This is a genomic window from Arthrobacter sp. Soil_C_49 (genome assembly GCF_057656635.1).
Window position 1 is genome coordinate 1 of record NZ_JBDGJZ010000014.1, and the last position, 56110, is coordinate 56110.

Annotated in this window: 56 protein-coding genes and 1 pseudogene (1 of these 57 cut by a window edge); 27 read left to right on the top strand and 30 right to left on the bottom strand. The window is 61.1% G+C overall.

Features of this window, described 5'->3' with window-relative positions; genetic code table 11:
• Window positions 1-542 precede the first annotated feature (542 nt).
• Window positions 543-2081, top strand: a complete 1539-nt coding sequence (locus tag AC3A4Z_RS18390) for an APC family permease (RefSeq protein ID WP_498713111.1) — start codon at window positions 543-545, stop codon at window positions 2079-2081.
• Between the two features lie 383 nt (window positions 2082-2464).
• On the opposite strand, the gene AC3A4Z_RS18395 is transcribed toward AC3A4Z_RS18390, so the two are convergent.
• Window positions 2465-3076 carry a cupin domain-containing protein gene (locus AC3A4Z_RS18395; protein ID WP_498713113.1) on the bottom strand — a complete coding sequence of 204 codons (612 nt, stop codon included), beginning with the start codon at window positions 3074-3076 and terminating at the stop codon, window positions 2465-2467.
• Between AC3A4Z_RS18395 and AC3A4Z_RS18400 the strand changes: the two genes are divergently transcribed.
• From AC3A4Z_RS18400 to AC3A4Z_RS18425, 6 genes are all read left to right on the top strand, one after another.
• Window positions 3066-3194, top strand: a complete 129-nt coding sequence (locus AC3A4Z_RS18400; protein ID WP_498713115.1) for a hypothetical protein — start codon at window positions 3066-3068, stop codon at window positions 3192-3194. The two genes, AC3A4Z_RS18395 and AC3A4Z_RS18400, sit on opposite strands and share 11 nt — an antisense overlap.
• Window positions 3195-3592: 398 nt before the next feature.
• Window positions 3593-4735, top strand: coding sequence for an ABC transporter ATP-binding protein (locus AC3A4Z_RS18405; protein WP_498713117.1), 1143 nt, complete (start codon window positions 3593-3595; stop codon window positions 4733-4735).
• Window positions 4732-5640, top strand: coding sequence for an ABC transporter permease (locus tag AC3A4Z_RS18410; RefSeq protein ID WP_498713119.1), 909 nt, complete (start codon window positions 4732-4734; stop codon window positions 5638-5640). Before AC3A4Z_RS18405 ends, AC3A4Z_RS18410 begins: the two co-directional genes overlap by 4 nt.
• Window positions 5633-6583 carry an ABC transporter permease gene (locus AC3A4Z_RS18415; protein WP_498713121.1) on the top strand — a complete coding sequence of 317 codons (951 nt, stop codon included), beginning with the start codon at window positions 5633-5635 and terminating at the stop codon, window positions 6581-6583. The genes AC3A4Z_RS18410 and AC3A4Z_RS18415 overlap by 8 nt, the downstream gene beginning before the upstream one ends.
• Window positions 6584-6604: 21 nt before the next feature.
• Window positions 6605-7777 (top strand): ABC transporter substrate-binding protein, encoded by a 1173-nt coding sequence (locus AC3A4Z_RS18420; protein ID WP_498713123.1) that lies wholly within the window; start codon window positions 6605-6607, stop codon window positions 7775-7777.
• A 73-nt stretch (window positions 7778-7850) separates the two neighbouring features.
• The gene (locus tag AC3A4Z_RS18425) at window positions 7851-8174 is read left to right on the top strand and encodes a Dabb family protein (RefSeq protein ID WP_498713125.1); all 324 of its coding nucleotides are present in this window, start codon (window positions 7851-7853) and stop codon (window positions 8172-8174) included.
• A 1-nt stretch (window position 8175) separates the two neighbouring features.
• Here the strand turns inward: AC3A4Z_RS18425 and mftR are convergent, their stop codons facing one another.
• Complete coding sequence (gene mftR / locus AC3A4Z_RS18430) at window positions 8176-8766, bottom strand: mycofactocin system transcriptional regulator MftR (RefSeq protein WP_498713127.1); 591 nt, start codon at window positions 8764-8766, stop codon at window positions 8176-8178.
• Window positions 8767-8885: 119 nt separating this feature from the next.
• Here mftR and mftA point away from each other — a divergent pair, with 119 nt between their 5' ends.
• From mftA to AC3A4Z_RS18475, 9 genes are all read left to right on the top strand, one after another.
• Complete coding sequence (gene mftA, locus AC3A4Z_RS18435; RefSeq protein WP_498713129.1) at window positions 8886-8996, top strand: mycofactocin precursor MftA; 111 nt, start codon at window positions 8886-8888, stop codon at window positions 8994-8996.
• A gap of 23 nt (window positions 8997-9019) precedes the next feature.
• On the top strand, window positions 9020-9310 hold the full coding sequence (gene mftB / locus AC3A4Z_RS18440) for a mycofactocin biosynthesis chaperone MftB (protein WP_498713131.1): 291 nt from the start codon (window positions 9020-9022) through the stop codon (window positions 9308-9310).
• Entirely contained in the window at window positions 9307-10536 is a 1230-nt protein-coding gene (gene mftC / locus AC3A4Z_RS18445) for a mycofactocin radical SAM maturase (RefSeq protein WP_498713133.1), read from the top strand. Before mftB ends, mftC begins: the two co-directional genes overlap by 4 nt.
• A 27-nt stretch (window positions 10537-10563) precedes the next feature.
• A complete protein-coding gene (gene mftD, locus AC3A4Z_RS18450) occupies window positions 10564-11766 on the top strand; it encodes a pre-mycofactocin synthase MftD (RefSeq protein WP_498713135.1) in 1203 nt (400 codons plus the stop codon).
• Window positions 11763-12518, top strand: coding sequence for a mycofactocin biosynthesis peptidyl-dipeptidase MftE (mftE, locus tag AC3A4Z_RS18455; protein WP_498713137.1), 756 nt, complete (start codon window positions 11763-11765; stop codon window positions 12516-12518). The genes mftD and mftE overlap by 4 nt, the downstream gene beginning before the upstream one ends.
• On the top strand, window positions 12515-12901 hold the full coding sequence (locus AC3A4Z_RS18460; RefSeq protein ID WP_498713139.1) for a hypothetical protein: 387 nt from the start codon (window positions 12515-12517) through the stop codon (window positions 12899-12901). The genes mftE and AC3A4Z_RS18460 overlap by 4 nt, the downstream gene beginning before the upstream one ends.
• Window position 12902: 1 nt before the next feature.
• On the top strand, window positions 12903-14315 hold the full coding sequence (gene mftF, locus AC3A4Z_RS18465) for a mycofactocin biosynthesis glycosyltransferase MftF (protein WP_498713141.1): 1413 nt from the start codon (window positions 12903-12905) through the stop codon (window positions 14313-14315).
• A gap of 71 nt (window positions 14316-14386) precedes the next feature.
• Window positions 14387-16096 carry a GMC family oxidoreductase N-terminal domain-containing protein gene (locus tag AC3A4Z_RS18470; protein ID WP_498713358.1) on the top strand — a complete coding sequence of 570 codons (1710 nt, stop codon included), beginning with the start codon at window positions 14387-14389 and terminating at the stop codon, window positions 16094-16096.
• A 456-nt stretch (window positions 16097-16552) separates the two neighbouring features.
• Window positions 16553-16798, top strand: coding sequence for a hypothetical protein (locus AC3A4Z_RS18475; RefSeq protein WP_498713143.1), 246 nt, complete (start codon window positions 16553-16555; stop codon window positions 16796-16798).
• 273 nt (window positions 16799-17071) lie between these two features.
• Here AC3A4Z_RS18475 and AC3A4Z_RS18480 read toward each other — a convergent pair whose 3' ends face one another.
• From AC3A4Z_RS18480 to AC3A4Z_RS18505, 6 genes are all read right to left on the bottom strand, one after another.
• Window positions 17072-17626: a hypothetical protein gene (locus AC3A4Z_RS18480; protein WP_498713145.1), complete on the bottom strand. Its 555-nt coding sequence runs from the start codon at window positions 17624-17626 to the stop codon at window positions 17072-17074.
• Window positions 17627-17629: 3 nt separating this feature from the next.
• Complete coding sequence (locus AC3A4Z_RS18485; protein WP_498713147.1) at window positions 17630-18211, bottom strand: TetR/AcrR family transcriptional regulator; 582 nt, start codon at window positions 18209-18211, stop codon at window positions 17630-17632.
• Between the two features lie 187 nt (window positions 18212-18398).
• Entirely contained in the window at window positions 18399-19544 is a 1146-nt protein-coding gene (locus AC3A4Z_RS18490) for an ABC transporter substrate-binding protein (protein WP_498713149.1), read from the bottom strand.
• 310 nt (window positions 19545-19854) lie between these two features.
• The gene (locus AC3A4Z_RS18495) at window positions 19855-20865 is read right to left on the bottom strand and encodes a Gfo/Idh/MocA family protein (RefSeq protein WP_498713151.1); all 1011 of its coding nucleotides are present in this window, start codon (window positions 20863-20865) and stop codon (window positions 19855-19857) included.
• Complete coding sequence (locus AC3A4Z_RS18500) at window positions 20862-21638, bottom strand: SDR family NAD(P)-dependent oxidoreductase (RefSeq protein WP_498713153.1); 777 nt, start codon at window positions 21636-21638, stop codon at window positions 20862-20864. The genes AC3A4Z_RS18495 and AC3A4Z_RS18500 overlap by 4 nt, the downstream gene beginning before the upstream one ends.
• A 23-nt stretch (window positions 21639-21661) precedes the next feature.
• On the bottom strand, window positions 21662-22492 hold the full coding sequence (locus AC3A4Z_RS18505) for a mycofactocin-coupled SDR family oxidoreductase (protein ID WP_498713156.1): 831 nt from the start codon (window positions 22490-22492) through the stop codon (window positions 21662-21664).
• A 934-nt stretch (window positions 22493-23426) separates the two neighbouring features.
• Here AC3A4Z_RS18505 and AC3A4Z_RS18510 point away from each other — a divergent pair.
• The gene (locus tag AC3A4Z_RS18510) at window positions 23427-24443 is read left to right on the top strand and encodes a LacI family DNA-binding transcriptional regulator (protein WP_498713360.1); all 1017 of its coding nucleotides are present in this window, start codon (window positions 23427-23429) and stop codon (window positions 24441-24443) included.
• 676 nt (window positions 24444-25119) lie between these two features.
• On the opposite strand, the gene AC3A4Z_RS18515 is transcribed toward AC3A4Z_RS18510, so the two are convergent.
• The 7 genes and pseudogenes from AC3A4Z_RS18515 to AC3A4Z_RS18545 form a co-directional block, all read right to left on the bottom strand.
• Window positions 25120-25353 carry a hypothetical protein gene (locus tag AC3A4Z_RS18515; RefSeq protein ID WP_498713158.1) on the bottom strand — a complete coding sequence of 78 codons (234 nt, stop codon included), beginning with the start codon at window positions 25351-25353 and terminating at the stop codon, window positions 25120-25122.
• Between the two features lie 82 nt (window positions 25354-25435).
• Window positions 25436-26049 (bottom strand): annotated as a pseudogene (locus tag AC3A4Z_RS18520) (recombinase family protein).
• A 207-nt stretch (window positions 26050-26256) separates the two neighbouring features.
• Window positions 26257-26445: a hypothetical protein gene (locus AC3A4Z_RS18525; RefSeq protein WP_498713160.1), complete on the bottom strand. Its 189-nt coding sequence runs from the start codon at window positions 26443-26445 to the stop codon at window positions 26257-26259.
• A gap of 275 nt (window positions 26446-26720) precedes the next feature.
• On the bottom strand, window positions 26721-27437 hold the full coding sequence (locus AC3A4Z_RS18530) for a YoaK family protein (RefSeq protein WP_498713162.1): 717 nt from the start codon (window positions 27435-27437) through the stop codon (window positions 26721-26723).
• Between the two features lie 168 nt (window positions 27438-27605).
• A complete protein-coding gene (locus AC3A4Z_RS18535) occupies window positions 27606-28178 on the bottom strand; it encodes a flavin reductase family protein (RefSeq protein WP_498713164.1) in 573 nt (190 codons plus the stop codon).
• A gap of 2 nt (window positions 28179-28180) precedes the next feature.
• Window positions 28181-29227, bottom strand: coding sequence for a methionine synthase (locus AC3A4Z_RS18540; RefSeq protein ID WP_498713166.1), 1047 nt, complete (start codon window positions 29225-29227; stop codon window positions 28181-28183).
• A gap of 20 nt (window positions 29228-29247) precedes the next feature.
• Window positions 29248-30240 carry a DUF1852 domain-containing protein gene (locus AC3A4Z_RS18545; protein ID WP_498713168.1) on the bottom strand — a complete coding sequence of 331 codons (993 nt, stop codon included), beginning with the start codon at window positions 30238-30240 and terminating at the stop codon, window positions 29248-29250.
• 120 nt (window positions 30241-30360) lie between these two features.
• Between AC3A4Z_RS18545 and AC3A4Z_RS18550 the strand changes: the two genes are divergently transcribed.
• Window positions 30361-31302: a LysR family transcriptional regulator gene (locus AC3A4Z_RS18550; protein ID WP_498713170.1), complete on the top strand. Its 942-nt coding sequence runs from the start codon at window positions 30361-30363 to the stop codon at window positions 31300-31302.
• Window positions 31303-31529: 227 nt separating this feature from the next.
• On the opposite strand, the gene AC3A4Z_RS18555 is transcribed toward AC3A4Z_RS18550, so the two are convergent.
• The 5 genes from AC3A4Z_RS18555 to AC3A4Z_RS18575 all read right to left on the bottom strand — a co-directional run bounded on the left by AC3A4Z_RS18555 (window position 31530) and on the right by AC3A4Z_RS18575 (window position 36399).
• Window positions 31530-31748 carry a hypothetical protein gene (locus AC3A4Z_RS18555; RefSeq protein ID WP_498713172.1) on the bottom strand — a complete coding sequence of 73 codons (219 nt, stop codon included), beginning with the start codon at window positions 31746-31748 and terminating at the stop codon, window positions 31530-31532.
• Window positions 31749-32014: 266 nt separating this feature from the next.
• Window positions 32015-32839 carry an alpha/beta fold hydrolase gene (locus AC3A4Z_RS18560; RefSeq protein ID WP_498713174.1) on the bottom strand — a complete coding sequence of 275 codons (825 nt, stop codon included), beginning with the start codon at window positions 32837-32839 and terminating at the stop codon, window positions 32015-32017.
• Window positions 32840-33338: 499 nt separating this feature from the next.
• Window positions 33339-34136: a GAF domain-containing protein gene (locus AC3A4Z_RS18565; protein WP_498713362.1), complete on the bottom strand. Its 798-nt coding sequence runs from the start codon at window positions 34134-34136 to the stop codon at window positions 33339-33341.
• A 145-nt stretch (window positions 34137-34281) separates the two neighbouring features.
• Window positions 34282-35505, bottom strand: a complete 1224-nt coding sequence (locus tag AC3A4Z_RS18570) for a sensor histidine kinase (RefSeq protein ID WP_498713176.1) — start codon at window positions 35503-35505, stop codon at window positions 34282-34284.
• A gap of 288 nt (window positions 35506-35793) precedes the next feature.
• The gene (locus AC3A4Z_RS18575) at window positions 35794-36399 is read right to left on the bottom strand and encodes a LysE/ArgO family amino acid transporter (RefSeq protein ID WP_498713178.1); all 606 of its coding nucleotides are present in this window, start codon (window positions 36397-36399) and stop codon (window positions 35794-35796) included.
• Between the two features lie 70 nt (window positions 36400-36469).
• Here AC3A4Z_RS18575 and AC3A4Z_RS18580 point away from each other — a divergent pair, with 70 nt between their 5' ends.
• Together AC3A4Z_RS18580 and AC3A4Z_RS18585 are read left to right on the top strand one after the other, a co-directional pair.
• Window positions 36470-37375, top strand: coding sequence for an ArgP/LysG family DNA-binding transcriptional regulator (locus AC3A4Z_RS18580; RefSeq protein WP_498713180.1), 906 nt, complete (start codon window positions 36470-36472; stop codon window positions 37373-37375).
• A 223-nt stretch (window positions 37376-37598) separates the two neighbouring features.
• Window positions 37599-38774 (top strand): aminotransferase class V-fold PLP-dependent enzyme, encoded by a 1176-nt coding sequence (locus tag AC3A4Z_RS18585; protein ID WP_498713181.1) that lies wholly within the window; start codon window positions 37599-37601, stop codon window positions 38772-38774.
• Between the two features lie 65 nt (window positions 38775-38839).
• Here AC3A4Z_RS18585 and AC3A4Z_RS18590 read toward each other — a convergent pair whose 3' ends face one another.
• Complete coding sequence (locus AC3A4Z_RS18590) at window positions 38840-40051, bottom strand: NAD-dependent epimerase/dehydratase family protein (protein ID WP_498713183.1); 1212 nt, start codon at window positions 40049-40051, stop codon at window positions 38840-38842.
• Window positions 40052-40239: 188 nt separating this feature from the next.
• Complete coding sequence (locus AC3A4Z_RS18595; protein WP_498713185.1) at window positions 40240-40944, bottom strand: HAD hydrolase-like protein; 705 nt, start codon at window positions 40942-40944, stop codon at window positions 40240-40242.
• Between the two features lie 75 nt (window positions 40945-41019).
• Between AC3A4Z_RS18595 and AC3A4Z_RS18600 the strand changes: the two genes are divergently transcribed.
• A complete protein-coding gene (locus tag AC3A4Z_RS18600) occupies window positions 41020-41487 on the top strand; it encodes an Lrp/AsnC family transcriptional regulator (RefSeq protein ID WP_498713187.1) in 468 nt (155 codons plus the stop codon).
• A gap of 35 nt (window positions 41488-41522) precedes the next feature.
• Here AC3A4Z_RS18600 and AC3A4Z_RS18605 read toward each other — a convergent pair whose 3' ends face one another.
• Entirely contained in the window at window positions 41523-42935 is a 1413-nt protein-coding gene (locus tag AC3A4Z_RS18605; RefSeq protein ID WP_498713189.1) for an aldehyde dehydrogenase family protein, read from the bottom strand.
• Window positions 42928-43980 carry a homoserine dehydrogenase gene (locus tag AC3A4Z_RS18610; RefSeq protein WP_498713364.1) on the bottom strand — a complete coding sequence of 351 codons (1053 nt, stop codon included), beginning with the start codon at window positions 43978-43980 and terminating at the stop codon, window positions 42928-42930. The genes AC3A4Z_RS18605 and AC3A4Z_RS18610 overlap by 8 nt, the downstream gene beginning before the upstream one ends.
• Window positions 43981-44298: 318 nt before the next feature.
• Here AC3A4Z_RS18610 and AC3A4Z_RS18615 point away from each other — a divergent pair, with 318 nt between their 5' ends.
• Both AC3A4Z_RS18615 and AC3A4Z_RS18620 read left to right on the top strand, forming a co-directional pair.
• Entirely contained in the window at window positions 44299-45717 is a 1419-nt protein-coding gene (locus AC3A4Z_RS18615) for an amino acid permease (RefSeq protein WP_498713191.1), read from the top strand.
• Window positions 45718-45879: 162 nt separating this feature from the next.
• The gene (locus AC3A4Z_RS18620; protein WP_498713193.1) at window positions 45880-46683 is read left to right on the top strand and encodes an IclR family transcriptional regulator; all 804 of its coding nucleotides are present in this window, start codon (window positions 45880-45882) and stop codon (window positions 46681-46683) included.
• Here AC3A4Z_RS18620 and AC3A4Z_RS18625 read toward each other — a convergent pair.
• The 4 genes from AC3A4Z_RS18625 to AC3A4Z_RS18640 form a co-directional block, all read right to left on the bottom strand.
• Complete coding sequence (locus tag AC3A4Z_RS18625) at window positions 46680-47441, bottom strand: IclR family transcriptional regulator (RefSeq protein WP_498713195.1); 762 nt, start codon at window positions 47439-47441, stop codon at window positions 46680-46682. The two genes, AC3A4Z_RS18620 and AC3A4Z_RS18625, sit on opposite strands and share 4 nt — an antisense overlap.
• A gap of 31 nt (window positions 47442-47472) precedes the next feature.
• Window positions 47473-48225, bottom strand: coding sequence for a cyclase family protein (locus tag AC3A4Z_RS18630; RefSeq protein WP_498713196.1), 753 nt, complete (start codon window positions 48223-48225; stop codon window positions 47473-47475).
• Complete coding sequence (locus AC3A4Z_RS18635; RefSeq protein ID WP_498713199.1) at window positions 48222-48659, bottom strand: hypothetical protein; 438 nt, start codon at window positions 48657-48659, stop codon at window positions 48222-48224. Before AC3A4Z_RS18635 ends, AC3A4Z_RS18630 begins: the two co-directional genes overlap by 4 nt.
• A 290-nt stretch (window positions 48660-48949) precedes the next feature.
• Window positions 48950-49270: a hypothetical protein gene (locus AC3A4Z_RS18640; RefSeq protein WP_498713201.1), complete on the bottom strand. Its 321-nt coding sequence runs from the start codon at window positions 49268-49270 to the stop codon at window positions 48950-48952.
• A 130-nt stretch (window positions 49271-49400) separates the two neighbouring features.
• On the opposite strand from AC3A4Z_RS18640, the gene AC3A4Z_RS18645 reads away from it, so the two are divergent.
• Window positions 49401-49751, top strand: a complete 351-nt coding sequence (locus tag AC3A4Z_RS18645; RefSeq protein ID WP_498713203.1) for a hypothetical protein — start codon at window positions 49401-49403, stop codon at window positions 49749-49751.
• Between the two features lie 96 nt (window positions 49752-49847).
• On the opposite strand, the gene AC3A4Z_RS18650 is transcribed toward AC3A4Z_RS18645, so the two are convergent.
• Window positions 49848-50678 (bottom strand): IclR family transcriptional regulator, encoded by an 831-nt coding sequence (locus tag AC3A4Z_RS18650; protein ID WP_498713205.1) that lies wholly within the window; start codon window positions 50676-50678, stop codon window positions 49848-49850.
• A gap of 149 nt (window positions 50679-50827) precedes the next feature.
• Between AC3A4Z_RS18650 and AC3A4Z_RS18655 the strand changes: the two genes are divergently transcribed.
• The 3 genes from AC3A4Z_RS18655 to AC3A4Z_RS18665 are packed head-to-tail and all read left to right on the top strand — an operon-like array spanning window position 50828 to window position 55502.
• On the top strand, window positions 50828-53581 hold the full coding sequence (locus tag AC3A4Z_RS18655) for an alpha-L-rhamnosidase (RefSeq protein WP_498713207.1): 2754 nt from the start codon (window positions 50828-50830) through the stop codon (window positions 53579-53581).
• Complete coding sequence (locus AC3A4Z_RS18660) at window positions 53578-54561, top strand: alpha/beta hydrolase fold domain-containing protein (RefSeq protein WP_498713209.1); 984 nt, start codon at window positions 53578-53580, stop codon at window positions 54559-54561. Before AC3A4Z_RS18655 ends, AC3A4Z_RS18660 begins: the two co-directional genes overlap by 4 nt.
• Entirely contained in the window at window positions 54558-55502 is a 945-nt protein-coding gene (locus AC3A4Z_RS18665) for an alpha/beta hydrolase (protein ID WP_498713211.1), read from the top strand. The genes AC3A4Z_RS18660 and AC3A4Z_RS18665 overlap by 4 nt, the downstream gene beginning before the upstream one ends.
• A gap of 4 nt (window positions 55503-55506) precedes the next feature.
• On the opposite strand, the gene AC3A4Z_RS18670 is transcribed toward AC3A4Z_RS18665, so the two are convergent.
• Window positions 55507-56110, bottom strand: partial view of a FadR/GntR family transcriptional regulator gene (locus AC3A4Z_RS18670; RefSeq protein ID WP_498713213.1) — the 3' portion only. It continues 164 nt past the right edge of the window; the window shows 604 of its 768 coding nt (coding positions 165-768); its start codon lies off the right edge, out of view; it ends in the stop codon at window positions 55507-55509.

The following is a 56110-nucleotide window of genomic DNA, read 5'->3' on the forward strand; positions in this document are numbered from 1 at the left end:
TTCTCCACCTACCTGGCAGAAGCAATCACCGAACTCGAAACCGTCAAGGTCAACGTCACCCAGCGCGCCTTCGACCTGAAAGCCTAACCCGCAAACAACCACAACAACTCTGGCCCCATCCACACCATGGCTGGGGCCAGAGCCACCTTGTCACTAAAAGCGACCCTTCTCCTGCTGGCCTGGCAATTTGCGGCGGCTATCCAAGACGGTGTTTTCCCCTCGCCTACGCACTACATCGCGCGAGATCGCCCATGACCTTCCCAGGTCACTGAAAAGCATCAAGCAGAGTAGTCAGCCGCCCCGGAGCACAGTGTCGGGCCCAGCAGGCTGGAAAAACGAGGTCCGCGGACCATTCTGAAGCTGATGTTGTTCCTCCCGCGGGAGAGCACCGGGCAGCGGCCCAAAAATTTGTACTCGACCTAAGTGCTTCTCGTAGAACATGATGGGCGAGATTCCGTTACATCGCTTGACTCCGGGCTCATGTTTGGCTGGGAGCAAGCCTCTTTCTTATTTCGAGCATTTCACTATTCCGAGGAGGACTGATGTCCCACCCCGACCTATCGACTGAGCGTGCCGGCCACAGTGACGATGACCATTTGCGTGCCTTGGGTTACGAGCCCAAGCTGGACCGCAAAATCAACCTGATCGCCAACTTCGCCCTCGGCTTCCTCTATCTATCGCCGATGGTCAGCGTTGTGGCGCTCTTCGGGCTGGGCCTGACACAGGCCGGGCCGCCGTCCATCTTCTGGATCTTCATCGTGGGCTCGGGAATGCTTCTGGTAGCCCTCGTATTCGGGGAGATTGTCTCGCAGTTCCCTATTGCTGGCGGACTGTATCAGTGGACGCGCCGCCTATGGAACGGGCGAACGGCCTGGCTCATGTCCTGGATATACATCGGCGGGATCACTGTCGGGATTACTAGCACTGCTTTGTTCAGTTCCGGCTTTATCGCCAGCCTCCTATTCGGAACCGCGGAAGAACCTTCTATAGAGGCAAGCCCGTTGCAGACCTTAATCATCACCCTCTGTGTCATCGGCGTAGCGCTTCTCTTCAACCTCAGCGGCGGCAAGGCTCTGGCCCGAATCAGTCAGATTGGCTTGGCCGGTGAGTTGATCGGAATCATTGCCGTTGGCCTATACCTGATGGTGTTCCAGCGTAAGAACGACTGGTCCGTGTTCTTTGACGCTATGGGCACTTCGGGAGAAGGATCGTATTTCGGCGTATTCCTCGGAGCATCCTTGGTGGGCCTGTACATGTTTTACGGTTTCGAAGCCTGTGGGGAAGTTGCTGAGGAAACTCCCAATCCGGCTCGAAGCGTTCCCCGGGCCATGGTCCTTACCGTATGTGTTGGTGCTATGGCAGCAGTCTTTGCCTTCGCGGGTTACATCATGGCTGCGCCAAACTTGGCGCAGATTGTCAGCGGCGAGGAAACCAACCCCATTCCCGGCATCCTGCAGAGCTCGCTCGGGACCTTTGGAATGAAGTGCTTCCTGGTCATCGTGCTGATCTCCTTCCTGGCCGGAGTTATGGGGCAGCAGACAGCCGTGTCACGTCTCGTCTACTCGTTCGCACGTGATGACATGTTCCCCGGCAGCCACATCATCGCCAAAACGAGCGCCTCCCACCTGCCTCGCAATGCCCTCCTGATTACCAATGTTCTCCCCGTGCTCCTGGTGATCTACGTCTATTTCTCCCCGGACGCGCTGTTCCGCATCGCGGCATTCCAGATGCTCGCAGGCTACTGCGCTTTCGCTATTGTCATTTTGGCCGCCCTACGAGCCCGCATCCGAGGCTGGCGGCCGGCCGGGCAGTTCACCCTCGGGCGCTGGGGCTTCCTCGCCAACATCGGAGCCCTTTTGTACCTGCTTGCAGGAATGGTGGTGCTCGGTAAGCCGGACCTCAGCACAGACGGTCTTCCTTGGTACGACCAGTGGATCGCTCTTCTCGGTTTCTCGGTCGTCGCCGCTACTGGCATCGCATACCTGCTGATCGCCAAACCGCACCGCCGCTCGACAGCGCCAGAAGGGGACGCCATCGAGGTAGCGGACAAGCTACGCCGGGGAGCCATGCCATTGGATTAGGCGGATCTTTCGCCTGTTCCATCTGACTTTGGCTCTGTGACCGCCCATCGGGCTGTCACAGAGCCAAAGTCGTAACCCTGCTAAGATCCCAAATTCGGTTTTGACTCAGCTGCAGGCAGGGACAACCTGACTGCATTTGGAAAGTAGCCACCACCAAGAACAGAGTGCCCTCGTCAGAAGCGGTATGGGCCCTCATCCCTCTTGGGATCCAACCCAGTGGTTTCCAGGTCAAGAACGCAGAACCGGGCCCGCGTCGAAGGAACCGACATCCCTTCCTGGATAGTCCTTCGCAGGTTGTGAACCGCTCTCCTCATATGATTGCGCCACTGCCGAATAGTGGCCAGGGGCGGCGCGAGCTGGATGCGGGCACGGACAGGGCTTGGCTAGAAGCTCTTTGGTGTGTCTATCCAGATGTACTCGGTCACTGTCTGTGCCACGTTCTCCATGTAGTGGGGGATCGAGCTGTGGAACCAAATGGAGTCTCCTGGTTCCAGGAAGTAGACCTGATCCTCGAGCACTACTTTGAGTCTTCCCGAAAGCACCATGCCCCACTCTTCGCCCTCATGGGTGTACGGTTCATCTCCGGTGGAAGCTCCGACTTCGTAGCGCCCATAGATAGCCTCCAGCGCCTCCGATTCCGCCGGTGTAGCCAGTTCGAAACGGACCCCTGTTGACGCCATGCCCGAACGTTTGCCCAGATTACTGCCCGACAGCTGCGTCCGTTCAGTCGACCGGATAACCCTGCCCTTGTCCTGGGTCTGTTCCGAGAAGAAGTAGGTAAGCGTCGTACCCAGCGCCGTTGCTATGCGCTTCAGCGTCGATATTGACGGCTCGACCTTGCCTTTCTCTATATCGCTGACCAGCGATGCCGAAACTCCTGCCCGGGTCGCCAGTCCGCGAATGCTGTATTGGTACTGGGTTCGCAGATCATGCAAGCGCCCTCCTATCACATCGGCCGATTCAGATTCCGCGTCAACTTCAAAGATGTCAGTCATAGCCACCACTTTCCATGTCCTGGCCCTGGGCAGTAAGACAAGAGTCTCGGTAGGGGCGGCCGAGCATCCGTGCGCTGCCTGCCACATCTCCTATGCGTTCGGTGCCACCGGATTTTAGTTTACCTTGCTGTAACCACAGCGGATAGGTCTTCAACTAGAGTTCTGACATGTCCAGTCGAACGCTTACCGCATGTTTTGAAATTATTGTTCGATGCGGGCGTACATTTTCGCGGAAAAAGTCTTGACCTGCGCTAGACGTGAACATAACGTGTATTACATGAGCCAAGCAAGGAAGCTTAGCGGCGTTCGAGCAAACCGAACGGTAACGGATTTGTCCCTGCGCGATGCTCGGCGATGCCCCGACGCTAGCCGCACTATGTCCCGGATTGCCGAGAACTCAGGATTCGGGGATCAACGCGGAAGTGACATTTGCACACCGCAGCGCGCTTTGGCGCTGACAGCCAGTCCCGCTAGAACCGTCAACTCCGGCCCCCGGACGCCTTTCAGGAGAACTTCATGACCCATTCCGCGCAGAACATGTCTGCGGCAGCCCGAATTCAAACAGAGCCCGGTGACATACTGGCTTCCGAAAGGCTGCCGTTGGACGATTCACAGGTTGTAGTGCAGCTCCAGTCGGTAAGGAAGACCTACCCAAACACCGAAAAGCCGGCCGTCGCCGGGGTGGACGTTGCAATCCGCAAGGGCGAATTTTTCTCGATTCTCGGTTCTAGCGGCAGTGGTAAGACAACCACGCTGAAAATGATCGCCGGTTTTGAGCACCCCACGGACGGTGTGATCCTGCTCGACGGGCAGGACGTCACGGGTGTCCCACCGAACAAACGCGATGTCAACACCGTGTTCCAAAACTACGCACTGTTCCCCCATATGACCGTGAGGGCAAACGTTGCGTATCCGCTCCAGATGGCACGGGTACCCAAGGCTGAGATCAAGCCGCGGGTGGATGAAGCATTGTCGAAAGTCGCGATGGCCGAATACGACCAGCGGCTGCCCCACCAGCTTTCCGGCGGGCAAAAACAGCGCGTCGCCCTTGCCCGCGCTCTGGTAGGCCGCCCCAAACTGCTGCTGCTTGACGAGCCGTTGGGTGCCCTGGACCTCAAGCTACGGGAAACCATGCTCGTCGTTCTCAAGAACCTGCAGCGCAACGTGGGCATCACGTTTGTCTACGTGACCCACGATCAAGGGGAAGCCCTGGCGATGAGTGATCGTGTTGCAGTCATGAACAACGGCGCCATCGAGCAGATTGGTTCGCCGCAGGAAATTTACCAAAACCCCGCTACCTCTTTCGTCGCCAGCTTCATTGGTAAGACAAACCTGTTCCACTGCGACCGCGAGTCTCAAAACACTGCCCGGATGGGTACCCTCAGCATCGCCGTCTCGGAGGGTCTCACCTCGGCAAAGGTAACCGTGAGCGTCCGTCCAGAGAGTATTGAAGTCGGGGCCGCCGCTCAGCAGTTCGACAACGTTTTTAACGCCGTCGTCGAAGAAGTCATCTACTTCGGACACGAGCAGGAGCTTTCGCTCCTGGTTGAGGGTGAACCGGTTGTTGCACGGGTTAGAGGCGCCGATGTTCGTCGCGGACAAACCATCACGGTGGGTTGGCCGGCACACGCATCAGTAGTGGTTGCGGGGAAGCCATGACCACACTGGCCCAACCACGGCCCGACGAGCGGCTCGGTCCTGTTCCTTCCCGCCCGGCGTACAAGCCGGGCTGGAAGCACAAGCTCCTTGCGCTGCCTGCAATCGTTTGGGTTATCGTCCTGGTACTGTTGCCCAACCTGTTCCTGGTGCTGTACAGCGTCTGGACCAATGACTTTGGAACCGTTACACCGCAATTCACCCTGGAGAACTTTCAGGCAACCTTCTCGTCCTCAGTCTTTCAAAGTCTGTTCGGACGCAGCCTGTTCATCGCAATAACCTCCTCACTCATAGCGACCGTAATCGCATATGGGGCGGCCTACGTTGTTGTCCGCACCTTTGGCCGATACAAAGCGCTCGGCGCTTTGCTCATCCTCGTACCACTATGGGTGTCCTACCTCATGCGCGTCTTTGCATGGAAGATCATCCTTGGCGAGGAAGGGGTCCTGGCCGGATTCGCCGGCGCCATTGGCATGAGTGAGGCTTCCAAAGCATACCTCTACTCACAGACCTCCGTCATCATCACTCTGACTTACGTGGCCATCCCGTACGCGTTTCTGTCGATTTACACCTCACTTGACCGTATTCCCGGGCATCTCCTTCAGGCATCCGCAGACTGCGGAGCCAACGCATGGACCACGTTCCGTCGCATCGTATGGCCTTTAAGCCGCCCCGGTGCCGCCGTGGGCTTCGGCATCGCCTTCGTCCTGACGTTCGGTGACTATGTCACGCCCGCAATGGTTGGCGGCCTGGAGGGAACCATGCTCGGTTCGCTGGTCCTGCAACAGTTTGGAGCAGCCAACAACTGGCCCATGGGAGCGGCGATTGGTCTCACCATCGTTGCTACTGGGCTCGTCGTTCTCGCCATAGTGTCGCTGTTCACGCGATTGGAGACACCCCTTGACTAATCAACTGCACCCCGTTGCACGGCGACCGCGGAATCTTGCGTTCATCGGCACCGGTATCGGACTTCTCGGCCTCGGCCTGGTCTACCTGTTCCTCTACCTGCCTCTCATTGTGACCGCGCTTTTCAGCTTCAATGACAGTCGGATCCAGACACTCCCGATGTCCGGGCTCACGCTTCGTTGGTATCAGGACCTCTTCGGGGACCCGGAGATGATCACTGCGATCCTGTACAGCCTCCAGGTGGCGTTCACGGCCGTAGTCATCAGTATCACTGCAGGCACCGTCTTCGCGCTGACGTCGCACCGTATCCGTTTGCGGGGCGGAAAGCTTCTAGATCTCCTTCTCACAAGCCCGCTTGTGGCACCTGGCATGGTGCTGGGTATCTCATTTTTGGCCGTCTTCAGTTTCGCAAAAATCAACACAGGCTTTTGGACCATCGTCATTGGGCACACGGCCTTCATCACACCGCTCGTCATGTTCTTGGTTCTTCAACGGCTAAAGGTCGCGGATCCGTCCCTGGAACAAGCATCTTTCGACCTAGGCGCCGGCAGGATTGCCACATTCTGGCACGTCACGCTCCCAGGCATCCGGGCTTCCCTCGTCGCGGCAGCCCTGCTCGGGTTCACCATGTCCATGGACGAAATCGCCGTCACGTTCTTCCTGGCCGGAACCGAACCAACCCTTCCCGTTTATGTCTGGGGCCTGGTGAGGTTCGGTTTCACGCCCGAGGTAAATGCGGCGTTCACATTAATCGGAGGCGGCTCGCTGACCTGTATTGCGCTGGCAGGCATCATCTTGTGGTTCAACGCCCGCAAACGGGGGGCAAGCCTCGCCAGCAATCTGGTGGAAGCCGCCGAGGAGCAGGACCTGGCACGCGAACTCGGACATGCCGGCACGGGGCCCATCCCCGCACCTGGCGCCGTGGAACCGGCAACCCATCGATAAGACCGTCTGAGAGGACAAAAAATGCGTAAACGTGCATCACTGAAGTTAGTCGCGGGCGCCATCGCCGCTTCCGCTGCCATGGCCCTGACAGCCTGCGCGGGGCAAAGTGGCGGAGGCAGTACAGACGACAAAACGCTCAATGTCTTGTCCTGGGAGACCTACCACGACAAGGCCCAGCTGGACGCCTTCACGGAAAAGACAGGAATAAAAGTCAACATCGTCAACGTCGGCTCTCCCGACGAGATGTTCGCCAAGGTGAAGTCCGCCCCTTCCCAATGGGATCTCGCCCTGGTTACCTCCGGCTGGTACGACAACTACACGAACGCTAACCTGCTCGAGCCAATCGACACGTCCAAGGTGACTGCCCTGAACGACATGAAGCTTGGCTTTGACTGGCAAGCTGCCGCCAGCAGTAAAGACGGCAAACTTTATGGGGTCCTGTACAACTGGGGCAACCAGCCCCTCGCGTGGACTGACGACGCCGCACTTGCAGCTCCCGAACTGAACAAATACAAGGACGAAAAGGGCCAGTTCAACGACTGGAACGTACTCTGGGATCCTGCCCTGGCCGGCAAAGTGTCCATGTTCGATGAATCCCAGGCGGTCTTGAACATGGTTTGCCTGACGCTTGGCTTTGAGGACCCGTTCAACCTGTCCGAGGAACAGTTCAACCAGGTAAAAGCAAAGCTGGCCGAACTCCGGCCCCAAATAAAGCGTCTGACCAGTGGGTTCAACGACCAGACTGACCAGCTGGCAGGCGGGGAAGCTTCCCTTGCGTACCTGAACAACATTGCCAGCGCCAAGGCAGTGAAAGCCGCCGGCAAGACGCTCAACGTCAACAACATCATCAAGCAGGGCGTTCCCGCCTGGAGCGACAACTACTCCATTGTCAAAGAAGGCGGAGGCAAAAAGCTCGATGCTGCCTACGAGTTCATCACCTACACCCTGACGCCCGAATGGCAGGCCAAATTCGTCAAAGACAGCGGTAACAACGGGATTTTGGACTACGATCAGGCGACATCCGACGACGCAAAATCAGCAGGGCTCACAGACGAGGTGCTGAGCGGAACCCTCATTCCTGCAACACGCGACGGGGACGCCTTCTTCTCGAAGATGGTGTTCGGCCAGACTCCCGAAGACGCTGGTAAACGGGTCGAGATCTGGAACGAATTCAAACTCGGTCTGGGCTCCTAGGACACAACAAAGGGCTGCTTCGGGGTATCACACCCCGAAGCAGCCCCGTTTGGCATCTGAGGAAAGCATGGTCATGTCTACAGGCAAAATCATCCGCCACATCGCCCTGTTCCGCTGGAACGCGGGGGCAACCATCAACCCGCAAACGGTGAGCCGCGACCTGATGATCATCGCCGCAAAAACGACGGCCATTCGTTTTGAAGCAGGGCCGGCCCTTGGTTTGGGACAAACCACCTTCGACTTCGCGGTGGTAGCGGACTTTGCCACCGCGGACGACTACCTCGCCTACCGCGAAGACCCCGACCACAGCAGGTACGTCAAGGAAGTTCTTCGGCCGGCGGCCGCCCAGGTTGCCGCCATACAGCTCGCTTCGTCAACCTCGGCAGCAGACGCTTAAACTAGCGCAGATACTGCCGCAGTTCCAGCATCGCGAGCTCCAAGATGTCCGTCAGTTCACTGTCAGGTTCACGGAGCCATTGTTCATAGGAACTGACGGCCAACGCGAGGCTTACATGGCCGGCAAGGCGCGGCAGAAGCGCATCCACCGGCAGGCTGAGCCTGGACGCCACATAGTTCTCAATGACACCACGCCAGGCGCCATAACGCAGCGCGGAGTGCGCCTGCAGGGTCGGCGTTTCCAGGATCAGCCTCATGCGAATCCGGTGTTGGGGCAACGAATGCGCGTCAAAGTCATTGAAAGCCACGACACAGCGGTGCACTGCGTCCGCGACCGGCACACTCAGCGGAACGTCGGCAAGATGTTCGGCGAAATTACGCAGACTGTCATCGAACTGTCCCCAAGGGATGTCGTTCTTGGAGGGGAAGTATCGGAACAAGGTTCTGCGCCCCACTCCTACGGCATCAGCAATCTGCTCCATCGTAGTTTCATCGAACCCCTGTTCTTCAAAAAGCGCGAAAGCGGCACGCTCTATGGAGGCATGGTCGGTGATGGCTTGACGCCCCCGGGAGCGCTTCATCGTTACGGTCATCGTGAACACAATTTAGCAGTATTTCGATTCCCCTCTATCTTTTTGGCGCTGAGTGCCATTATTCTAGTGTGTAACCCCTCCCACACCGCAGGGAGGTTTCATCAAGACAGGAGAAAGCCATGGAAAACATCAGCCCGGATGTTGAAGCAACGAAGGCAGAGGATGCCGACCTGGTTGTTGAGGACCTCATCGAAGACGTGTCGATTGACGGCATGTGCGGCGTGTACTAAGTCCGGGGCCCAGGTCGATGGAATTGATCAGCACAGACGCCATGCTCGACGAGGTGTGGGTGCTGTCTCCGGCCGTCGCTTTGCGGCCGGAGCCATTTGGAGCAATGGCCTACCACTTCGGCAACCGCAAACTCACTTTTCTCAAGAGACCCGAGCTCGTGCGAGTGATTCGCTCGCTGAAAGACGGCCTGACGGTTCGGCAGGTGCTCTCCGAGGTTGGTGTTCCCGCGCACCAGTGGGCGGCCTACGTGCGGGCGCTCCGCAGCCTTGCCGGGACCGACATGATCCGCGCCAGTGAAGGAACAAGCTCATGACTCTCAGCACACCTGTTGCCCGCCCCGTGGGCGGGTCCTTGGTCGACCAGTTTGAATTTGGGCTTGATGCTCCCATCTGCCTGACATGGGAGCTGACTTACGCCTGCAACCTGGCCTGCGTGCACTGCCTTTCATCCTCAGGGCGGCGGGATCCACGCGAACTAACAACGGAACAATGTGAAGCGGTGATTGATGAACTTCAGCGCATGCAGGTCTTTTACGTCAACATCGGCGGGGGAGAACCGACGGTACGCCCGGACTTCTGGCACCTGCTTCAATACGCAGTCGATCATCAGGTCGGCGTAAAATTTTCGACCAACGGTATCCGCATCGATAAGGAAAAGGCTGCCTTCCTTGCTTCCACGCCTTACGTGGATGTCCAGATTTCCCTCGATGGCGCCACCGCGGAAGTGAATGACTACGTGCGGGGTCCCGGATCCTACGACACAGCAATCCGCGCGCTTACCAACCTCAACGAAGCCGGCTTCAAGGATGCCAAGGTTTCCGTTGTCGTTACCCGGCAGAACGTCGACCAGCTCGATGAGTTCAAGAGGATCGCTGACGAGCATAACGCCACACTGCGGTTGACCCGTCTCCGTCCCTCCGGTCGGGGAGCAGACGTCTGGGACGAACTCCACCCGTTACCCGAACAGCAGCGCACTATCTACAACTGGCTCATGGCCAACGGAGATAACGTATTGACCGGAGACTCCTTCTTCCATTTGGCCCCCTTCGGTGAAAGTCTTCCCGGCCTGAATCTTTGTGGCGCCGGAAGAGTTGTCTGCCTCATTGATCCCATCGGCGACGTCTACGCCTGCCCCTTTGCAATCCACGAGACCTTTTTGGCAGGCAACGTGCTCGGCCAGGGGGGCTTCAAGCAGGTCTGGCAGCACTCAGAACTCTTCAACGAGTTGCGTTCCCCCCAGACATCCGGCGCATGCACAAAGTGTGCATTCTTCGACAGCTGCCGCGGTGGCTGTATGGCAGCCAAATTTTTCACCGGGTTGCCCTTGGACGGGCCTGACCCGGAATGTGTCCAAGGCTATGGCGAGACCGCTCTCGCCGGAGACCGTACGCGGCCCCAACCCAGCCAGGACCACTCCCGCTCGGCCCTGCCTAAACGGGCGCAGCCCGTTATGGTCCAGCTCAGCATGACGCGGCCCGATCCCATCGCTCCACCCGTATCGGCCTGCGCTGCAAGTCCCTTGGCTGGTTTCCAGCCCTAATTACAGTTCCTCATTTGAAAGGCAAGTATGTTGAAAAATCCTTGGGCGCAGAACCCTTGGTTCGAATCAGTTGCAGAGGCGCAGCGCCGCGCCAAGAAGCGTCTTCCGGCGTCTGTGTATGCCGCTTTGGTGGCTGGCTCTGAGCGTGGCGTCACGATCGACGACAACACTGCTGCTTTCGCCGAGCTCGGTTTTGCGCCGCATGTCGTGGGTCACCCGGCGCAGCGTGACTTGGCAACAACGGTCATGGGCCAACAAATCTCCCTTCCGGTCATTATTTCCCCTACCGGTGTTCAAGCGGTCCATCCAGATGGCGAGGTTGCAGTGGCCCGTGCGGCTGCGGCGCGGGGGACCGCTGTGGGACTCAGTTCGTTCGCTTCCAAGCCTGTTGAGGAAGTTACCGCCGCGAACGACAAGACGTTCTATCAGATGTATTGGACCGGGACCCGCGATCAGATGGTAGCCCGCATGGACCGTGCCCGGGCAGCTGGCGCAAAAGGCCTGATTATTACAACGGACTGGTCCTTTTCCATGGGACGAGACTGGGGAAGCCCGGAAATTCCGGAAAAGGTCAATCTAAAAGCGGCCATCCGACTTGCGCCCGAAGTGGCACTCAAACCTCGGTGGCTGGCATCGTTCGCCCGGAGTCTGCCCGACCTCACCGCACCCAACCTCGCCCCCGTCGGAGAGAAGGGACCGACATTCTTTGGCGCCTACTACGAGTGGATGCAAACTCCCCCTCCAACGTGGGAGGACATCGAATGGATGGTCACGACCTGGGGCGGCCCGGTGATGTTGAAAGGCATATGCCGGGTCGATGACGCGCTGCGCGCAGTGGATGCAGGTGTTACCGCGATCTCGGTGTCGAACCACGGTGGCAACAACCTCGACGGCACCCCGGCCCCCATCCGTGCACTGCCCTCCATTGCCAATGCAGTCGGTGACCAGGTGGAGATCGTTCTTGATGGTGGAATCCGCCGCGGAAGCGATGTTGTCAAGGCCCTGGCGCTCGGGGCTCGGGCCGTCATGATCGGACGGGCCTACTTGTGGGGGCTGTCCGCCAATGGCCAGGCCGGGGTCGAAAATGTACTCGATATTCTCCGTGGAGGCATCGACTCTGCCCTGCTCGGACTTAGCGTCCCTTCCGTACAGGATCTTCGACCTGAGCATCTGGTCGTCCCTCTCGGATTCGCTCGGGAACTGGGCATTCCTGCAACCGTCCGGTCATGAGCCTTAGCGAGCACCGGCTCGGGGACTCCGCCTGGCCCGACATTCCGGCCGAAACCATGGTCCTGGTCCCCATCGGATCCACCGAACAGCACGGTCCCCATCTGCCTTTTGACACCGATACTGTTGTGGCAACTGCAGTGGCGGCCGCTGTTGCCGACGCTGTTTCGCTCCGGACCCATAGGAACGTCCTGGTGGCACCAGCCGTAAGTTATGGATCCAGCGGTGAGCACCAGTCCTTCCCTGGAACCGCGTCCATCGGATTTGTCGCCCTTCGGTTCCTGATTGTGGAGCTCGTCCGGTCACTGTCCACATGGGCGGATCGGATTATGCTCATCAACGCTCACGGGGGCAATGTTGCTGCACTCTCCGCAGCAGTGAACCAACTGGCGGCGGAAGGCCACGATGTCGCATGGTCACCCTGTGCGGGCGAGGGGGGAGACTTGCACGCTGGAAGGACGGAGACGTCACTGATGCTTCATCTCCGGCCGCACGCCGTCCGGGCGGAACGATCAGCAGCAGGGGACCGGAGACCCCTATCTGACATCCTCCCCGAACTCAGGGCAGGCGGAGTGCGTGCTGTCTCGCCTTCGGGTGTGCTCGGTGATCCCACAGGGGCCAGCGCGGCAGAAGGTTCACGAATACTGCGGGTCATGATTGAGGACGTCCTCATGCGCATCACAGAGGGGGTTGTGGATCAACACGGCATGCTGACCATGCATGCTGATCGGGCACTGGAGAGGACGCCGGCGTGAATGTGGTGATGCATAACAGCCTTGAAACGACTGCACAGGAGGAGGCCGCAGGCGAAAGCGACAGGACGTCCGGGAACGATCTTGAGTACGTGCCTGAAGTGCTTGATGAATGGCATTCACTGAAGGGACGGGTTGTCAACGTGCGGCACAATGGCCACTTCTACCGCCAGGGCTGGGTGGAGGACGTCATGCCTGACGGAACCGGTCTGTGGCTGGCCGCATACGGCCCTGCCGGCAGGGAACTGCTCTGGCAGGGCGAGGGCTTCACAGTCCACGCCGGGCAAAGCCCTCAAGAGACGACCGGCAGGTTTCGCTGCAGCGACAACAGAGACACAGCGTTTGTCCCCTCTTCTGCTGACCAGCCTGGGAATCCGGATATTTGACGTGACAACATCCTCGTTAGGGCTTCCACTGGGGCTTAGGGTCAGACTGAACCGGCGGGTCACGGTTGCAGGCGCAGGAAAGGAACTGGTTGGTGGTTCTCCCACTAAGGTCCTCTACCTCTCGGAGGCGGCAAGCCGAATGATGTCCGCCAGGACGGTTACGGTCACTGACCGCAAGAGCGCACTGCTGGTCGACCGCCTTTTGGACGCAGGAATGGCAGATCCGGTTTTGAGTTCCCTCCCCGCACCCGACCTGTCATCGGTTACGGTCGTCGTACCCGTTTTCGGGCGCCCCCAGGCGCTGGACAGGCTGCTGGCCAGCATCGAGAACCAACACCAGGTCATAGTGGTGGATGACTGTTCCCCTCATCCGGAAGCCATCAAAGCCGTCACCGACAAATACGATGTACTGCTGGTGCGTCTTGCTGCCAATGGGGGACCTGCCCAGGCCCGCAACGAAGGCCTGAAAAGGGTGACAACACCATTTGTTGCTTTCGCCGATTCTGACGTCGTGATCGACCCTGACACCATTGGTGTGCTGTTACGGCACTTCGAGGACCCTCAAGTCGGCTTGGCAGGGCCGCGGGTCCTCGGTCTGGACAGCGGACAGGGCATGAACTGGATCGAGCGCTACGAGGAGGCGCGATCATCCCTCGATCTGGGGATTTACCCGGCAACGGTCCGCCCGCGCTCACCGGTGTCTTGGCTCCCCGGCGCATTCCTGCTCGCCCGGCGGGAGGCCATAGGGGAAGGTTTCTCCTCTGGCAGCCGTGTGGGTGAAGACGTCGACCTAGTTTGGAGGGTCGTTGAACAAGGCTGGCGCGTACGCTTTGAACCAGAGGCGAAAGTGTGGCACGAACACCGACAAACTGTCAGTGAATGGCTCTCCCGGAAAGCCTTCTACGGAACGTCGGCCCATGCCCTTGCTCAGCGTCACGGTAAGGCAGTCGCCCCGGCAGTGTTCGCACCATGGTCGGTTCTCGTTGTAGCAGCAACGATGGCGCAACGCCCGTGGTCCGTTCCTGCAGCTGGAGCCCTCACAGCCTTTGCTGGCTGGCGGATCTACCGGAAGCTCCACAAAAGTGAGCGCCCCGCACTCCTGGCTTCCGGTCTGGCTGCGCGGGGAGTATTGGCCGCGCAAACCCAGACGATGGCTTTGATGGTACGGCACTGGTGGCCCCTGGCCTTCACCGCCAGCCTCTATTCCCGACGAGTGCGCCGAGCGCTCCTCATTTCGTGTCTACTTGACGCCGCATGGGAATACCGACGCACCCGCCCGCAACTCGATCCCTTCAGATTTGCTATCGCACGCCGGCTGGACGACCTTGCCTATGGAGCAGGGGTCTGGCTCAGTGCCATCAAGGGCAGATCCTTGAAATGCCTCCTTCCGGACATTCGCAAGAACCCCAACTGACATGTCCAGTACGCCATCACGCGCCAAGAAGACATCGGTGCACCCTTGGCGGGTACCCCGGCTCAATGCCCATGAATAGCTCACAGCGTTGGCTCGGCGATGAAAAGCCGCACGAAGGGTACGACGTCATCGTTGTGGGAGCCGGTGGCTCCGGGGCCCCTCTCGCCGCCCGTCTCAGCGAGGACCCGCACCGCTCCGTTCTGCTGCTGGAAGCCGGGCCCGCACCAAGAAGCCCCGACGGTGTCGCTCCCGAACTGCTCGACGCCGGGACAGTGCAAGGCGCAATGCCCGGACATCCCAACAACTGGTCGTTCATGGGCTACTTGACACCGCACCGGCCCTATTCGATTGCCCGGGGCCGCATCCTTGGCGGATCCACATCCATTAGCGGAACCTACTTCATTCGGGCAGCGAAACACGACTTTTCACGATGGTCAGCAGGCGGCAACGACGAATGGACGTGGGAAAAAGCGCTGCCCTACTACCAAAAACTGGAAAACGACCTCGACTTTGGCAGCGATGAAGAGCACGGCCATGCGGGGCCTATGACAATCACCCGTCCAGCCCAGGACCATCCCGCCGCTATCGCCTTTGCCCGCGCCGTCGAAGAAGCCGGTTATCCTGCAGAACCAGACAAGAACAGCCAACACAAACCCGGCTACGGCCCCGTACCCACCAATAGCCTCAATGGTGTGCGGATCAGCACCAACCTTGGCTACCTCACCCCGGCCGCCAGCCGGCCCAACCTAACCATACGAGGAAACTCGTACGTCCGTCGCGTCCTTTTTGAGGGTGCGCGCGTGACAGGAGTCGAATCAGCCTGCGAAGGCACCCTGATTACCCACAAGGCAAGGGAAGTCGTTTTGGCCGCCGGCGCAGTCAAGACCCCCCACATCCTGCTTGTTTCTGGAGTCGGACCCCAGGAAGAGCTGCAGCGCTTTGGTATCCCCGTAATCAGCAATCTGCCGGGCGTGGGCAAAAACTTTAGTGACCATCCCAACATCGCACTCAGCTGGAAACCCAGAATCCCTCTCGTTGACTACTGCTCAACGCAGTCCATGGCGGGCGTCCTCAACTTCACGGCCACCGGCTCCCCGTATGTTGGCGATCTTGAGATACTGCCGCTCCTTAAACCCATGGGCTACATGCTGACCGGCGTCCCACCCAACAACAACGCCGCTGCCACTACCCCGCTGATCCCGGACGAGAACCGCCTGCGGACAGCAGCGACGGGCGTCTCCCCACAACAATTCGCCCAACAAGTACTTCAACACGACGACCTGGTCCTACTCGTCTCCCTTCAGGCGGAGACATCGCGGGGGAACATCACGCTTGAATCAGCAGATCCGGCTGTTCAACCCCGCATCGACTTCAACTACCTGTCCACACAATCCGACCGGGAGCGGCTGCGCGAGGGCATCCGCGTCGCAGCTGCCCTCCTCCAGTCGCCGGCCCAGAAAACAATCTTCGACCACATGACCGACCTCCCGGAGAAAACACTGCGCGAGGACCACCTGCTTGACGCCTGGATGCATGCTCACCTTGGCACAGCCTTACATCTCTGCGGCAGTGCCAAATTCGGGCTATCGGCAGATCGAAACGCAGTGGCAGATCAGTACGGACGAGTCCACGGCACGGAAGGGCTCTGGATAGCCGACACATCACTCCTTCCCACCGCCCCCACTCGAGGCCCAGCAGCAACAGCCGTGCTCATCGGGGAACGTGTTGCCGATTTCATCCGTCGACCACCACCGGCGAGGAAAGGTCAAAAAACGCCCTAAAGGTGGCACTGCCGCTATGCATGGTGTAAGCGAACGCCATGGCCCCAGATCACGAAAGATTAGGTCACGTCAGCCGTAATCAACCCCAATCCCTTGCCAGCCGTTCGATAAGACCGTACAGTGATCGGTGACACGTTTTCTGGCACTTGATGCCATACCCAGGCCACTCGACGGTGAGCGGCACCTAAACAGGAGTGAAGTGATGTTCGGTCCGTTCATGGCGTTCTTTGGAATCTTCCTGCTTCTTGCTGCCGCCGGTCTGTGGTTGTCGCGGCGCGCTTTGAAGCAGGCATCGGTGCCGGGGCCTGGGGTCACCACCGCCAGCAAACCCTCCGAATCCGCAGTAAGCCCTCAGGCTGCCGCCTTCCTCACTGCAGCTGCCGGCATGTCATTCGTCCTTTTGTCCGCCCTTGGGCGTTGACGCCAGGCTTCGCTCGGTGGGGGAGTCCTGTGGCTATGACCCAGCTTGATACGGCCCTCATAGGACTGTTCCTATTTGCAGGGTCCGCGGTAATTTGGCTGGTGGGCACGCTTCAGAAAAAAGACGGCGCCATCACGCAATCTGCCACGCCTGGTGCTACCCCGCAGGCTGCCTCCGCCCGCAGTATTACTGAGACCCGAGATATTTCGTCCGCAGCGGCTGCTTGCTTCCTTGCCGCGGCCGGAACGGTGTTCGCTTTGCTGTCAGTGCTCAGCTTCTAAGCGGGCTGAATTCGCTCACACGACGCCGCCCCCCTGCTGGAACATCAGGGGGGCGGCAGGCCCTGCCACCAGGAGATCTGCAGCGCCCCCCCGCCGTCACGTCCAGAACCAGCTCGTGCCCGATCCTCACGGAGCAGGTTGGTCCACCTCGCGGTACGACCTGGAAACCGGATCCTGTCGGTCGTGCGGCATTTCCGCCCCGCCTGCAACGTGCTGCTACACCATTCCAACCCTTTCAGGCAGGACGAGAGCCTAAATCCAGACGTGTGCCCTTCACTTGTTCTGGGGACCCTCCTTCTGAACCGATCTGCTGAAAAACAATGCGGCAACCACAGCGAGGAGCACAATCAGAATGGCTGTGCGAAGACCAGCGTGTTCAGCCAGGAAGCCCAGCAGCGGCGGACCAGTAAGGAAGCCGGCATAGCCCACCGCGACCACGAGGCCGACGCGTTTGGCTGCGTGCGTGGGGTGATCACCCGCAGCGGAAAGGGCTAACCCCGTCGCTGCCACTGGACCGGATTGCAGGGCAGTTCCCAGTCCTGTGAGGGCTACACCTGTTGACAGGCTGAGCATGCCGCACCCAACTACAAACCGGGCACCGCGGAAGGCCAGGAACGGATTACCCAACGCGATGCCAGCTACCGATCCCACCGCGACGGCCGCAAGCAGCAGGCCCATCTCGGCATTGGCCAACTCCATCGTGTCCCGGATAGCCGGCGTCTGGGTAATCCAAGTGGACATTCCAAGGCCGGTAACAAGAAAGGCCGCGACGAGTGCCGCGCGGCATCTTTTCAGTGCGAACGTGGTCGGCAGATCCGACGATGCCAACAGTCATGGACGAATCTGCCGGCTTAATTCCGGAACAAGATCGTCCAAGGTGCGCCGGACGGTATCCTCGCTGAACTCTTCGGGCGTGAAATACCGGTGAAGCGACAAGCCCTCCTGTACGGCATCAATAACCTGCGCACGCTCAGCGTGGATACTCCGGGAAATCACACCTCTGGTCTTCCGCATCCATTGCCGCATCAGATTCGCGTACCGTTCGTGCCGGAAAGCCAGCACGTACAGCTCTGCGAGGATGACCATGTCTCTTTGACGGTCGCGCTCAGTGGAGACGATGACTTTCACCAGCCGCTCCCGAGGGTCACCGCCGCTTTGATCGTCCTCTAAGCCCCTCAACGGGGTGAACAGGTCGTCAGCAAATTTTTCAAAGGCAGCGAAGATCAAGTCGTCGTGGCTGGGGAAGTGATAGGTCATAGAGCCCAGGGGTACCTGGATCGACTCCGCCACCGTTCGGTAGGTGGCAAAGCGGGTGCCACGCCGGGCGATGATCTCCAGGGTGCAGTCGATGATTCTCTCGCGGCGGAGGGGATCGGTGCGACGGCTGATTTCTGGGGAAGGGGTACGGGCCATAATCTGAACCTATCAGAACGTTCGTACTAATGACGGGTGGTCTGCCTTGGTGGGTAAGCCAGACACGGAACACCGGGACAGCATTGTTGAGCTGTCCCGGTGTTGTTTTTCGAAGTGCGCATGCAACTTTGGGGCGGGAGGGGCCGCTCCGTCCCCCCAATGAAACCGCAGAGCGACCCCGGTCATATCAGCTGGTGCCGATTTTGAACTCATTCCACATCTCGACCCGCTTTTCCAGGTTCTCCGGGGTCCTCCCGAAAACCATCTTCGAGAAGAAGGCGTCGCCGTCTTGCGTTGCAGGTATCAAAGTGGCTTCCAGGGCTTCAGGGGTAATACCTGCTTCCACGGCTTCCGGAGAAGTTGCCCGCCCGTAGTCCAGAATGCCGGCACTTCCGGTCTTCTGAATGAATTCCGCCTGCCAACTAGTGGACTGTGTGTAGTTAATGAATTTGTAGATCGCGTCGAGCTTCATGGAGTCGTGTTTGATGATGGAGTAGTTGTCGCTCCAGGCAGGGACACCCTGCTTGATGATGTTGTTTACATGCAAGGTCTTGCCAGCCTTCTCAACACCCTCGACGACCACTGACAGATTCAGGTAGGCCACGGAGGCCTCATCGCGTGCAATCTGGTCGGTTTGGTCGTTGTAGCCGCTGGTGAGCCGCTTTATCTGGGGTCGGAGTTCGGCCAGCTTCGCCTTCACTGCTTCGAATTGCTGGTCGGACAAGTGAAAAGGGTCCTCGATCCCAAGCGTCAAGGCGACCATGGTGATCACGGCTTGGCTGTCATCGAATACGGAGATGCGGCCCTTGAGAGCAGGATCCCAGAACACGTTCCAGTCGTCGAATTGTCCCTTTTCATTCTTGTATTTGTCCAAAGCGGGGGAGTTGAGAGCCTCGTCGTCCGTCCACGCCAGCGGTTGATTGCCCCAGTTGTAGAGGACGCCGTACAGGGAACCGTCGGAACTTGCGGCCCCCTCCCAGTCGAAGCCAAGCTTGAAGTCCTTCAAAGCATCGACCCTTGAGCGATCGATGGGTTCCAGGAGGTTATTGGTGGTGTAGTTGTCGTACCAGCCGGACGTCACGAGGGCAACGTCCCACTGGGCGGGTGCTGATTTCACCTTGGCGAACATTTCATCCGGTGAACCGACGTTGACCACATTCACCTTGATGCCGGTCTCTGCGGTGAATTTGTCGATCTGCTTCTGATCGTGGTAGCTCTCCCATGACAGCACGTTCAAGGTGTCCCCGCCGTCACCGCCTGAACCGGCGGTAGAGCCGGAGCACCCCGTCAGCGCCATCATTGCTGACGCGATGAGGGCGCCGGCTGAAAGCATCTTTGCTTTGTATCTGCGCATCTCTTCCTCTCAATCGGATTATGAATACTGGTCGTTGGTGGAGGTGTAGGCTGCTCCCGTCCTGCGCGGCCCTGTGCGGCCGTGCAGAGGGGAAATTTTTTCCTTTGGTTCTCCGGGAAATTTTTTCCCTTTGGTTCTCCGGCATAACTGTTATCCCAGTGGTGTTGTGGTGCTTCGCCTGCCTGCAGAAACAGCGACGGAAGATCATTTGCGTAGTGTTGGGACTGATGTCCGTTGACTGCGCATTTAAGCAGGAAGCCGGCTGGGACGGCGCCGGCAAATCGGGTGGTTATTGCGTGGTTGCGGGAATTGTGGGCCCTGGAGTCGCCGACGCCGCTAAGCGCTCCAGGGTCTCCAGATTTCTGACTGTTTCTAATCCCGGAATTTCCGGTGGCCGCTCACCGCGCACTGTCGCAGCGAAGGCTTCAGTTTCCAGGAAGTAGGCGTTCGTGTCGGGCACGGCGAGGAGCGTCTCATCCCCTCCGTGCACTTTGAGCTGAATGGAGTGTGGCGCCTTGTGGGCGTACCAGGGCATGGCCACGATCGCCTCTGCCTTTTCGCCCAGCACGGAAACATGTACCGACAGGGGAGAACGCATGGAGCAGTCAAACTGTGCAACGGCACCATTTGGGTAGCGCATCGTTCCGTAAAAGCGCTCAGCCACGCCCAGGGGGGATGGTACTGACGCTGCCTGGACTTCAACAGGAGCGTCGCCGAGTAACAGGTTGCTGAGGCTCACACAGTAGGATCCAACGTCCCGGAGGGCACCTCCGCCCAAATCTGACCGGAATCTGATGTCGTCTTCCGGGGTCTCTGTCATGAAATTAAATGATGAACGGACAGTATGGATCGCGCCAAGGGCTCCTGACTGGGCCAAATCCATCAGGGCGTGCGTCTTGGGGTGATGGCGAAACATAAATGCTTCTGCAAGATGGACGCCTTGTGAATCAGCAAGAGCGAAAAGCTCTTGAGCCTCAGCCGCCATGGTGACGAGCGGTTTTTCGCAGAGAACATGTTTCCCGTTGTTGATCGCCTGTCGTACCCATTCGCCATGAAGGCTGTTCGGTAGAGGAATGTAGACGCAGTCGATATCAGGATCCTCGAGCAAGGATTGATACGAGGTGTATATGCGGTCAAGGCCGAACCGTTCCGCGAATGATTTGGCCCGTTGTGGATCGCGGCTGGCCACACCCACAGGCTGATTCCGGGTTGAAGAAATCAACCCGGGCAGGACGTCATCAGCGATGCGAGCCGGGGAAAGGATCCCCCATCGCAGCGGGCGGTTCGTTGCGGCACTCATTCCATAACCATGCCGCCAGTAACGTTGATGGCCTGGCCGGTCATCTCACTGGCGTCCTCGGAGGCGAGGAAGGCAACCACCCCGGCGATATGATCCGGTGTTTGAAAGCGCTGCATGGGGATCCCCGACATCCAGCGTTCCTGGATAGTGGCTTTAGTATCGCCCGTCATTTCTTCCTCCCAGGCATATTCCCGCTCCATCATGTCTGTGCTGACAATGCCCGGGCAGACACAGTTGATGCGAACGTAAGGCGCGACCTCTAGCGCTACACCCTTGCTGAAGAGGATCACTGCGGCTTTGGAGGCGCAGTAGTGGGTGAACAACTTGTAACCGCGTTTACCGGCCTGGGACGCCGTATTGACTATCGCGCCTTGCTTCCGTTCAAGCATGTGGGGGAGGACGGCGCGGGTGCAAAGGAATGTTCCCTTGGCATTGACGTCCATGTTCTGATCCCAGTCTTCTTCGGTTAACTCGACTGTTGACCGCATGGTGATGGTTCCAGCGTTGTTGCAGAGTACGTCGATGGAGCCGAGAGTGGAAATGGCTTCTGCAATCATTTGGTCCACGTCCTGGGCACTGCGGACATCGCATCGTGTACTGAAGCCGCCCAGCTTGAGAGCAACTTCTTTCGCCTTTTCCTCCTGAAGGTCGGCGATGAAGACGCGGGCCCCTTCCCGGGTGAAGCGTTCAGCGATGGCCTTGCCGATGCCTTGCGCTCCACCCGTTACCACGACGTTCTTACCTTCAAATCGGCGCATCCTGTAGTCGTTCATGTCATGTCCTCTTCGTTCCATGCTCACTTGATTGTGAAGCCGGCGTCAACGGGCAGGGCAGCGCCGGTGATATACCGGGAGGCATCGGACAGCAGCCACAAAATGGACTGGCTGACGTCGCTCGGCTCAATCCACGGCACCGGGATGACATTCGTGGAGGCGAAAGCGCCGGCAACCGATTCTCGCGTATGGGTCTCGGCCTGCGGTTGAAACAGGCGGTAAACGCCTTCGTTCTGAATCATGTTGGTATCCACGCATGTGGGGTTGACGGTGTTGACCCGGATGCCGTATTCACCGAGTTCGTTGGCCATCGTCCGCATGAGCCCTGTGACGCCATGCTTGGCTGCCGAATAGGAGGCCGTGTTGGCCATGCCCTTGATAGACTCCGTTGATCCTGTGATGACGATGGAACCACCCTGATTGCGGGCAATCATCGAGGGCGCCGCAACGCGGACCGTGTTCCATACGCCGGTGAGATTGATGTCCAGCATTTCTTGCCATGCTGTCGGTTCAATTTCCCAGAACTTTCCGGAGGCGAAGATGCCGGCGTTGGCGACTACGAAGTCAACATGTCCGAACTCCTCGATACCGCGCTGAAACACTTTCTCTACCTGCGGGAGGTCGCGGACATCCGCCACCTCAGCGACGATCCGCTGGCCAGTCGCTTCCACAAGCCGGATGGTCTCTTGTAGATCGGCAAGTGTAGATCCGGGGTACACCGTGGAATCCAGTTTTTCGCAAAGGTCCAGCCCGATAATGTCCGCCCCCTCCTTCGCGAGTGTGACAGCATGCGAGCGGCCCTGACCGCGGGCAATTCCTGTAACGAACGCAACCTTCGATTGAAGCAAACCCATGTGTCCTGTTTCCTTAAGTTTCGCGTGCCCACCCTTTGCGGCATCGTTCGGTAGCACCGGACGCAAGTTGTGCACTGGCGCTGACAGGAAACGCTAAGGGCGATAAACGGGTCCGTCAATAGTTGACGCAAAACTAGTTTCTACGATAAAACGTTCGGTATAGTCGAAAGGAACGAGTGTTCTTTAAGCAATGTCGGTAATGTCCCGACCATGTCAACATCTGCCGGACTGCAGGCAGGCGCAGGAACCGGCCCTGCCGTTCATGAGCCGCGGCTCGACTGATCGTTTGCGCCCTGGGTGCCCACCAGATGCTGACCATTTTCGCGAACGGACCGACCCGCTTTTGGCTGCTGGCTTCTGGTGGACTCATCACAGCGGTACCTCTTCTCGTCTTTGGCGCAGCAGCCCGGCGACTTCCGAGAACAACCATCGCTTGCTGCAATACACGACGCCCTTACTGCAGTTCGCGATCGCCATAACCGTCCTCGACGAGGGTCGGAGCACGGAACGCTGGATCTGCTTCGGAGTCGTCTGGCTTGCTCTGCTCGCCCTTAGCACCGATAGCATCATCGCCGCCCGCAGCAGGAGGAGGATTCAATGATCGGCAGGATCCGTGCCATCTTCGGTGGCGCAGAGAAGGCTTTGTCCTGCATGCGTCCCCTGCCGTCGCCGCCCGAAGCACACAGTTGCGCTCTCTGCGGACATAGGGAACCGGGGGATCAATCACACCTGACAGACTGGCTCATACTGTCACTTGGCTTCGTCCCCGGCTGCACATACTGCGACAAAATCCGGGACAACTAATGACAGGATCTCCCATTTCAGGACGGACCGGATGCCTGACCAAACAATTGGAAATGTTCAGTACATCGCCCCTGCCCCTTACATGCAGACCCTTCCCGCAGACGGCAGCAGCCGTACGCATCCCTCGACCATGACCAAGTCGACTCCCCGGCCGAGGCCAAAGATTGACGACGTGGCCAAGGAAGCCGGGGTCTCGCGCGGCACCGTTTCCAGGGTACTGAACGGCGGACACTGGGTCAGCCGGTCCGCTCTGGAGGCCGTCAATGCCGCGATCAAAAAGACCGGGTACCGAGTCAACCCCCATGCCCGGAACCTGGCCACCAAGCGCGCAAACTCGGTGGCCTTCCTGCTAACGGAAACGCATGACCGGCTGTTCGAGGACCGCAACCTCGCCGTCCTCATGCGCGCTGCGGCAAATGCCTTGGCAGTCCATGACATTCCGCTGGTCCTGATCCTGGCCGGCAGCGACGACGAGCAGCGCCGCGCCACCGATTTCCTCACAACAGGCCATGTGGACGGCGTGTTGCTGGTGTCCTCGAATGCCACCCGGAAGGGAATCATCTCGGACATCATTTCCGCCGGCATCCCTGCCATCTCCTGCGGCATCCCCCTTGGGTTCGAGAAGAAGATGGGCCACGTTGGGGCCGACGACTACGAAGGTGCCCGCGACGTGCTGCGGTACCTTCGGGACGCTGGCCGCCGGCGGATTGCCACGATCACGGGGCCGCAGCACACCTCTGGCGGTATCCGCAGGTTTGAGGCCTACCGCGACGATCAAGGCGCGGACATTGATGAGGCGCTCATTGCCCACGGTGACTACAGCAAGGAAAGCGGCGCGAAGGGAATGCGCGAACTCCTGGACCGCGCTCCCGATATCGACGCTGTTTTCGCCGCCAACGACCTCATGGCCCTCGGCGCCCTGGAAGTGCTCCACGAGGCGGGACGCCGGATACCTGAGGACGTCGCCGTCGTCGGCTTCGATGACATCAGCGCGTCCTCCACTGCTACCCCGGCGCTCACCACCGTGCGCCAGCCCTTCGAACGCATCAGCGAGGAAATGGTCCGCCTGCTCCTGGATGTCATCAACGGCAAGCGCCCCGCGGCCATCACCATCCCCACCGAACTTGTACGCCGGGCGTCAGCCTGAGAGACGCAGCACGGCTGTGCCCGCACCAAAGGCCCCTATGGGTGGGTAAAGAAGGCCCAGGCAACCCTCTCCACCGCGCATTTTCGAACGCCGATAACAGCGATTTCGTCAACCAAGCGATAGCTACGGCGGGTGCCAGTTGTCGCGTCTACTCGCGCACCCGATTCTGTGATGGTTCGTCCCTTGCGTCTAGCCCTAAGGGCACACGAGGGAAGACCGGCAAGGAGTGGTTGAGGACGGATGCGGCTCGCGCTTGTTTGCACGATTCGTGCCATATAGAGTGAAGTGTGCAAAGGGCATTAGCTCTGCGAAGTGGGTCTGGCAGTCTTCCGGATGGTATGACGAGCCGGGCCCGCGTCTGTTAATCGACGCAGTCCACGACTTCCTGTACGAGTGGACTCGCTAACCTGATCCAATCTCCACCTTTCTGGTGGCACCAAGCGACTGCGTCACTGACCCACAGCAGAGGTTCCTCGTGGGGCCGGCGGTGTCCATATTCCAGCTTGCCCGTTGCATTGACTGACGCGAGATGCGAAGCGATGACCCGCCGGTCCGCCTTTTCGAGGGACGCGTCGCTTTCCAAGACCAATCGAGCTGCACCAGCGGAAGTGAGGTCCTCAAGGAGATAGCGCAGGCACAGGGGACGGGCTATCTTGTCCGGCAGGTTCAGAGCAGCCTACACGCGGGTGGTAACTCCGGCTTCGATTGCACCTTTCAGGAAGGCCTTCCGTGAAGCATCGCTTTCACTCTTGAAATGGATTCTGCGCTGACCTGCACGGTTCAACGCAGCGACCGCCTTCCTGGCCACACTGACGTCCGCCGGTGCTATTACGGAAGCGACAATGTAATAGGCCTTGGATTTGGACTCGTCAACGAATACGTGTGCTCGGGCGGGGATCAGCGATGTCACTGTTGAACTCTACCTACCCGCCCGTAGCCCGTCCTCGACGACGGGCCGCCGCGCTGAGACCCCGGGGAAAATCAGGGTGTCTTTAGCTGGTTGTGCTCGTCTCCCGCAAAGCGGCTGCGGTGGGTGGGAGTACCCCCGAATGAGCTTGGCGCAGGTATTGGTAGACAGTCTCGCGACTAATTCCGTAGTCACGGGCGAGAACGACTTTCGAAACGCCGCTGCCGGCACGGTGGACCAGCTCGGCTGCCCGTTCGGGGGTGAGGGTCTTCTTCCGCCCTTTGTACGCACCGCGCTGCTTTGCCAGGGCGATGCCTTCCCGCTGGCGTTCCCTGATAAGGGAACGTTCAAATTCTGCAAACGCACCCATGACCGAGAGCATGAGGTTTGCCATGGGGGAGTCTTCACCAGTGAAGACCAAGCTCTCTTTGACGAACTCCACCCGCACACCCTTTCGGGTGAGGCCCTGCACGAGAGCGCGCAGGTCATCGAGGTTCCGGGCGAGCCTGTCCATGCTGTGCACCACGACGGTGTCGCCGTCTCGGGCGAACAGAAGCAGTTCCGTAAGTTGCGGTCGCGAGGTGTCCCTGCCGGAGGCCTTGTTCGTGAAGACCCGGTCCAAACCTGGCTTTCAAGCGGACGTTTCTCGTTCTGATCCAGAGTGCTTACACGCACGTACCCGATCCGCTGTCCATCCACGTATTACCTCCACACCCTGAACCAGTCAGCTTGAGTTCTAGGCCTGTCTCAGAAAGAAGTCAAGACGAGTACGGAAGATTGTCAGATTTGGGTGTAGTCCAAGTTGACTAGACCCAGGAAACCGCGAGGCAACGAATTTGGCTGCCAGACATACAGCGAAAGGATGAGGGCGGGTTGCCCCACCGCCCTCATCCTTTCGCTGTACAGCTAGTCTTTGTCCGTTGCAGAAGTGGCAGCATGCACGAATTCAGGAAGTGCGCCCACTTCTTTCGCCGTTCGGCGTTCCCAGCGCTTCATGAACTGCGGAACGATGGCCACGAGTATCACGATGACGTAGGCGGCGATGGAGAAGGGTGTGGAGACGAGGGCGGCGAAGTCGCCGTCTGCGATGGACATTGCCCTTCTCAGCTGTTGTTCTGCCAGGGGGCCGAGGATCGCTCCGATGATGAGCGGGGCGACTGGGAAGCCGTATTGCTCGGAGTTGCCGAAAGCCGCTGAAAGCGCATGGCAGGAACAGCCCCCTTACAGGCACTCTTTGGATGACCGAAGAACAGCGCTTTTTGACAACAAGCGTTCGGCGCCAGGCCGCCTGGACACACATCGGGGAAGCTGTGATCGATTCCCCGATCGTCCGCGCTCGTGGTGCGGTATAGCCGGTGGGATGCACCGCATCAATGCCAGCGGCGACTCCCCAGGACCGTCACAGCGGCGGTGATGGCGATGCCGAGGCCGATCGGGACGCTGAGATGGATCTGGAGCAGGAGTACTCCGATGGCGGCCCCGGCGAACATAGCGAGGACAGCGCCCAGCCGTCGGTTGAGAATCCGGGGGCGTTGCTTGCCCACAAGTGACTCTCCGGCGAGGGAAGTCAAGGTGGAAGTAATGACCACCGTCGTCATGTCTCGTACGCCCAAATGCCGTGCAATCAGGGCCTGGGAGCCCATGTGCATGGCGATAACGGCGGCAACAATGACACCAATGGACTGCCGGCCGACGTCTTCCACGATGAGAGAGATGGCGGCGGTTCCCGTCAACGCTATACAACCCGCTGTGAGAAGAAGCGTGACCCTGCGGTTCCAGCCTTTCGGGCTTGACTGGAGCGTGAATCCGGCAATCGCCGCGCCGAGGAGAAAGGCGAGAAGTGCTACCAGCGGGCCCAAAGTTGGCAGGTTCGCTGCCCCGGCCAACGCCATCGCAAGAATCACCACGTTGCCGGTCATGTTTCCGGTGAAGATGCGATCAAGTCCAAGGTAGCCGACCGCGTCAACCACACCTGTAACGAGCGTGAGGGCCATCATGAGCATCAGTCGGAACGTTTCCGGAGACGACGCATTTTCTTGCGGGGTCGAGGCGGTCTTGGTACCCGAGCTGGCTACGGCTGATGTCATGGTTTAAGGGATCCTTCATCGTGAGGGGCGGTCTCTATGACCACCCCTCGGACATGCTTGTGGGTGGTTTTAGATGGGCTGGCTGGCAACTATGGCGATGCCGTCGCTCCGGGAATCTGCGCCGGCGTGACCCGCTCGGCTTCCTGCCTCGCATTGTTGGCGCGGCGCTCAGCCTTCAAGCTTGGAATGCTCGCCCAGACGGTGCCATGAACGGTTGTGGTAGACCAGAGCGTCGCCGGGTTCGCCCGTTTGGACGTCACGCATCACGCGGGACTCCAGGGCGTGAACGGCGATGATTGTGGAGGTCCCCACCTCCATGCGATTGATGACGGCGCAGCGCACCCAGGCGCGGACATCGTTATACACCGCTTCGCCGGTTGCAAGGGGCGACCAGAGGTGAGTCTGGTCAAAGCGGTCGGCGCCGGGGGTCGCTCCAAACTTCGCCAAGTCGACGTCGTGCGCGTCCAGCAGGTGCACGACGACGGTTTGGGCGCGCGAAAGCACCTCGGACGCAGAGGACAGTGCCGAGACCGAGAAAATCAGCGACGGAGGTTCCGCACTCACTGACACGACCGACGATACCGTCAGTGCCACAGGTCCTTCGCCGGCGTCCGCCGTGATGACGGCGACACCTCCCGGGTGGCCACGGAACAGTGCTTTGAATTCGTCGGCCGAGAGGGAGGACGGGAAGCTTTGCTTCGGAGCCTCGAGCCAAGTGTCTGCGGGGTAGGCGTGAAACATGGTTATGACACCCTGGGTGCGGAGCGCGCGAGTTCCTCGCGAATGATGTTCGCCCCTGCGCTGAGAGCACTCAGCTTGGCCAGTGCGACGTCCCGGGGGAACGGTGCCATGCCGCAGTTGGAGCTGGGGATCAGCTTGTCCGCATTGACGAACTGCAGGGCCTTGCGGAGGGTGTTGGCGACGTCCTCCGGGGTTTCGATGGTCTCGCTTGCGACGTCGATTGCCCCGAGCATGACTTTCTTGCCGCGGAGGAGCTCGATGAGGTCCATGGGCACGTGGGAGTTTTGACATTCCAGCGAGATGATGTCGATGCTGGAGCTCTGCAGCAGCGGGAACGATTCCTCGTACTGCCGCCACTGTGGGCCGAGCGTCGCCTTCCAGTCAGTATTCGCCTTGATCCCGTAGCCGTAGCAGATATGCACGGCGGTCTCCGCGCTCAGTCCTTCTGCCGCTCTCTCAAGGGCCGCCACGCCCCAGTCCTTGACCTCATCGAGGAAGACATTGAACGCGGGCTCGTCGAACTGGATGATGTCCACGCCGGCCGCCTCTAGTTCTTTCGCCTCCTGGTTCAGGATCGCGGCGAACTCCCAGGCCAGCTTCTCGCGGCTTTTGTAGTGGTCATCGTAGAGCGTGTCCACCATCGTCATTGGACCGGGAAGAGTCCATTTGATCGGCCGGTCAGTGGTTGCGCGGAGGAACTTTGCGTCTTCCACGAACACCGGCCGCTCGCGGCGCACCGCTCCGACCACGGTCGGCACGCTCGCGTCGTAGCGATCGCGGATGCGCACGGTCTTGCGCTGTTCAAAGTCGACCCCGCTGAGATGCTCGATGAAGGTCGTGACGAAGTGCTGGCGGGTTTGCTCGCCGTCGCTGACGATGTCGATGCCGCGTCGGCTCTGTTCGTGGATGGCGATGCGCAGAGCATCCTGCTTGCCCTCGAGCAGCGCATCTCCCTCCAGCTTCCACGGGGACCACAGAGTCTCCGGCTGTGCGAGCCACGATGGTTTCGGCAGGCTTCCGACAACGGTGGTGGGCAAAAGTGTGTTCATGATTGACGATTCTCCGTGGGTCAATTGACGAGAGCGGGGTATTTGGCGGTCCACTGGTCCAACAGATCCTTGTGGGGGGTGATGAAGTGCTCCTCCGTGTACTTCGCCTGCGTGATCGCGAGCTGACTGCGCTCGACCCGGTCGTAAGCGATCTGGGTCCGCGAGTAATCCTGCTCTCCCAGGCTCGGCTGGTAGACGTGGGCGGCGGCGGAGTTCGCGTTGTAGACCTCCGGGCGGTAGATCTTCTGGAACGTCTCCATGGTGCTGATCGTGCCGATGAGCTGCAGGTTGGAGTAGTCGTTGAGCAGGTCGCCGCGGAAATAGAAGGCGAGCGGCGCAACGCTGCCGCGTGGCATGAAGTAGCGGACCTGCAGCCCCATCTTTGCGAAGTACGCGTCCGTCAGCGAGAACTCGTCCTGCTGGTACTCGACGCCCAGGACCGGGTGACGGTTCTCCGTTCGCCGGTACGTCTTGCTCGTGGAGACGCTGATGCAGACCACTGGCGGCTGCGGGAAGCGTTCCTGGCATGCCGGGGAATCGAGGAATTGCTGGAACAGTTTGCCGTGAAGATCGCCGAAGTCCGCGGGAAAGGTGGGCTTGCCTGAGTCCCCTGCTGCCGCCGGCAGTACGACGCTGAAGTCGAAGTCACGGACGTAGGAGGAGAAGTTGTTCCCGACGATCCCTTGGTGGCGGACCCCGTTCAGCTGGTCGACGATCTGGATGTCGAGAACCTCGAACAGCGGGAACTGCTGGTCTGCGCTTTCCGCGGTGAACTGTATCTGCACGGATACGATCTCAAGCTCGAGCGTGTAGCGGTCCCGGTCCGGGTTGTCCCAGTCTGCGAGATCGTTGAAGCGTCGGCGAATCATCGTCAAGGCGTTGCGGAGGTTCTCCCGGCGGTGCTCGCCCCGTGCCAGGTTGGCGAAATTCGTCGTGATCCGGGAGCCTTCCGACGGGGAGTAGTTCTCGTCGAAGGGGGTCGTGGTGATGCTGAAGGTGAAGTCGTCTGCCAATGCGTTGCCAATCCGTTGATGGGCCGGAGACGGCCTTTCCGAGGGGATGTATCCATGGTGCCGCCTTCGGAGGGGTATCAAGTAACTAGTGGTTACTATGCGCACATATAGGATCTTCCTATGCGTCAGATTTCGAGCGGATTGACCCTGCAGCAGCTCCGATACTTCATAGAAGTTGCAGCTGAGGGGTCGATCTCCGCGGCTGCCGATCTTCTCTACGTAGCGCAGCCGACAATGTCCGCAGCGATGAAGGACCTTGAGGCCCGGGTGGGCCGTGCGCTCCTGGTTCGCTCCGCCCGCGGGGTTACCCTCACCGCCGACGGGGCAGAGTTCCTCGGCTATGCGAGGCAGGTCGTCGAGCAGTTCGCTCTCCTCGAGCAGCGCTACCTTGGTAGGCCACCGACGCGACGTTTGCTCGGGGTGTCAACGCAGCACTACTCGTTCGCGGTGGACGCCTTCGTCCGGATGGTCAAGGCCACTGAGGTGGCCGAATACGAGTTCTCGCTCCGTGAGTCCCGCACCTGGGACATCATCGAGGATGTCCGGACGCTCCGCAGCGAGATAGGCATCCTCTACCGGAACGATTTCAACAGGAAGATCATCGACAAGCTGCTCCGGGAATCCGGGCTCGGGTTCACTCCGCTTTTCCTCGCCGATCCGCACATTTTCGTTTCCCGGAACAACCCGCTCGCCTCTAAAGAGCGTGCGACTCTCGCCGATCTCGCCGGCTTGCCGCGCCTAACTTTCGATCAAGGTGCGAACAACTCCTTTTACTTCGCCGAGGAGATTCTCTCCACCTTGTCCAGTAAGCAGGAGATCCGGGTCTCTGACCGTGCGACGATCTTCAACCTCATGATCGGGCTCCACGGCTACACGATCTCGACGGGCATCATCAGCGGGCAGCTCGACCCGGAGATCGTCGCCATCCCGCTCGACGTTGACGAACGCATCGAGATCGGCTGGATCGGCCACGCAGCGATTCCGCTCACCGACCAAGCGCAGCGCTACCTCAAGGAATTGCGGGCCGTCGTCGCTGAGTTCGGCGTAGCGCTACTCGACTGACTGCAGTTGAGCGGGCGGGTCTTTACCCTTTCGGTGGTTGGACGTGTTTGTTGCAGCCGAGCGGGTTGCTGGTGTCGTATATGCCCGTCGCCGTCGCCGTCGCCGTCGTTGGCATGACCGGGGCGGACGCCAGCGTGTAGTCAGGGCCTGACTCCGCCGGCTTCGAGTTGTGACGGGCCATGTAGTTGGCAAGCTTCTGGAAGCCGAGGGCAGAGCCGCGGAGGAGTTCAAGCCTGGGCGCTTGAACCCAGCATAAGAATGGCCGCAGCCATTGTTCCCAAACGTTTGACCGAAGAAGCTCGGGACAACGCTATTGAGAGGGCATGATCTTGCGGATGGCCCAAACCTTGGCCGAGTTCGGTCCCGGATTTGCTTTCGTCGGCCAGCAGTACCCGTTGGATGTCGATGGCGACGAGTTCTGCATTGATCAGAAATTCCTCAACCACCTTTGCCGCCAGCCTGAGTGGTTGAAAATTGGACGTGGTGATCAGAGATGCTGACCAAAGATCACTCCAGACAGCGACCCAGGTCTCCCTGCTGATCCCGTAACCGCGGGCAAGTACGACTCTTGAAATGCCGCTCCCGGTCCCCCCAATTCTGGCGTTCCCGGATGAGGGAACGTTCGGCGAAGGCGCTCATGACGTGGAGCATGAGATTGGCCTTGGGGGAGTCCTCGCCCGTGAGTCGAGTGGGGGAGGGCCGGCGGCGCCTGTCACGAGTGGGTGTCGAGGTAGTGCAGAATCGCCCGGGCCGTTTCCTCCGGTGCGCTGACATGGGGGCAGTGCCCGGTGGCCTGAAGCTGCACCAGGGTGCTATGTTCCAGGTTTTTGTGCAGGTAGGCGCCCACTTCCGGCGGGGCAAGCCGATCGTTGGAGCACTGCAGAATCAGGCAGTCGGTGTGCACCTTTTTCAGTTCAGGGCGGGTGTCAGAAAAGAAAGTCACCCCGGCGAAGTGGCGTGCGATGGCGGGATTTGTCCGGCAGAAGCTGGCACGCAGGTCCTCCGCTAATTCCGGCTCCTGCGGGTTGCCCATGACCATCGGCGCCAAGGCCGCGGCCCAGGCGAAATAGTTGCTGTCCAAAGATGCCAGCAGGCCCTCGATGTCTTCCCGCGAAAACCCGCCCACGTAGCCGTCGTACGGGTCATCCGTATGACGGGGTGAAGGAGCAAGCAGGACAAGCCGGGAGAAACGGTTGGGGTCCTGCACTGCGGCGATCACGCCGATCATCGTGCTGACGCTGTGGCCCACCAGGATGACGTCCTCAAGGCCGAGGGCCGCGCAGATCTCCAGCAGGTCCGACGCGTACCCATTCAGCGACCCGTACTTCTCCCAGTCGTACGCGCTGATGTCGGAGTTTCCCGCGCCAACATGGTCAAAAAGCACCAGCCGGTAGTCATTGACGAAGTAGGGCACCAGCTTCCGCCACATAGCCTGATCGCAGCCAAAACCGTGGGCAAACATCATCACGGGCCCATCATCCCGGCCGGACATGGTGACATTGTTCCGGCCAATGACCGCTGCAGCTGCTTCGATCACGTTCTTACTGACCCCCTCTGACGTAGGGTGACGTCCTTCCCCAGACTATCCACGTGAAATAGAGAATCCTAGAGATCCTTCCACTATGACCCTCACGCGGCGGGACCGAACCACCCAGTGGACCGAGATCCCAATCAACTTTGGAAGAAGGTAGCCGGGGTTTCTCCGGAGAGGTGGGTGACGAGTTCTTTTGCAAGATCCTGCAGCGTTTTATCGCTGGCCTTCGACGCGTTTGTCAGGATGGACAAAGCCTCGTTTTGGCTGCAGCGGTTCTGGGCCAGGATTATGCCGCAATCAATGGTGCTCCGGGTACGTCCACTCAACGTGGTGGCGGCGACACCCGAAAGACCACTAAGAAAGTCCTCGACGCTTTCAGCACTGATCAGAAGGTCTGAAGCTCCACCATGGGCGGCGGTTGTTCAGGAGTCATGGCCACGCCTGAACGTAAACGCGAGCTGTGTCATCGACAATCCCTGCGCCAAGCCCGGTGACGACGTCATCACCGTAACGTCCGTGCGTCAATGTCATTTTGGACGATGGCTGCGAGGGACCGAAGGACCACCTCATCAGATGAAGTAAACGTCCTGGGTTTCTGGTCAATGACGCACAAGGTGCCAATGTTCCACCCTCGCGGACCGTGCAAGGGATAGCCGGCATAGAAGCGGATATAAGGGTCCCCGACGACAAGTGGATTTGAAGCGAACTGCTCATCAGTCAGCGTGTCGTTGATGACCAGCATCGAGTCCCGTCTGACGGTCTCTGTGCACAGCGCGATTTGACGCGGGGTCTCCTCCCGGAGAGGGCCGACAACGGACTTGAAGAACTGGGCATCCTTCGCGATCAGTGACAGTGAGGCAGCGCCTACTCCGAAGTAGTCTCTGGCAGCATTTACTATGCGGTCAAAAGTTTCCTCCGGGCCTGTATGAAGGAGGTCAGTTTCCCGCAAGGATGCCAACCGTTCCTCCTCCGCCCGTTCAGGAGTGAGAAGGAACCTGCCCGCCGCTCCCAAGGCAGCCAAGTGATCCTCATCAGCCCTTTTCGACACACCATCCGGCTGATCGGAACCGTGCGGATTGGACTGGGGTGGCCGCCGTCCTGCCCTGGCTTCCTTCTCCACCCAGTCAGTGCCGTGACTGTGTTCAAAGTCGGGAAGGGCGAGGACGCCATGAAGGTAGGCGCCCAACTCAAACTCAGAACACGGGGCTTGGCCGAAATAGGAGGGCCAAAGAACCCGCGGTTGCAGGCCATCAACGACCAGTGCTGCGAGTTCCAGCCTCCGCTTCGCCGCTTCATCCATGCTTTCCACCTCCAACCTTGCAGTGCTTCTGGCTACTCCAATTTTGATGAGTGCAAGAAGTCATGGTGATAAGTGTACTTACTACTTCTAGGATGCGGGTGAGCCCGGCCTGAATCTGGAATCCATGAATCGCTTGCTGTGCGGGTCAGCCGGCGGGGAAGCTGACCGTGACGGTGGTTCCGCCTCCGGGTGTTTCTGACAGCGTGAGCTCACCGCCGTGGGCCTTGGCGATGCTGCTGCAGGTGGCAAGTCCCAGGCCCGTGCCGGCCCCGTCGCCTTCGCGGTGCAGCCGTACTAATGGTTCCAGGGCTTTCGCCCGGTCTTCGGGGGCGATGCCCTTACCGTTGTCCGCCACGAAGATAGTGGAGCCGTGGTAGTTGGATACCCCGTTGATGCGGATCCGAAGGTCCCGGTGGGGGCTGCGGTAGTTGATCGCATTGGACAGCAGGTTCTGCAGCAAGGTCCGCAGCTGTCCCCGGTCGGCGTGGACGGTCAAGTCCTGCACCTCAACCATGCCCTCGCCGATGCCCAGGTCCCACATGACTTCGCCGGCCACCGTCTGAAGAGAGGCGCGCTCCGGCTGGATCCCGCCACCCACGCGGGAGTAATCCAGGACGTCTTCGAGCATTGTGAGCATCCGGCGCCCGGACGCGTCGATCTTGTCCAGGTCCTCTGCGGCGCCGGGGACAGCCCGGATCCGGGGGTCGTCCTGCAGCATTTCCAGGTAGCCCAGCATCGTGGTCAAGGGGGTGCGAAGGTCGTGGCTGACCCGGCCGGCGAAACCGGTGAGCCGGGCATTGCTCTCCTCCAGCTCGGCGTAGGCCCTGTCCAGCTGGGCGGTACGGTGCTGCAGCTCCAACAGCTCCACGATCTGCCGCGCCAGGACCTCCAGCATGTCCACCTGCCCGGGGTTCAGCTCCTGGGCGGCTTCGGAAAAGACACACAATGTGCCCGGCACGAATCCGGATACCGTTTCCAGTGGAACGGACGCGTAGAAACGGACCCTGCCGATCTCCCCGGTCACGAACGGGCTGTCAGCAAAACGGGGATCCCGGGACGCATCCGGAACGACCGTCTTCTCACGGGACAGGAAGACTTTGGCGCACATCGAATCCTCGCGGGAGCACACCCCTGGCTCCACACCCCAGGCCCCGATCTGATGCTGGTGCCCGGCACTGATGATGTTCACGACGCCGAACGGTGCGTCGCACAACTGCGTGGCCAGCCGGACCAGATTCTGCAGGGCATCCATCACGGCCGTGTTGGGCAGCAAGGGCGAGTCAAGGGACGGGTCAAGTCCGTACTCAAGCAGTTCAAGATCCCGGCTGACGTCCTCACTGAAAGCCAGTCGTCCTGCTGCACCTGTCATTAAGAACCCCCAGATTGTTGTGATGCTTTCGCGATCATACCTGCACCCATTGGGCTGGAATCCGACAGGAGAGTGCAGTTGGAACGCAACCGGCCGCAACGAGATCAGGAATAGGAGCGCCCGGCTGACCAGCCTTACAAAATCCTTATCATCGACCCAGTTCTGCGTGATCATTAAGCGCGGGTTTGCCCGGCCGAGGGAGGTTGACTGAATCTCCTCTATCGGCCTCTCCAAATCGGCAGGCCCGGAACGCATCACGAGGGCTGAAGTCGTGCTCCGTCCCTGGTCTTAGTGGCCCATCGCGAGCACGACCGCCAGGGTAAGCATAAGAACGGCGACACAGCCGTCGAGAATCCGCCATGAGGCTGGCCGTGCGAAGAAGTTGCTGAGTCCGCGCGCCCCATAGCCCACGAGGGGGAACCACAGAGCACTGGCGGTAGCGGCACCGGCGCCGAAGACCCACCTGCCGGTACCGCCCTGGGCGTTGGCGAGGGACCCCAGCAGGACCAGTGTGTCGAGGTACACGTGGGGGTTGAGCCAGGTCAGGGCGGCTGCGGTGAGGGCAGCCGACCATACCGTCCCCCTGCCCGTAGAAGTCGAAGCCTTCAATGTGCCGGGCTGCAAGGCCCGTTTGGCGGCGAAGGCAGCATAAGCGAGGAGGAATGCGACCCCAACCCAGCGAACGGCCGCCAGGAGGACCGGGGCGCCCTGGATGAGCGCACCGATCCCTGCGACTCCGGCGAGGATCAGGAACGCATCACTCAGGAGGCACACAAGGACGACCGCCAGTACAGCCTCACGCTTGATGCCCTGCTTGAGGACGAACGCATTCTGCGCGCCAATGGCGACGATAAGGCTAAGGCCGGCCCCAAGGCCCGTCAGGTAAGGGATCACCCTTACGACGGTAAGATCCAAGATGCTGAAAGACAACTTACTATTTCTGATCTTTCATTAGAATTGCTTCATGGAACTTGATCAGCTGCGCGCCCTCACCGCCGTCGTCGACTACGAAACCTTTGAGGCCGCCGCGGGTGAGCTGAGGCTCACGCCCTCCGCCGTAAGCCAGCGTATTAAGGCCCTCGAGCGCTCCGTGGGCTGCGTGCTTGTCCGTCGCCTCAAGCCGGTGACACCCACCCCTGCCGGGGAACAGCTCCTCCGCTCCGCCCGGCAACTCCTGCTGCTCGCCGACGAGGCGGTCCATTCCCTGAGCGGTCCCGGGCCCGGCGGCCAGGACGACGGGAGATCCGGCGAGCGGGCCGAAAGGCTGCGGGTTCCCATTGTGGCGAACGCGGACTCGATCGCCACGTGGCTCCCGTCCGCCATCCGGGATATCGCGCTCGGTTGCCGCGTAGCCCTCGAACTGTTACGCGACGACGAGCACGCCACCTCCGATCTCCTCCGCTCCGGTGGCGCCATCGGGGCCGTCACAGCAGACCCCCGCGCCGTCCAAGGCTGCACCATCCGCCCCCTCGGCGCCATGATCTACCGCGCCAAGGCATCGCAGGAGTTTGTTGAGCGTTGGTTTCCTGACGGCCCCACGCCCGCGGCGCTCGCCGTTGCCCCCGTCATGCAGTATGACCGCAAGGACAGTCACCAGCTCGCGGTCCTTGGCCGGGTGGCCCCGGAGGCGGCACCCCCACAGCACTTCATCCCCGACTCCGTCCAGTTCGTCGAATCAATCCGCGCAGGCCTGGGCTGGGGGATGGTGCCGGACCAGCAGGACCAGGACCATTCCCTTGTGGAGCTCAACCCGGCATGGAGCGAGGAACTGAGGCTCTACTGGCAGGTGTGGACGCTGAACTCACCCGGCGTCGAGGAGGTGACGAACGCCGTCGTCCGCGCTGCCCGTAACCTGGCCCCCACGACATGACCCTGGAATTCTTGGCCGGTGACCTGTTGCGAATGTCATTGCCGACGCCTCATTTCTGAAAATGCCACGCTATCTTCTGTGCCTGCCGACCCACTCTGGAAATGCCTTCGTAAGGTAATAGCTTTTTTCGAGTACTGACTACTCGTGACGAAGGTTTGACTGCCTATTAGTCTCGGCTTCACTTATTTCGATTTAAGCGAAGGTGCCAGCCCGGGAGGCAAAGATGCCGGAGAGTACAACACCAGCCGTCCTGGCGCCGGCAATCGAGGCTGATGCGTTCAGCGTCGGGCTTCGCAGCAGCGCGCAGCCCTCGTCCCCAAAGCTGTTCTTCAATTATGCTTCCGTCGCTCCAATGAGCCGGGCCGCTTATGAAGCGACGCGGACCTTCATTGATGATTTTTACCATTACGGGCCGCCGGAAGTGCTTCATTGTTATGACGTGGTGGCAGACGATATGGCCGCCGAAGCTGCCCGGCTCATTAACTGCCAAGCAGAGGAAGTCACTTATCTGAAAAATACGACCGAGGGCATCATCATGGCGAGCGAAGCGCTGCCGCTGAGGTGCGGCGACGAGGTGCTGGTACTCGGCAACGAATATCCGGCCAACCTGCTGCCCTGGTTGCGGAAGCGTCAAGACGGCGTACGGGTGAAGGTGATGACGGGCCTCGACAATGAAGCCGCGTTCGCGCGTTTGCTCGACAGCATCAGCCCGCGCACCAAGGCGATAAGTATGTCCTCAGCCCAGCGCTATGACGGATTCATGCCGGACCTGGCATTACTCTCGGGCATTTGCCGAAGCCGGGGCATCTTCCTGGTGATCGACGCTGTCCAGCACATCGCCGTGCGGACGATCGATGTGGGCAGGACGCCGGTGGACATACTGGTCTGCGGTGGCCAGAAGTATCTGCGCGCCGGCATGGGCATCGGCTTTATGTATGTCAGCCAGAGCGTCATTCCCGCTCTGCGTGACAGCAGGGTGGGCATCCGCAGCGTGAAGCATTTCGATGAGAATTCCTACGTGCTGAAAAATACTGCCGCCCGTTTCCAGGATGGCACCCAGAACATCACCGGGCTGGTGGCACTCCACGCAGCGCTCCGGGAAATCAATACTGTCGGCATGCATGTTATCGAACGGAAGAACCTTGAAGTCCTGGAAGGAATCAAGGCGATCCTGCGTGAACACGAACTGGACTTTATTGACCACGGCACGCGTCAGAGCAATATCCTGTCAATGCGCACACCTGATCCGGCCGCGCTGGTCAATTTCTTGATGAACCGCAATGTCTACATCAAGGCCATCGAAGACGTGACCCGCATTTCATTCATCCACAAATCCAAGCTGGAAGACATCGAAGTCCTCGCCGGGCATATCCGTGAATTCCTGGCACGGGGCCGGTAATCTCATCCCGGATCGCTTCCAGCAAAGCCTAAACCGGGAAAACTGCCAGGTATTGTCGCAGGGAATTAAAGGGCCGCAGTCTCTCCCACAGACCATGTGACCTTGGGCAAAATGATAGACGGGTCGATGTTGTCCTTATAGCGGCGCGTGAATTCGAGCATGTTGGCCATCTCGGCCTGAAGCCGCTCTTCCTTGTTGGTGTGCGTATCCTGGATGGCCTCATGCAATTCCACTTCCGGTTGCAACTGACCGGCAGGTTCCTGGCGGGGGTTCTCGAGGTAATGGATTTCCGCCGAAGGATCGATCTCTGCCAGCTTTTGTGCGATTTCGCCAATGCTCAACCGATGGGCGTAATTGTGCATAATCATGTGTTCGCCCGGTTCAACATCGAGGTCGGCAAGCTTGAGGAAGTTATCGGCCGTGTCCGTGAGGCTGATCAAGCCGGTCTTCTGGGTACCGTCTCCATAGACAGTGAGGGGGTGGCCGATGACCATCTGGCAGATGAAACGGTTGAAAACCGTGCCGAAGACGGCGTCGTAATTGAACCGGGCCGCCAGGCTGCCACAGTCCTTTGAATGGTTTTCCGGAATGGTCGCGCCAAAGATGGTGGCCTGCTGGACGGTAATGACCTTCAAGTCCCACATCTTGGAGCAGAGGTCATCGATCAGCAGGTCGGCAATCTTTGACTGATGGTAAAAGTCGGTGGCCTGCATGGGCATGATGCTCTGCAGGATCTTGTGCTGCTTCCCTCGATGCTCGAAGGTGAAGTCGTGCCTGCCCAGCGGAATATAGTCGGTATCGGTGGCCATGTAGCAGCCGCCGGAGCCGAGCTTGATGTATGTGGTTTCTTTACTGCGTTCGGCGATGGCCCACAGCACATTCAGGTGGCCGACGATATTATTCGAGAATGTAGCGGCGGCGTTCTTGGCGCTGCTCATGGAGAACGGCGCGGAGGGCTGCTGGGCCGCGTTAATGACCACCGCCGGCCGGTACTTGGCCACCACATTTTCAACAGCCTGAGAGTCCAGAAGTTCGACCTTCTCAAACGACAAGTTCTTTTTACCGAAGATCCGCGTATAGTTCGCGATGCGGTTTTTGGGGCTTTCGAGCGGCACAAGGACCTTGGCCCCTGCCTCTTTTTCCCATCGGCGCTTGATGAGGTTATCCACCAGGACGACCTGCCGGTTTGTCCGGCTGGCCATGGCCAGCCCGAGCGTCCAGCCCAGATATCCGTCGCCGCCAAGAATCATGACGGTATTGCCGTTCAACTCATTCACAGTTCAATCCCATGTGAGAAATCCTGAATATGCGAAGGATCTAGCAGGTTTGTGATCTGTGAATCTAGAACAAGTGCTTCTGAAAGTCAATGAGCTTCACGAGGTCCATAGTGAAACCCGCACATCGGGAATTTGAAGAGCGCCGACCCCGAAAACATGCAATTACTCAACGAAAAATGCGGTATGGATTACGGCCCGTCGGCAATTTTGGACAGGACGGCTTCCAGTACCGCTTGTGGTGATGAGGTGACAAGGGCTGCCGCTGAAGCTTCTGACGCGGCGCCGTAGCCCCAGGAAGCGAAAAGGGTGGGTATCCCATGGGAGGCTGCACCGTCGACGTCGTAGCTTCTGTCGCCCACCATGACCGGATGTGACAGGTCCACGCCTGCACAGTCCAGCCGAAGCAGCAGTTCGGCAAGCACTTCCGCCTTGGACGATCTTCCCTCCCGGTCGGACGCCCCGCAGATGTTGACGAAGTAGTGTTCCAGTCCGAAGCGTCGTGCCAGGAGGATGGCTTGGTCCTCAACTTTGGAGGTGGCTACGGCCATTGGAACGCCGGCGGTGGTGAGCCGCTCCAGCAGCTCACGGATTCCCTCGTACAGGCTTGACTGGCTGGCTCCCTCGTTTGCGTAGGTTTGCCGGTAATGCCTTAGGGCCTTTTGCGCTGTTTCCTCGTCGAGTCCGGCTGGCCCTCGGAAAGATTCAATCATCGGCGGGCCTATATATGCGCGCAGTTCTGCCAGGGAGGGGACCGGGGCGCCCACTGCAGCCAGCGCTTTGGCAGCGCTGGCCGTCACCCCTGCTGCTGAATCGAGCAGGGTTCCGTCCATGTCGAACAGTACGCAGCTGAAAGGGCTCTCTACGGTCTGATTCTGCTGCTGCGGAAGTATCATCGGTCTTTGGGCCCGTCTGTGAACCGGGTTGGTTCACGGTGTGTTGGCGGAGTCTTTTGGCGGTGAAGGGTGGACATGGATCGAGCGAGCCTTGATCAGATCGATCAGGAAATCCTTTCGGAGCTGATGAAAAACGGCCGTATGAGCCACGCCGAGCTGGCATCGAAGGTCCTGCTTTCCCGAAACGCGGTGCGCCAGCGGATCGATCGGATGGAACGGCTGGGTTACATCCAGGGCTATACGGTTGTTTCGGGTACGCCGGGCCAGGGCGGTGTTTCCGCATTTTTTATGGTTTACCGGAAGGACCGGGTGCGGGGCTCAGACGTTATCGCTGTTCTGCAGTCCATCCCGGAAGTCGTTCTCTGCGACGTGGTAAGCGGCGATTTTGACCTGTTGGTGCGGGTCGAAGCACGATCCCTTGAACGGATCCAGGACATTTGGGAGCAGATAGCTGCGCTTCCAGGGGTGACTGACACGGTCACGGCGATGACTCTTTCCAGCTATGTCCGGCGGAGTCCTGGCGGGTCCCGGCCCGGGAGTTAGCTCCGGGGGACGGGATGACCGTCCCCCGGGGCTCTCTAGCGCTTGACGCAGATGACCTTTGGCTGTGTCATCTCCTCGTACGCGAAGCGGACACCTTCCCGGCCCATGCTGCCGTACTTGGAACCGCCGAACGGCATACCGTCAAAGCGGTAGTCGGAGGAGTCGTTAATCATGACTCCGCCTGCGTCGAGACGTTTGGCGGCATCCATGGCTGTGTTCAGGGAGCTGGTAAATATTCCTGCATGCAGGCTGAACTCCATGGCATTCGCAGCTTCCACCGCTTCGTCAAAGGTGCCGAAAGGCTGCAGCATGACCACGGGACCGAACACTTCTTCCTCCCACAACCTGCTTGCGGCAGGAACATTCTCTAGGACCGTGGGCTGAAGCACGTTGCCGTCGCAGCTATTGCCGGCCAGGCACACAGCACCGTCGTCAACGGCCTCGTCCAGCTTCGCCTTGAGTTGGCGCACGGCGCGTCCGTTGATCATTGGACCAACGTCGGTGCGCTCGTCAAAGGGGTCACCGACCACCAAGCGGGCAGTTTCCTCCAGGAAGCGGTGGCGGAACCTGGCATACAGGGGCTCCGCGATGAGGATCCGCTGCACTCCTACGCAGTTCTGCCCCGCAGCCCAGAAGGCGCCGGAGACGCAGGACTCCACTGCTGTTTCGAGGTCCGCGTCTGCCATCACGATGACCGGGGCATTCCCGCCAAGGTCCATGGATAGCCTTTTCAGTCCTGCGGTGCGTGCGATGCTCTCTCCGGTGGAGAAGCCCCCCGTAAAGGACACCATCCGGACGTCACGGGTCCTGATGATGGCTTCAACCACCTCACGTCCTCCATGGACAACCGTGAGTATCCCCTCGGGAAGCCCGCTCTTGGCAAATGCGTCGGCGAGCAGTTGCGCGGACAGGGGAGTCAGCGCGGAAGGCTTGAGGATGACGGCGTTGCCCGCGGCGATGGCCGGGCCGATCTTGTGCGCCACCAGGTTCAGCGGATCATTGAACGGCGTAATGGCCGCGATGATGCCCAGCGGCTCGCGGGAGTACCACCCTGTCCGGTCCTCTGAGCCTTCGTAGGAGTCAAAGGGGATGACTTCCCCGGCATTTCTGCGCGCTTCGGCCGCCGACAGGCGCAGTGTATTGACTGCCCGCAGCACTTCCTTGCGCGCCTGCCGGATGGTTTTGCCGCTTTCGGCGGTGATGGTCTGCGCGAACTCCTCGCTCCGTGCCTCGATGTCCGCCGCTGCTGAGTCCAGGATCTTTCCACGGGCATGGCGGGAGAGCGCCCGGGCCCTTCGGACGCCATCCCGGGGGGCCCTTAAGATGTCTTCCGCGGCTGATGCCGGGGTGACGGCGACAGCACCGACCACCGCGCCGTCGTAGGGGCTTTCTACCTCATGGAACGAAGGCGATGCCTGGTCCACGGCTGCCACGGTCGATTCAAACATGTGCGATCATCCTGCTCTTTTCGGCATGGATGGCGATGATGTCCGACAGCAGTGCGAATGCCGTCTCCACCCGCCCGGCCCCGGGTCCCGAGACCGTGACCGGACCGAGTAGGTCAGTGCTGAAGGATACGGCGTTCGCAGCCCCGGAGATACCTGCCAGCCCGTGGTCCAGTGGGAGGGCAACCGGTCCGACGGCGGCCGTTACCGTTCCGTCAGGCTTGCGTTCTGCTGACCCCACCAGTTTCCAGCGCCGGCCTTCGCGTGCCGCCTGGCGTATATCCTCGGGTGTCAGGCTGGAAATGCCCTGCCGCTGCACGTCGGCCAGCTGGATGCGCGCTCCGAGAAGCTCATTGGCGAGGATCAAAACCTTGAGCTGGACGTCATAGCCTTCGATGTCTGCGGCCGGGTTTGCCTCTGCATAACCGAGCTGCTGGGCTTCGCTGATGGCCTCCTCGAAGGCCAGTCCTCCCTCCATCCTGCCGAGCACATAATTGCTGGTGCCATTCAGGATGCCTTCGAAGCCGTTCAGCTTCAGGCCGGCAAACATCTTTTTTGCCAGCCGGATGACCGGGGTGCCGCTCATTACAGCACCCTCGAACTCAAAGTGCACGCCGTTCCGTTCAGCGAGTCCGGTCAGCTCGGCTCCCCTCAGTGCTACGGGGCCCTTGTTGGTGGTGCACACACTCTTGCCCGACTCCAAAGCCCACTGCACGTGGGAGACTGCCGGCTCGCCGTCGTCCGGGTTGGTGAAGGTCGCTTCGCAGATGATGTCAGCGGTGCAGCTGCGGATCACGCGCTCGTTGTCCGGCTCAGCCGATCCGCCATGGTCAGCGAACGTCTCGCTGCCTGTGCCCAGCCCCAGGGCCATGGCCAGGTCTATTCCTTCATCCTGCACCAGCGAACCCAGGCGCAGATCCGTTATCGCCACCACCCGGAGCCCGAATCCGAGCTCGGTGCGGAGGGTATCGCCGCGCGCGGCGACCAGCTCTGCCAGCGTCCGGTTCACGCCGCCGAAACCAATCAAGGCTATGTCGTAGGTGGTCATCATGCTCCTTCAGTCAGTTACGTCAGTGCTCCCATCCTGTGGCCTGCGGGTGTCAGTCCAAGCATGTGCATCTGCCCGAAACAGATGCCGAAGTGACCAGAACGAGGACGAAATGACATCCGCGCCGAAAGCGCAGGCCGCTCAACATAGACATCTCTTTATGAGTTTGATGACTAAAAGGCGCCATTCGTGTTACCTTCATCACTGTCGAGGCGCAGTCCTTCTCGAAAGCAATCCGATCAACAGGAGCAATGCGCCCAAAGTCCGCACCTACCCCTTTCAACGCCGGAGGCACTCTTGCAACCCCCAAATCCCCTTATGCTTGACCAGCATCCAGACTCGCCGCCGTCGGTGGAGTCGGGACTTCGACGCTCCATGGGCCCACGGCACCTGGTCATGATCGCCATGGGTGGCGTGATCGGCTCAGGACTGTTCCTCAGTTCGGGCTACACCATCTCCCAGGCCGGACCGCTCGGCGCCGTCATCGCATACCTCATCGGCGCCTTCGTGGTGTACCTGGTGATGGCCTGCCTGGGTGAACTCGCCATCGCCTACCCGGTGTCCGGCGCATTCCACATCTACGCCGCGCGCTCCATCGGCCCCGCTACCGGATTCGCCACCGCCTGGCTGTACTGGCTGTGCTGGGCCGTGGCCATCGGCTCAGAGTTCACCGCGTCAGGCCTGCTGATGCAGCGGTGGTTCCCGGACGTCGAGGTCTGGTTCTGGTGCCTGGTGTTTGGCGCCGTCCTCTTCGGCTTCAACGCCGTCTCCTCCAAGTTCTTCGGCGAGTCCGAGTTCTGGTTCGCCATCGTCAAGGTCGCCGCCATCATCGGCCTCATCGTCCTTGGCGGTGCAGCGCTGGTCGGTTTCCATCCGCTGAGCGCAGGCGGCAGCCACCCCAACCTGTTCGAGAATTTCAACACCGAAGGCGGGCTGTTTCCCAACGGCTTTACAGGTGTCCTGATCACGGCGCTCGCGGTCTTTTACGCCTTCTCCGGGTCGGAACTTATCGGCGTCGCCGCCGGTGAAACAAAGGACCCGGCCACCAGCATCCCCAAGGCGATGCGCACCACAGTGATCCGCCTGCTCATCTTCTTCGTCGGCGCCATCGCCGTCATTGCGGCCACCATCCCCTACAGCGAGGTAGGACTGGACGAAAGCCCGTTCGTGACTGTCTTCTCCGCCATCGGTTTCCCGTTCGCCGCCGATGTCATGAACTTTGTGATAATCACCGCGCTCCTGTCCGCGGGCAACAGCGGCCTGTTCTCCTGCGCCCGCATGCTGTATTCCCTCGCGGACGAGGGCCACGCGCCTCAGGCCCTGAAAAAACTGACCCGCCGCGGGATACCCCTGACTGCACTCTCAGTCAGCATGCTGGGCGGCCTCGCCTCCCTCATCAGCAGTGTGGTGGCACCGGAGACGGTCTACCTGGTCCTGGTCTCCGTAGCGGGTTTCGCCGTGGTGGGGGTCTGGATGTCGATCACCGCCTCACATTTCTTCCACCGCCGCGCTTTCCTCCGCAACGGAGGCGACATCACCACACTCACCTACAAGGCCCCGTTGTACCCGCTTGTGCCCATCCTGGCCTTCACCCTGTGCGTGATTTCCTTGATCGGTATCGCCTTTGACCCCACGCAGGTCGCTGCTCTGTACTTCGGCATTCCCTTCGTGGCTGCCTGCTACGGATTCTTCTACCTCAAGTACGGCCGCAAGACCCGCCTTGAGCGGGTGTCCTGACCCGGGACGGTAATGGGGTTTTGGGGCCGGCAGCTGAAGCTGCCGGCCCCGCAGCCGTCTGCCCTGGGGTAGCACCGCCGGGCTGCACATCCCTTCCGATGTCCCTGGGCCCTGTTCGTGGTAGTGCCGGGATAGGCTGGATTCCGGGCGGAAGGAGCAACAATGGCCGATACTTCCCCGGAAGCGTCATCGATGGCGCAGGGGCTTCGGATTGTGCGGTTTGTGGCCGACCGGGAGAAATCCGGCAGGCAGCTTTCAGGTGTCTCCCAGCTGGCCGCCGAACTGCAGATGGAGCAGAGCAGGGTCTCCCGGCTGACGCAGGAGCTATGCGACCTCGGGCTCCTTGAGCGCGTAGACCGGGGTCCCTTCCGCGTTGGGCCGAGGTTTTTTAGCCTTGGGGCCTGCCTCAATACCGGCTGGGTGCGGGAGGCCGCGCCGGAGTTGGAGCGGCTTGTTGCCTTGCTGGGGCTCCGAGCCCGTATTTCTGTCCTTGACGGACATCGCGTCATTCTGCTGCGGGCCTCCAGCACTGATGCCGTCGCCGGAAGCTTCGTGAAACCAGGCATGGTCACCCCTGCCTGGTGCACCGGAGCCGGGCGCGCCCTGTTATGGGATCACAAACAACGCGAACTTCAGGCACTGCTGAAAGACGTGAATTTTATTGGTGTTGGCGGCCCGGAGGCGGCGCACTCGGCACTGGAAGTCTGGGAGCTGATGGCCCGTGACCGCAGCGCAGGCTATGTCACCGCCGCCGAGGAGTTCGAGCATGGAATTGTTGAACTGGCCGTGCCCATCCGTGAGGCCGCAGGGAACATCGTTGCCTCACTCAGCGTCCTGGGTGGCCGTGGGGCCATAGGATCCAGCGCCGGCAACATCGCTGCTGTCCTGGCGGACTCTGCCGGGCGGCTCGGGTCGGTTCCTTTCGGACGGGCCGAGCCGGAAAGAGAAGTGGGACTGACCGGCTAGGGCAAGTAGCCAAGGACCCTTTCAAGCCGCTTTCCATGCGCAACCAGAGCCTCTGCGCAGGCCTCCTGGCGGGGTTCCAGGCGCAGTTTGGGCCCGACGATTTGCAGGGCGGCCACCACATCACCCTTGAAGTCCCGAATAGGCACGGCCAAGGAGTAAAGCCCGGGTTCTGCCTCTTCATCGACGATCGAATACCCGCGCGAGCGCGCCCGCTTCAGCCGGGCCAGGAAGTCCACTACGCCGGTGGGTGTCTTGGGTCCGTGGCGGACGAACTCGACGTCGGAGAACACGGTGTGCACCTCATCGTCCGACGACTCCCACAATAGAGCCTGGCCGGCGTCACTACAGTAGGCGGGGTAGGGCCGGCCCAGCCAGGACCCCACCATGTTGCTGCTCTTCGGGACACTCTCGCCGATAGTGACTGTGCTGTTTCCGCTCAGGACGCCCAGGAAGCAGCCCTCGTCGGTTTCCCGGGCGAGGCTTTCCAGGACGGCGGCACCATCAATCTCCAGGCGCCTGCCGGTCAGCAACTGCGCGTCCGTCAACAGCGACCAATCCACGGCAAAGGTGCGCTCCGGCGTGCGGCGCAGAAACCCTTCCAGCTCGCCTGTGCGCAGGCTGCGTGACACCTGGCTTCGGTCCTTACCCATGTCCGCTGCGATGTCCGCTACTGTCCCCCCGGGAAGTCCCCGCGCATGGCGCGAACCGGCTGCCAGGACGGCCATGATCCCCCGGCCCATGCTGGACGTCTTTGACATAGCTCCACTCTAGACGAGGGCTGCCCGGCCTTCAGGAGATGGCAAACACCCTTGCCGGAAAGCCGCTGCCACCCAAGGGCTTGGCCCAGGTCGCGACGATGGCAGCACCTGCTTCCGGCAAACTGTCCAGGTTTGCCAGCAGTTCAATTTGCCAGCGATCCCGGGCCAGGACATAGGTTTCGAGACTGAAGTCCTGGCGGGAGGTGGCAAGACCAGGATCGGTGTCTGTTTGTTCGTGGCCAACAGCTGCAATGGAGCGCTGTTCGATAAGGAAGGAAAGCACCTCCTGGGACCAGCCGGGTGTGTGGCTCAAGCCCTCGGCATCCCGGTTAGCCATTGCTTCCGCGTCCGGCCAGCGCCTGCTCCATCCGGTGCGCAAAGCGACGAAGGAGCCCGGTGGAATGGCACCGTTCCGGTTCTCCCACTCGATAACATCCGCGAGGACCGGGGCAGCATCGGGGTCATCGCTGACGCGGTCGGTGATATCCAGGACTACAAGTGGAAGGATCATGTCCTCCACAGGAATCTGGTCCAGCGTCCTGCCGCCGGGGATGAAGTGGGACGGCGGGTCCACGTGGGTTCCCCACTGTCCAACGATTGCATAGCGATGAGCGGTAAAACCATCGCCCTTCTCCAGGTCGAAAAGGCGTTCCCGAACTTCGTTCGGGAACGCGGGGAAGTGTGGCTGGTCGGGATGGAAAGCATGGGTCAGATCAGTGAATGAGGTGCCCTGCAGCACCGACTGCAGGCCGGCCCAGATGGCAACGCTGGTAGTTCGTGTCATGATGCCGCCGCTCCAACATGCTCTTTATCCTGTGAACTGGCTGCGACACTTACTGGCCCCGTCACTTCAATCACGGGCAGTTCCCACGGATGGATGTCAACGATCTGGCGCAGGAAGCGTTCCACGACCGCATCCTCAAGGGTGGCGTTGAAGTAGGTGGTGTAGACGAAAGTCGGCGAGAAGGTTTGCTCTCCCACCTCGCCAAGCGTGGGGGTAGCACCCGCGGAGCACGTGAAACCCTCGAAACCCAGGCCGGATTCAAAAACGTGTTTGTAGTTGCCGAAGTTGCCAAGATCCTGGAACTGCTCCACGGCCCGAAGCAACGTTGCAAGGCCTTGGTCGTCCTTCAGCGCCTCCGCCCCGCCGGCAGCTATCTGCGCGAACGTCTCGGTGCTGATAGGCCAGTGGACCCTTAGCTTTCGGACTGAGTTCATCTGGACTTTCACAGGCTTCTCTTCTCTTCGACGGGAGTTCTGTGACCATGGTTACACATGCCAATAGTCATTACAAGCATAAAGAAATGCTCATCCTGAAGGTCGCGGTATCCGAGCGGCTTGGACCCGACTCTCGCGGGCCGGCACCAAAAAGCATTGTCAAACCGCTAAAAAGGCGAAGTCGGGGACATAACTGATGCCCAAGACGTCATCTCGAGAATTCGAGCCTGCGCCCTCCGGCGCGACCAGCTGAAAGTCTCCATCGAATCGGCCGCACACGGGCGTACATCTCACCGGTAGGCAGTCTCGACAGGCCGGGGGGTCAGCTGACCGGAGATTGCTGAACCTGTTTTGACCAGCCAGCGTCCGTCCTCGTCGGTGCCCTCGCCGAATGGACTGGCGCCGTCAGCCGGCGTGCCCGAGCTGCTAAAGCGGGTGTAGTAGGAAGTTCCGTCGTCACAGAAACCCTGGAACCCGTAGTCACCAATGGGCTCCATCCCCGACTTGCTCACGTCAGCGCAGATCGTCCCGTCAATGAGCTTCAGGTAGACGTAATCGCCCTGAAGGTGGGGACTTGATCGTTCGGTCCCCTTGAACGGGAGTCCTCGCATGATCCGCCAAGTCAGGTCCGGCTCGAGGCAAGCGTATTCTTCCGCAGCCGCCGGGTTGCTGATGCAAAGCGCGTCTGGGGCGTGCCCTTGGGACGGTTCATAGACACACATGTAGCCGTCGGATCTGTCGGTGACGCGCGAAACGTCGCACCAGTTGTCTTCCGACGGGTTCAGCAAGACCGTCGGCGCGGAGGATGCGAATGCATCCTCCGCCCATGGGTCGACAGTGATGATTTGGGTGCCATCGGCGGAGGACGACGCCGCCGGCGCTACAGCCGGCGCGGAAGATGACGTCGTGGGCAGGGGTGATGACGTAGCTGACGAGGGTTCCAAAGTGTTGGAAGGGCCGGTTTCGGCCGTGCTGCAGCCGGACAGCACCCCAAGAGCAACGAAGACGCGGAAAATGCGGGAGTTGTGCATCAGGGCCTCCGTGGTGCGACGCGATCAGCCCATTGTGATCCTGGGATACGGCGCTGCCTAGGGGCTTCCCTCCCCGATCTTCACAAGCCATCACCCCATATGTTGTTGGGTTGAAGAGGCCATAGCAGGGCGGCGAATCGGGCGCGGCGGCAGGCGACTACCCCTCTGAGTGCGTCCGCACGTCAGGGCTGACTTCGGCAAGGTGGCCCAGGTTCCTCGACACGGCGCGCGCCGTGGCCCGGACCGCCGGGGCCAGTACGTTGGGCGGCGTGGAGCCGTCCGGCACCACGATGGACAGCGCCGCCACTACCGCGCCCTGCGCGTCGAAAATCGGCGACGCCACCGACACCGTCCGGGACGGCGCTGAGCGGCGGATCATGGCAACGCCCGTGCGTCGCACATCGGACAGGGTCCGGCGCAGCTGGCCCTCCGGCATGTGCTCCACCCCGGGCTCATTTTCCGGTGGCTTCCGGAGCGTCGCCTCCTGGAACTGCTGATCCGCGCCGGCCAGCAGGACCAGCCCGACGGCGGTGCTCCGCAGCGGCGCGCGGCCGCCCACCCGGTACGCCACTTCCGTTGCGTCCTTGGAGGACAACCGCTCGATCAGCACCGCCTCCTCGTTGTCCCGGACGGCCAGCAAAACGTGGTGCCGGGTCACCTCAAACAGGTCCTCAAGGTAGGGCAGCGCAATCTCGCGGACCCCGTGGCCGCGCGGTGACAGGGACGCCACCTCCCAGAGCCGGACCCCCACAACGTACCTGCCGTCGTCGAGCCTTTCCAATGCGCCCCACGCCACCAGCCGGGCGATCAGGCGCAGCGCTGTGGGCGCGGGCATCCCGGCATGGCGTGCCAGTTCAGAGAGAGTCAGCGCACGACGGCGGTCCGAAAAGACAGCGAGCAGGCTCAGCGCCCGGTCAATCACCGGTTCGCCCTGTTTGGGCCGTTTGCCGCGGGCGGGAGTGGTGTCGGTGTCCGGGGGGACAGTCATGGCGGGAGTTCCTTGCGCCGGTGGAAGTTCGGACCGGTGTCCGTGAGCTATCCCACAATACTATTCCAACCAATGAAAGAAGCCTGTGGGCTGCCGCCCGTCCGAAAGGAAGCTGGAATCTCAGCTGTCCACGTTCAGGAGCCTCCTGCATGACTTCCACCAGTCTCGACGCCGGCGTCGGGGAAACCCTCCTGGCCCCGGCCGCCCCCACCCGGCTCCGTGTGGAGCACCTCCCCGAGGCAATGGGCATCACCAACACAACTCCCCGTCTCAGCTGGACGCCCCCGGTTGGAACAACAGCTCAGACCGCCTACCAAATCACCGCCAGCAACGGCTGGGACACCGGCCGGGTAGATTCCGAGCAGCACCTTATGGTGCCCTACGCCGGCCCGGCACTGCAGTCCCGCAGCCGCTTCGAGTGGCGGGTGCGGACCTGGACCACGGATGCCAGCGGCGCCGAAATGCTCAGCCCCTGGTCCGACCCCATGCTGGTGGAACTCGGACTCCTGCACCCTTCCGAATGGAAAGCGCAATGGATCGGCCCCGAGGAGCCGGACGTCCCGGCCCCCGGCGAACGGCCCGGCTATGCGCTCGAGAAGGCCTTCACGCTGGAGGCCGCCCCTGATTCAGCTCGCATCTATGCCACTGCCCACGGTATCTATGAGCTGTTCCTCAACGGACAGCGCGTGGGCGACCAGCAGCTCACCCCCGGCTCCACCAGCTACAACACCACCCTCCAGGTCCAGACCTATGACGTCACCGCACTCCTGCGTCCCGGCGCCAACACCCTCCGCGCCGTCCTCACGGACGGCTGGTACCGCGGCACCTTCGGCTTTACGCGCGACGCCGACATGTACGGGACGCACACCGCTCTCCTTGCGCAGCTGGAGCTGCAGTCCGGGGACAGCAGGACCGTCATCGGCACCGATGCGTCCTGGCTGGTCTCACCAACCGATATCCTCAGCGCAGACCTCATGGCCGGCCAGCGCGTGGACTTCCGGGCGCCGGCAGCAAACGGAACCGCCGCAGCCCCGGCGAGTGCCGCCGTCGTCCGTGACGGCAACTACCATGCCCTTACCGGCCCGGTGGCACCGCCCACTCGAATCGTGGAGGAACTCGCGCCGGTAGCCATCACCCGCCTCGCGAGCGGCCATCAGGTGGTGGACTTCGGCCAGAACATCCACGGCTGGGTGCGCCTCACCAGGCTCGGCGCACCGGGGGACAGGGTCACCCTCGTATACGGCGAGGCGCTGGCGGCCGACCGTGACGTGACCCAGGACCACCTGCGCCCGCTCGACTTCCGCCACCCCGGGCAGTTCCTGTCCGCCGGGCAGGTGGACGAGGTGACGGCGTCGGGCGCTCCGGGTGAAGTATTCGAACCGCGGCATACTACTCACGGCTTTCAGTACGTGTCGGTTAAGGGCCTCGGTGCAGACCTAACGTCGGAGGTCATCACCGCCTGCCTGGTCCAGACCGACCTGGAACCGCTCGGCACCTTTAACTGCAGCGACGATCGCTTGAATAGGCTTCACGAGATTGTGCGGTGGAGCTTCCGGGACAACTCCTGCGAGGTCCCTACGGACTGCCCGCAAAGGGAAAAGGCAGGCTGGACGGGGGATTGGCAGCTGTTTATACCCACAGCCGCATATCTTTTCGACGTCGCCGGCTTCTCGCGGAAGTGGCTCAACGACGTTCGTGCCGACCAGTGGGAGAACGGCGTTATTGCCAACATCTCCCCGTCGCCCGGCCCGGCCACCACCTCGGCGGAATTTATGGCCTTTGTAAATGGTTCTGCCGGCTGGGGCGATGCCATGGTGATGGTGCCGTCGGAGCTGTACCTGGCCACCGGCGATGCCGGCATCCTCGCCGAAAACTGGGACGCTATGAACCGCTGGGTGGACTTCGTCCGGACCACGGCAGAATCCCGCCGGCACCCGGACCGCGAGGCGGCCAGCCCCATGCCTGCGCCGCATGAGAAGTACCTTTGGGACACCGGCTTTCACTGGGGCGAATGGATGGAACCGGACGGCCCGGAACCGGATCTTTTCGCCGCCCGCTCTGCCGACCATGGCATTGTGGCCACCGCCTACTACCGGAACAGCACCGCCCTGCTCGCCAGGATTGCCGCGGTCCTCGGCCACAAGGAGGAAGCCGCCGCGCTCACCGAACTGTCCGAAAACGTCCGGCACGCCTGGGAAACGGAATACCTCGACGCCGCCGGGCACGTCACCGAACCGAGCCAGGCCAACTGCGTGCGTGCCCTTGCGTTTGGCCTCGTCGGCGAGGAAAAGCGCGCCGCCGTGACGGCCCAGCTCGTCGAACTGATCCGGGCCGCGGACACGCACGTGGGGACCGGCTTCCTGGCCACGCCCTATTTGCTGCCCGTCCTGGCGGACAACGGTGAACTGGACCTCGCCTACGAGCTGCTGATGCAGGACTCGGAACCGTCCTGGCTGGTGATGGTGGACCGCGGCGCCACCACCATGTGGGAGCTCTGGAACGGCATCGACGGCGACGGCACCCCGCACCAGTCCCTGAACCACTACAGCAAGGGCGCAGTGGTGTCCTTCCTCCACCGCTACACCGCCGGCATGCGCCAGGCCCCCGGCAGCGCTGGCTACGAGCGGATCATCATCGAGCCGCGCCCCGGCGCGGGGCTCACGTCCGCGGCCACCTCCCATCAAGGACCTCACGGCCTGATTGAAGTGGAATGGACAGCGGACGACGGCGGCCTGCAGCTGAGTGCCACCGTCCCGGCCGGGACCACCGCCGAAGTCCGCCTGCCCGGCACGCCTCCCGCCGTCGTCGGACCCGGGAAGCACCACTTTGACACCGCCACCGGCGGAACTGCCGAAGCACCCCAGCCTGCCGAAAACCCCCAGCTTGTAAGGAGCGCGCCATGAGTGTCAACGAAGCCACCGAGGTCTACGAAACTGATACTGCCCGGCCCGGAGGTGTGGACGTTCCCCCGTTCCCGGTCTTCGACGCCCCGGGCCTGCCCAAAAACGTCTCGGACGTTTCCGCAGTGCACCGCGAAGTCACCTATGCGCGGGCTATCGGGTTCCGGCCGCTCAAGATGGACATCTGGCTGCCGCGCCATGCCACGGCGCCCGTGCCGCTGGTGGTGTGGGTTCACGGCGGAGCCTTCCAGTTGGGCGACCGCCGCGAACTGCCGCCCACCTTTGCCCCGGACTCGGTGTTCCGCCTGCTCAACGAGGCGGGGATTGCCTGCGCCACCGTGGACTACCGGCATTGCCTGGAGGCGCCGTTCCCGGCGCAACTGCACGACCTGAAGGCGGCCGTCCGCTACCTGCGCGAATATGCGGCGGACCTCGGCGTTGATCCGGAACGGTTCGGCGCCTGGGGCGAATCCGCGGGCGGCCACCTGGTAGCCCTGCTCGGACTGACCAGCGGAAGGGAGCACCTGCACGGCGGGCTCGGGGCGCAGGGGCACTCGAGCGGCGTCAGCGCCGTCGTCGACTTTTACGGTGTCTCCTCGCTCGTGGATATACCGCCGATGAACACTCCGGAAGGGCTCTTCCCGCCCGCGCTGACCGCCGCTGTTCCGGCCGGAATGTCCCTGCAGCCCGAGTACATGCTGGTGGGCGGCTCCGACGATCCCGCACTGCTGGCTGCGGCTAGCCCGGTCAGCTACGTCACCGCCGACGCGGCGCCGTTCCTGCTCATCCACGGCGACTGTGACGGCCTGGTTCCGCACTCCCAGACCGAGCTCCTGGCCGCGGCGCTGACGGAAGCAGGCGTGGAGCATGAAGTGGTCACCATCAAGGGTGGCGACCACTGCTTCTTCGGGGCCGAGGACCAGCTGGCCTCCATTCTTGCTGCCGCCGTCGGCTTCTTCGCCGAGAAGCTGGGCCGGCCATGACAGTCCGGCAGGGGGAGGCGTCCATACCGTCCGACGGCGGGACGCTCGCCCCTGACGCAGGTTTCGCCTTGTACATGGCGGCACCCGAAGGCCCGGAAACCCTGCCCAGCCAGGTGGGCCCCGACGTGCCCATCCGCACGGTGACCGCAGAGGGGCGGCGCGGGCCGGTAGACATCCGGATCTACGGTGTGCCGTCCTCCACGGCCGGGCCGGCATTGGTGTGGCTGCACGGCGGCGGCTTCGTCAGCGGCAGCCTTGATATGCCCGAGTCCGACTATCTGGGGCGCGTGCTCGCCGCCTCCGGGATCCCCGTCCTGTCGGTGGACTACCGGCTGGCCCGCGACGGCGTGCACTTCCCCGTGCCCCATGAGGACGCGCTGGCGGCCTGGTTTTGGATCCGCCGGAACGCCGCCGGACTCGGACTGGATCCGGAGCTTCTGTGCCTGGGCGGCGCGGGCGCTGGCGGTAACCTCGCCGTGGGGGCCGCACTGTACCTGACCGACGCCGGCAAGCCGCTCCCCGCGAAGCTCCTGCTGGCGTATCCCTTCCTTCATGCTGAACTCCCGCCGCCCGCCGGCGGACTGGACGAGGCGGTAATGGCGACGCTGCCCCGGCACCTGCGCTTCACCCTTGAGGATTGCGTGCGGAATGCCGAGAACTACGTGGGCGGGCCGGTGAGTATGGCGTCCTCCTATGCGATGCCCGGCTATGCCGATCCGTTCGGACTGCCGCCGACGGCCATCGTCGCCTGCGAGTACGACGACGTCCGCGGCTCCTCGGAGCTTTTCGCCGCCAACCTGGAACAGGCCGGAGTGCCGGTGTCCTACTTCCTGGCCCGCGGCGCCGTCCACGGCCACCTCAACCACGCGGCCGGCAGTCCGGAGGCGCAGCCCGTCCTGGATTACCTGGCCCATGAGCTGGCGTCCGTCAAAGCGGTATAGCGGTTTAATTCACGGTCTGGCCCGACGCGGCAGGCTCGGCGCTGCCGGCATCATGGCTGCTTGACCAGATCTGGCTCATCTCCTGGGTGGACTGCTCCACGATTCTGCTCATGGCAGTATGAGCTGCCGCGGCGTCGCCGCGTTGGATGGCGCTGGCTACGTCCACGTGCAGTTGCAACGCCTCGTGGTGGGGAAGGTGCGGTGTCAACCCATGCTCGGTACGCCCTGTGAGGACCTCGGCCACGAGGTTCTGGAGCTGGGAAAACATTGCATTGCCCGAAGCTTTAAGTACGGCCGCATGGAACTGCACATCCAGGCGAAGGAACTCTTCCTGGTCCCCGCGCTGGCCCGCGGCCCAGAGCCGGGCGGCCAAAGAAACAAGTTCGCTGGCTGCATCCCAGCCCACGCGTCCGGCGGCGAGGCGGGCCGCCTGCGGTTCGATCGCACCGCGGAGTTCGTTCAGCGACTGAAGCTGTTCCAGCCTTCGGGACGAAGCAAGCCGCCACCGGATCACCTCCGGGTCATAAAGGTTCCATGCCTCCTCGGGCTGCACCACTGTGCCAAAGCGCCGCCGGGATTCGAGCATGCCTTTTGAGGACAGCACCCGT

Coding starts and splice junctions, on each gene's coding strand:
- AC3A4Z_RS18390 (WP_498713111.1), top strand. CDS start 543: ATGTCCCACCCCGACCTATCGACTGAGCGTGCCGGCCACAGTGACGAT.
- AC3A4Z_RS18400 (WP_498713115.1), top strand. CDS start 3,066: ATGTCAGTCATAGCCACCACTTTCCATGTCCTGGCCCTGGGCAGTAAG.
- AC3A4Z_RS18395 (WP_498713113.1), bottom strand. CDS start 3,076: ATGACTGACATCTTTGAAGTTGACGCGGAATCTGAATCGGCCGATGTG.
- AC3A4Z_RS18405 (WP_498713117.1), top strand. CDS start 3,593: ATGACCCATTCCGCGCAGAACATGTCTGCGGCAGCCCGAATTCAAACA.
- AC3A4Z_RS18410 (WP_498713119.1), top strand. CDS start 4,732: ATGACCACACTGGCCCAACCACGGCCCGACGAGCGGCTCGGTCCTGTT.
- AC3A4Z_RS18420 (WP_498713123.1), top strand. CDS start 6,605: ATGCGTAAACGTGCATCACTGAAGTTAGTCGCGGGCGCCATCGCCGCT.
- AC3A4Z_RS18425 (WP_498713125.1), top strand. CDS start 7,851: ATGTCTACAGGCAAAATCATCCGCCACATCGCCCTGTTCCGCTGGAAC.
- mftR (WP_498713127.1), bottom strand. CDS start 8,766: ATGACCGTAACGATGAAGCGCTCCCGGGGGCGTCAAGCCATCACCGAC.
- mftA (WP_498713129.1), top strand. CDS start 8,886: ATGGAAAACATCAGCCCGGATGTTGAAGCAACGAAGGCAGAGGATGCC.
- mftC (WP_498713133.1), top strand. CDS start 9,307: ATGACTCTCAGCACACCTGTTGCCCGCCCCGTGGGCGGGTCCTTGGTC.
- mftD (WP_498713135.1), top strand. CDS start 10,564: ATGTTGAAAAATCCTTGGGCGCAGAACCCTTGGTTCGAATCAGTTGCA.
- mftE (WP_498713137.1), top strand. CDS start 11,763: ATGAGCCTTAGCGAGCACCGGCTCGGGGACTCCGCCTGGCCCGACATT.
- AC3A4Z_RS18470 (WP_498713358.1), top strand. CDS start 14,387: ATGAATAGCTCACAGCGTTGGCTCGGCGATGAAAAGCCGCACGAAGGG.
- AC3A4Z_RS18475 (WP_498713143.1), top strand. CDS start 16,553: ATGACCCAGCTTGATACGGCCCTCATAGGACTGTTCCTATTTGCAGGG.
- AC3A4Z_RS18485 (WP_498713147.1), bottom strand. CDS start 18,211: ATGGCCCGTACCCCTTCCCCAGAAATCAGCCGTCGCACCGATCCCCTC.
- AC3A4Z_RS18490 (WP_498713149.1), bottom strand. CDS start 19,544: ATGCTTTCAGCCGGCGCCCTCATCGCGTCAGCAATGATGGCGCTGACG.
- AC3A4Z_RS18495 (WP_498713151.1), bottom strand. CDS start 20,865: ATGAGTGCCGCAACGAACCGCCCGCTGCGATGGGGGATCCTTTCCCCG.
- AC3A4Z_RS18500 (WP_498713153.1), bottom strand. CDS start 21,638: ATGAACGACTACAGGATGCGCCGATTTGAAGGTAAGAACGTCGTGGTA.
- AC3A4Z_RS18505 (WP_498713156.1), bottom strand. CDS start 22,492: ATGGGTTTGCTTCAATCGAAGGTTGCGTTCGTTACAGGAATTGCCCGC.
- AC3A4Z_RS18510 (WP_498713360.1), top strand. CDS start 23,427: ATGACCAAGTCGACTCCCCGGCCGAGGCCAAAGATTGACGACGTGGCC.
- AC3A4Z_RS18525 (WP_498713160.1), bottom strand. CDS start 26,445: ATGTCCATCGCAGACGGCGACTTCGCCGCCCTCGTCTCCACACCCTTC.
- AC3A4Z_RS18530 (WP_498713162.1), bottom strand. CDS start 27,437: ATGACATCAGCCGTAGCCAGCTCGGGTACCAAGACCGCCTCGACCCCG.
- AC3A4Z_RS18535 (WP_498713164.1), bottom strand. CDS start 28,178: ATGTTTCACGCCTACCCCGCAGACACTTGGCTCGAGGCTCCGAAGCAA.
- AC3A4Z_RS18540 (WP_498713166.1), bottom strand. CDS start 29,227: ATGAACACACTTTTGCCCACCACCGTTGTCGGAAGCCTGCCGAAACCA.
- AC3A4Z_RS18550 (WP_498713170.1), top strand. CDS start 30,361: ATGCGTCAGATTTCGAGCGGATTGACCCTGCAGCAGCTCCGATACTTC.
- AC3A4Z_RS18565 (WP_498713362.1), bottom strand. CDS start 34,136: ATGGATGAAGCGGCGAAGCGGAGGCTGGAACTCGCAGCACTGGTCGTT.
- AC3A4Z_RS18570 (WP_498713176.1), bottom strand. CDS start 35,505: ATGACAGGTGCAGCAGGACGACTGGCTTTCAGTGAGGACGTCAGCCGG.
- AC3A4Z_RS18580 (WP_498713180.1), top strand. CDS start 36,470: ATGGAACTTGATCAGCTGCGCGCCCTCACCGCCGTCGTCGACTACGAA.
- AC3A4Z_RS18585 (WP_498713181.1), top strand. CDS start 37,599: ATGCCGGAGAGTACAACACCAGCCGTCCTGGCGCCGGCAATCGAGGCT.
- AC3A4Z_RS18595 (WP_498713185.1), bottom strand. CDS start 40,944: ATGATACTTCCGCAGCAGCAGAATCAGACCGTAGAGAGCCCTTTCAGC.
- AC3A4Z_RS18600 (WP_498713187.1), top strand. CDS start 41,020: ATGGATCGAGCGAGCCTTGATCAGATCGATCAGGAAATCCTTTCGGAG.
- AC3A4Z_RS18605 (WP_498713189.1), bottom strand. CDS start 42,935: ATGTTTGAATCGACCGTGGCAGCCGTGGACCAGGCATCGCCTTCGTTC.
- AC3A4Z_RS18610 (WP_498713364.1), bottom strand. CDS start 43,980: ATGACCACCTACGACATAGCCTTGATTGGTTTCGGCGGCGTGAACCGG.
- AC3A4Z_RS18615 (WP_498713191.1), top strand. CDS start 44,299: ATGCTTGACCAGCATCCAGACTCGCCGCCGTCGGTGGAGTCGGGACTT.
- AC3A4Z_RS18620 (WP_498713193.1), top strand. CDS start 45,880: ATGGCCGATACTTCCCCGGAAGCGTCATCGATGGCGCAGGGGCTTCGG.
- AC3A4Z_RS18625 (WP_498713195.1), bottom strand. CDS start 47,441: ATGTCAAAGACGTCCAGCATGGGCCGGGGGATCATGGCCGTCCTGGCA.
- AC3A4Z_RS18630 (WP_498713196.1), bottom strand. CDS start 48,225: ATGACACGAACTACCAGCGTTGCCATCTGGGCCGGCCTGCAGTCGGTG.
- AC3A4Z_RS18635 (WP_498713199.1), bottom strand. CDS start 48,659: ATGAACTCAGTCCGAAAGCTAAGGGTCCACTGGCCTATCAGCACCGAG.
- AC3A4Z_RS18640 (WP_498713201.1), bottom strand. CDS start 49,270: ATGCGAGGACTCCCGTTCAAGGGGACCGAACGATCAAGTCCCCACCTT.
- AC3A4Z_RS18650 (WP_498713205.1), bottom strand. CDS start 50,678: ATGACTGTCCCCCCGGACACCGACACCACTCCCGCCCGCGGCAAACGG.
- AC3A4Z_RS18655 (WP_498713207.1), top strand. CDS start 50,828: ATGACTTCCACCAGTCTCGACGCCGGCGTCGGGGAAACCCTCCTGGCC.
- AC3A4Z_RS18660 (WP_498713209.1), top strand. CDS start 53,578: ATGAGTGTCAACGAAGCCACCGAGGTCTACGAAACTGATACTGCCCGG.
- AC3A4Z_RS18665 (WP_498713211.1), top strand. CDS start 54,558: ATGACAGTCCGGCAGGGGGAGGCGTCCATACCGTCCGACGGCGGGACG.